The following is a 57,671-nucleotide window of genomic DNA, read 5'->3' as shown; positions in this document are numbered from 1 at the left end:
GATCCTTGCAAGATCCTGCCGCTGGGCGACTCCATCACGGATGGGGTCGGGGTGTCGGGCGGCGGCGGCTATCGGATCGAGCTGTTCAGGAAGGCGCTGACCGCCGGCCAGAGCATCACGTTCACGGGCTCTCAGACGAACGGGCCGACGATGGTCGACGGTGTTCCGTTTCCGCGGAAGCACGAGGGGCACAGCGGCTGGAAGATCAACCAGATCGCGGGCCTCGTGCCGACGCCTTCGATGCAGGAGACCCCGCACATCGTGCTGCTCATGGCGGGGACCAACGACGTGGCGCAGAGCGACAACCTCGCCATGGCGCCGCAGCGGCTGGGCTCGCTCCTGGACAAGATCTTCGCCGCGGCCCCCGACGCGTTCGTGGTCGTCGCGAAGCTCATTCCGCTCAGCTTCAACGACGCCGCGGTCGTCGCGTACAACAATGCGCTGCCGCCGATCGTGGAAGCCCGGGCGTCGGCAGGGAAGCACGTGGTGCTGGTGGACATGCATACCGGGTTTCCGACGTCGGAGCTCGCGGACGGGGTGCACCCGAACGCGGCCGGCTATGCCCGCATGGCGAACCGATGGTACGACGCGATCGGCGACCTGCTGCCGTGAAGCGCCGGCGAGCCGGGTCGCCGACGGCCATCGAGCGCTGGCTCGGCGTCACGGCCACCGCGACCCTGCCGTGAGCCCCGAGCTCGCCCCGCCACGGGGCGCTGCGCTCGCCGCGCGTGCGGCCCGGCGAGCGCGCTCCGGTTCGCCTACTCGCCGAAGAAGTCGACGGCCTGGTTGCCGAGCAGCTGCTGTCCCGCGGCGTTCGCGTGGCAGCTGTCGGCGGTCGTCCCCCGCCCGAGCCGACCGAACGAGCCCGGATAGATCACGTTCAGCGTCGCATCGGCGGCCGCCTGCCGGGCGAGACGGTCGGTGCGCCAGGGGGATGACAAATTTGTCCAAGGGGGCCGACGACGATCTCGCCGTCTATTCGCGCGGGTCGCAGCGGCAATAGAACAAGGACGGTCGGACGCGAGCCGAGAGCCCTCGCGGGTCCTGACCAACGCCCCCTAACAGAAGGTGACGACGATGAACTCTCTTGTTCTTTCCTACCGATGGATGGCCTCCTGCGCTCTTCTGATAGCCGCGCTCTGCCTCGGCGCTTGTGGTTCGGAGAGCGACCCGGTCGACGGTGCGGGGTCGGGAGACGCCGAAACGGGAGGGACGACGGGCTCCGCCGGTCCCACGACCGGAGGTTCGACCAGTGGTGGGACAGGTGGAGGCGCCAGCGCGGCCGGCACTACCGTCGGCACCACCGGCACCGGTGGAGACGGCACCGGCGGCGCAGGCGCGGGCGGATCCGCGTCGGGGAGCACCGCGAGCACGGGCGGCGCTGGCGGCACCGCCGGAACGGGCGGTGGAGACGACGGCCTGCCTCCGACGGGAGACAACTCGGTGGCGTACACTGGCTGCTCGATGGCCAACAACATCGGCACTGGCTACAAGCGCGTCGGCGGCAGGATCATGTGGAACTCGGACGACTATCAGACGGGTGCCATGGTGGTGCAGAACTGGACGAACCCCAACAGCTCTTCCTGGCAGCTCTTCGACCGGAAGATGGCGTCGATTGGAGGGAAGGACGTCGTCAAGGCCATCATGGTCCAGATCTGCATCTTGTCCCAGCGGGCGACCGATCAAGAGCTCCGTGACATGGTCAATGCGGCGCGCCAGCACGTCGACCCGGGCACGCACATCTACATCGTGGGTCAGCCGGTCTACAATGAAGGACACGATTGCTTCATCGCCGGAGCCGGCGGTGCCGATTGGACTAACATGAAGGCACAAGAGCTGGCCAACGACCCGACCATCAACGAAAACATGAGCTACCTCGGGAAGTTCATCCTCAACAATGACGCGGGCGAAGTCAGCGACGGCTGCCACGCCAGCAGCCCGAAGGGCGAGAACGTGCTGGGAGAGCAGGCAAAGGCGTTCTTCGGGGGCTGATCGGAGCACAGGCCCAACGAAACCGAGCCGCGATGCGGACGAGCGCGCGCCGTGCGTAGAGGCGCGCGCTCCGGTGGCGTGCCCTGCTCATGGAATGGGAGCAGGCGTTGACCAGTGGATGATCTATGATTTCGCTTGCCCGTCCCTGCCGCGCCGTCGGTATCGCCTTCTTCGGGCTGCTGCTCTCGGCAGGTTGCACCGCGGGCGAGACAAACGCGAAGGACCGAAGCCTCGGCCACGCGGACGCTTGGGGTGGAAGGGCGCCAAGCTGCACCGGGCTACCGGCGACCTGCGGGCCATCGGGGAACGAGGACTGCTGCGAGAGCTCGCTGGTCCCCGGCGGAACCTTCGCTCGAAGCTACGACGGCGTGGACTATCTGGACCGAAGCTACCCGGCGACGGTGAGCGACTTCTACCTCGACAAGTACGAGATCACGGTGGGTCGGTTCCGGGCGTTCGTGAACGCGGGCATGGGCACGCAGGCCAGCCCGCCTGGGGATGGCACGGGCGCACATCCGAAGATCCCAGGCTCTGGCTGGAGCTCGGCGTGGAACACCAAGCTGCCCCCGAACACGGCTGCCCTGAAGAACGCCCTGAGCTGCATGGTCCATCAGAGCTGGACGGACACGGCGGGGAGCAACGAAAATAAACCGATCAACTGCCTGGACTGGTACACGGCGTTCGCGTTCTGTGCGTGGGACGGGGGACGGCTGGCGACAGAGGCGGAGTGGAACTACGCGGCCTCCGGGGGCAGCGAGCACAGGTACTATCCGTGGTCGAAGCCAGCCACCTCCACGACAATCGACGACAGTTACGCGGTCTACTGCGGCGGCACCTGCAGCCTACAGGACGTCGGGTCGAAGTCGCCGAAAGGCGACGGGAAGTGGGGCCAGTCCGACCTGGGCGGGAACGCGTGGGAGTGGACGCTCGACTGGGATCCGGTCCAGTACCCGATGCCATGCCATGACTGCGCCGCTGTGGCAGCGGGCTCCTACCGGGCTTTCCGGAGCGGCAGCAACGACGAGCTCGCCCCGACCCTGCGGTCAGCCACCCGGCACGTCTACTACCCGGAGCACCGAGGCAACATCGGGGCGCGCTGCGCCAGAACCCCTTGGTTCTACTAGACTAGAGGCTCAGAACGTGCACGTCGGCGCAGGGCCGGCCGTAAAAGGCTCCCAGCGGACGTCCTCGATCGCTACGTCCATCGGCGATTCCGAGTAGATGAGGAAGGGCGTGTTGACGTTGGTGATGTCGAGCCCTTTGTCCGTCAGGCACTTCAGCGGGACGGAGACCTCGTGCCACTCCCCGTCAGCGATGGAGGTCAGCGTGCTCGCGATGTTGATGTCGCCGAAGCAGGGATACACGCAGTGGGCCGACAGCGTGACCAGCGCGCCCTCGGGCGGAGCGTCGACGCGCGCCCGGAAGACGATCGAGGTCTCCGAGTTGTAATAGGGCGACAGATCGACCCCGGGCGCGCCCGCCGAGACCTGCGCGTAGATCTGGCCCGTCGCGCTCCAGGTCACCTGCTTGGCGCTGCCCTGGATCTCGCCGTCGACCGTGCTCGCGCTGACCTCGCCGCCGGGCAGGGTGGCCCCCATGCCCACGTCGATGCCGCCCCAGTTCGAGGGGCCGCCGATGCGCAGCACGTAATCACCCTTCTCGTCGCCGTCCACGAAGATCTCGAGCGGCTCGTTGGTGGTGCCGGCCTCCCCCGGGTCCGGGGCCGCGCAGCCGTGGCCCGTGGAGACCTCGGGCAGATCGTCGCCGAGCACGTCGGCGTCGGTGGTCACGAGGCCATAGCCATACGGGAAGAGCGGCGTCTCGCCATCTCCCTTGTTGATGGGCGCCTGGCAGTCGGCCGAGGGCCACGAGAACGACAGCTTGCCCTGGAACTCGTGATCGCCGAAGAGCACGTCGGCGACGCCGCCGCCCTCGCTGCCCGGCAGCCAGGCCGCGACGAACGCGTCCGACCGGTTGAGCTCCTTGTTGGTGTGGAGCGGGCGGCCCGACACGAACACCGTGACGATGGGCACGCTCGGCGCCTGGGCGCGGATGGTGTCGATGACGGCGAGGTCCTCGGGGTTCAGGTTGGCGTGCTCGAGCGTCTCGAACTTGCCGATGTCGCCCTGGCCCTCGGCGTAGGGCGTCTCGCCGATGACCACGATCGCGGCGTCGAAGGTGTCGGCCGCGGCGGTGCCGTCGGGGCTCAGGGTCGCGCTGCCGCTCATCCCGGCGCCCGCGATCGCCTCGTCGATGCCGGCGTAGATGGACTGCGCGTTCGGGAAATCGGCGTTGGTGTTGCCGGTGCCCTGCCAGGTCAGCGTCCAGCCGCCGGACTGGTTCTGGATGTTGTCCGCGGTCTTGCCGGCCACGAGGACGTTCATCGATTTGCTGAGCGGCAGGACGTCGCCCTTGTTCTTGAGCAGGACGAGCGACTTGCGCACGGCCTCGCGCGCCACGGCCCGGTGCTCCGGCGCGGCGAGGCGCGTGGCGTCGCCGGCGACCGACCGGGCCGAGGGGGCGCCCTTGTTCGCCTTGGGGCCGAAGAGGCCGGCCCGCATCTTCACGCGCAGGATCCGGGTCACCGCGTCGTCGACGCGGGCCATCGGGATCTCGCCGCTCTGCACCTCAGCGATGGTGTTCTCGATGAACGCCATCCAGTCGTTGGGCACCATGATCATGTCCACCCCGGCGTTGATCGCCGCGGCGCACTGCGAGTTGTTGCAACCCGGGAGCTGGCCGTGCCCGTTCCAGTCGCCGATGACGAAGCCGGTGAAGCCGAGCTGGCCCTTGAGGATGTCGGTGAGCAGGTACCGATTGCCGTGCATCTTGTCGCCGTTCCAGCTGCTGAACGACGCCATCACGGTCTGCGCGCCCGCCTCGAGCGCGGAGAGGTAGCCCTGGGCGTGGATGTCGCGCAGATCCTCCTCGGAGCAGACGGTGTTGCCCTGGTCCTTGCCCTGCTCGGTCCCGCCGTCGCCCATGAAGTGCTTGGCGGTCGCGATCACGTGTCTGCCGCTGAACAGATCCGCGCTGTCCGCCGGCCGGCCCTGCAGGCCCCGGATCATCCGGCCCGCGTAGCTCTTCACGATCTCCGGATCCTCGGAGTAGCCCTCGTAGGAGCGGCCCCACCGGTCGTCCCGCACCACGGCGAGCGTGGGGGCGAAGGCCCAGTCGAGCCCGGTGACGGCGACCTCGGTGGCGGTGATGGAGCCGATCTCCTCGATGAGATCGGGGTCGTTCATGGCGCCCAGCCCGATGTTCTGCGGGAACAGCGTCGCGCCGATCACGTTGTTGTGGCCGTGCACCGCGTCCACGCCCCAGATGACGGGGATGCCGAGGTGCTCGCCGGGCGCGCCGCTCGTGTCGGTGGAGGCGGCGTAATAGGCGTCCGCGAGGGCGACCCAGTCGGCCACGGTCGCGTGCTTGGAGCGGCCCGGCCAGGAGCCGCCGCCGTTCAGCACCGAACCGATGTGGTACTCCCGGACCTGGTCCGGCGTGATCGCCAGGATCTCGGGCTGGACCATCTGGCCGACCTTCTGCGCCGGGCTCATCTGCGCGAGCAGCTCGGCGATGGCGTCCTCGATCTCGGGGTCGAGCGGGATCTCGCTCGTCACCGTCGGCCACTCGACCGACGCGGTCTCGCCGCCCGCGCCGCCGCCGCCGGTGGTCGTGCCCGCGCCGGAGCCGCCCGCGCCGCCGTCGCCGCCGCCGGTGGCCGTGCCCGCGCCGGAGCCGCCCGCGCCGCCGTCGCCGCCGCCGGTGGTCGTGCCCGCGCCGGAGCCGCCCGCGCCGCCGTCGCCGCCGCCGGCGGCCGTGCCCGCGCCGGAGCCGCCCGCGCCGCCGTCGCCGCCGCCGGTGGCCGTGCCCGCGCCGGAGCCGCCCGCGCCGCCGTCGCCGCCGCCGGTGGCCGTGCCCGCGCCGGAGCCGCCCGCGCCGCCGTCGCCGCCGCCGGTGGCCGTGCCCGCGCCGGAGCCGCCCGCGCCGCCGTCGCCGCCGCCGGTGGCCGTGCCCGCGCCGGAGCCGCCGGTCCCGGACGTGGCGCCGCCGCCCGACCCGCCCGACCCTGTCGGGTCAGCCGGGGGATCCGTGGAGTCGTCCCCGCAGGCGGGGACAGGGATGGTCAGGGCTGCGAGGAGCAGCCATTTGCCGTATCGGTTTCGGTGCTTCATGCCGGCTCGAATCATGCCTGATCCGGGGCCGGATGTGGGACACCAAGACAGGAATGAGCTGGGCGCCGCGCATCGGCCCGAGGCCAGGGCACGTCTCGCAGCGGGGCGAAGCGCCTGGAGGTGCGCGAGCGCGGTGCCACCCCCTCCCGTCGTTCAGCGAGAGACCTCCTCATCGCTGGCGAGCTGCTCGCTGAACTCCCCCGGGAGCGCGAGCGACCACGCGGCCTCGCCGAGGCACCGGCGCTCCGCCGCGGCATGGCTCCCCGCGAGCCTGACCGCGGGGACGTCGACCACCTCGTCCACCGTGGTCTCGAGCGTGACACGCGCGCTCTTCGGACCCGGAGGGCAGCTGCCGAGCGCCTCGATGGTTCCCGCGCGGAGGGCGAACAGGGCGTTCCTCGGGAGGCTCTCCACCGCCGGGACTGCTGCGCCGCCACGGGAACGGAAACGTCAGCACCCGCTGCCTCAGCGCGACCCCGGGCAGCTCGTCCTCGGTCAGGTTCGCCGCCGTGGCACACATGCACCGGCCCAGGCACGACGGCCAGAAACCGCGCCCCTTACAGCTGAAGGCGACCAGACGGCCTTCGTCGCAACTCTCGCACCGGAGCCGCGCGAAGCCGCCGCAGAGCAGCCCGCAATCGAGATAGGCTTCGAGCTCCTTCTTCGCAGCTCGGGCATTTTCAGGTCCACGGGGCTGACGCCTCGCAGGAACGCAGCGTAGCAGTTCATGGTTTCTCCATCGCCCGCCACGCTCGCCGAAATTACGCAATCGGACGAGGTACGCTTCCGGGCGTGCCTCGAGCGACGTGCCTCGAGCGGCGCTCAGAAGTTCCAGCTAATCGAAGCATCGTCCACGTAGACCTGCTCCCACGCTCCCGGGCTCGTCCCCATCGTGACGCGCACCGTGATGTTCTTGGTGCACGCGGAAGTATTGTTGACCGTGTACTTGACCCAACCCGCAGTGCCCACGCCCGAGTACGACGTCGAACCGATATAGGTCCAACTCGTAGTGTCGAGCATGTCGACCGTACCATGGTTGGCAAAGCCGTTGCCATGCAGCCAGACGCTGGCCGAGCACGACGTCGGGGTCACTGTCGTCGTAAACCCCTTGTAAAATTGCAGCCAATCGGACGCGCCGGCCGATGGCGAATAGTACAAATAGGCTATCGTCGAAGGCGAACGGGCCGAGCTCCAGGAGGTTAAAAATCCCCCACCTTGGGCAGAATTGCTGGCCCAAAATCCCCAGCCGCCCGATTCCAGATTGTCATTGATGGTGACGGTGGCCGCCTTCGCGTCGTGCGCACTGCCGAGCAGGCTGCCGATGAGCGCCAATGCTCCAAACCCCATCCGAACGCCGTTCTTCGTGTTCATAACGATCGACATATTCGTGATTCCTTCCAGTTCGATTTGTTCACCCGCGGCGCGGTTAGGAAACCATAGAAATTTCGCCCGTGTCAAGCGCCGCGGGAATGGCGCCGGGAGAGCCGTCTTTCGCGCATCAGATACCCGCTCGCCCCGTCGCAGGGCCCGCGCGCCGTGCATTGGGTGCAGCTCTGGCTCGGCGCGCCGCCTGGCTCGTCGGGGGCGACGGTGGCCGCAGCAGTGTGCGCCGGTGACAGCGGACGACGTCATCGCGGGCGACTGCCAACTCCTCGGGCGGCTGATGCGATCGAGGGCGAAGCTCGGCCGGGTGCAGGAGCGGCAGAGGCGTTCGCGCCCCTCGTCGTCGTTCGCCTTGATGCGAACCGCGGCCTGCACGTTGAACCCATCGAGGTCCGTCGTGAAAGGCCCGCGTCGCTTCGGCTCGAAACGCGCCTCTCAAGCGTTATCCGCTTCCAGGGCCGCTCATTGGAACGATCTTCGGCTGGACGTTCGTCGAGGTATCGGTGGGCGCGCGGCCAGCGCAGGGCATGCGTGCGCGCCCGGCGGACGATCCGTCCTAGACTAGGGCGCGCAGCACACCGGCGCGCTCACGCGCCTCACCACCAGCCGATGTCCTGGATGATGGTGCCGATGTCGCCGTGCCGCACGATCGCGCGGTTCTGGCGGATTTCGTACGATTTCGGCGAGTTGTCGACGATGTCCTGATCGAAGGTGTGGCACTCGAGCTTGTACGTGCCCTCGCCCTGCATCAGCGCGCCCTTCAGCTTGATGTACGTGTCGTTGTAACGGCTCCTGAGCCGCTGGATCGCCTCGTAGCTGGCGTCGATGAGCAGCTCGAGGTGGACCGTTTTCTCCTGCTTGCCGTGCGACGCGTCGAACGCGAGGTTGACGATGATGCCGGCATTGAGCAGCGCATCGATATCGGACTTGGAGAACGTCTCGTACACCATGAGCTTCGCCATTGCGCGCTCCTTTCAAGATGTGCTCGTAGATGTACCACGGCGCGGGGCGCCGGACCGTGGATCGTCGTCGCAGCGCGGCGCCGGAGCCCCGGGGTCGCCCTCGGCACCGGGCTCTTCGGTGCCGCTGCCGTGATCTCTCGCGCCTCGAAGCGCGCGGGTCGTCAACCGCGCCTGTCAACCGGCGCAAGCCGCGGTTGACAGCACGCCCCGGCTTTCGCTGCCATGGGCGGAAAATTATCGCAACGCGACAGCCGTCGCGTGTTTCCTCCCATCGATCCGGCGCGTGGCACAGCGCTGGAACGTCCTGTGCATCGGGCCGCGCGGCGACCGACGTCGTGAGCGGGGGCCCGGGACGGCTCCTGCCACGCCATCCAGCCTCCGGCTCCTCGCGCGCTCCCGGCGCTCGCGCCCTCGGCTCCCGTGGCGCGGCGCGCCTCAAGGATGGATCATGTTCAACAAGACTTACCAAGCCACGCACCCGGACATGATGACGGGCGCGGACAACCAGACGCTCCGCGACCGATATCTCGTGCAAGGCCTGTTCGCTCCCGGCCATACCCGGCTGAGCTACTCCCACAACGAGCGCTTCGTGATCGGCGGCGCCACGCCCACGAAGGAGACCCTGGCGCTACCGGTTCAGACCGAGCCCAAGAGCGCCAAGGGCCGTCCTTTCCTCGAGCGCCGCGAGGTCGGGATCGTCAACGTGGGCGGCGCCGGCCGCGTCACCGTCGACGGCAAGGCCTACGACCTGAAGCCCCGCGACGGGCTCTACGTGCCCATGGGCTCGACCGACGTGACCTTCGACAGCGCGGACGCCGCCGCGCCGGCCAAGTTCTACCTGGCCAGCCTGCCGGCCCACACCGCCTTTCCGGTGACCAAGATCTCGATCGAGCAGGCCAAGCCCCTGGAGCGCGGGTCGCCCGAGCAGTCCAACGAGCGCACCATCTATCAATACATCATCCCGGGCGTGTGCCAGTCGGCGCAGCTGCTCCTCGGCGTGACCTTCCTCAAGCCGGGCAGCGTCTGGAACACCATGCCGCCGCACCTGCACGACCGCCGCTCGGAGATCTATCTCTATTTCGGCCTGACCGGCGACAATCGGGTATTCCACTTCATGGGCCAGCCCGACGCCATGCGCCACCTCGTGGTCGGCGACGGCGAGGCGGTGATCTCGCCGCCGTGGTCCATCCACATGGGCGTGGGCACCTCGAACTACGGCTTCATCTGGACCATGGGCGGCGAGAACCTCGATTACACCGACATGGACGTGCTCGACGTCTGTCAGCTGAAGTAGGGCACCCGAGCCCGCGCCCTTGACCGCCGCCCGCCGGTGGTGGGGGTGCTTCGGCTGAAGGTGCGGTCTCTCGAACCGCCAAGGCACCAAGGACGCCAAGAAAATTACAAAAATCTTGGCGCCTCATGGCGCCTTGGCGGTTCCATCATTCCGAGCAGCCCTGCCGAGCGCCGGGCCGTTCGCCGCGCTCGATCACGTCGGGCGGTGGCTCCGAATAAGGTTCAATCAAATCCATGGCTTGGCGCCGGCGCGCTCCGCAGCCGAGCGGCAGGCACAGGGCCGCTCGGGGATCCTCGACCGCTCTCCGGTCGTGATCCGCTCCGCCGACCGCGTCGCGGACCATGAGGCCGGCGTCTGGCGACCGCCGCCGGGCGCGTCGCCGGAGCGAGACAAAGCCCTCCACCCGCGGCAGAAACGCCGCCCCAGGCCGGTCGACCCGGTGATGAAAGTAAAAATCAATTGCATCTGCGTCGGCTCGTGTGCTAAGAGACATCAAGCGCTCGACAGGGAGGGAGCTGGGGTGCGGTGTGCCTTGTGGGCTGCCTATCGGATCGCGTTCGGTCCGGATGAGATGGTCTCCATGGCGTCATGGTGCCTGCGGACGGGCAGCGTCTGCGCTCTTGATGTAGGGACGCCATGAGAACAGATTTCTTCCAGCTGCATTGTACACGTGCGCGTGGGGGCGCCGCGGTTTTGGCCGCATGGAGTCGATGACATCGAATCGACGGAGATCTGTGCCATGAGCGATAGAGACACGCAGAAGCAGTTCATCCTCGAAGGAAATCTGACCAGAGTGATGTGGGAGCTCTCGTGGCCGGCGGTGCTCGCCATGGTCCTCTACGGGCTCAACGCCTTTCTGGACGCCGTGTTCGTGGGCCAGCTGATGAACAAGAGCGCCCTGGCCGGCGTCGGTATCGCCTATCCCTTGTCCCAGATCACGCTCGGTCTCGGCAGCCTGGTGGGGACCGGCGCGGGCACGGCCTTGAGCATTTACCTGGGCGCCGGCGACAGGAGCAAGCTCAACCACCTGCTGGGGAGCGTGAACGGGCTGTCGCTGCTCCTCAGCTTGCCTTACACCTTGCTCGCCTACGTCCTCGCAGAGCCGATGGTGCGCATGATGGGCGGCACCGGGGAGATCCTCGCGTACGGCACCGAGTACTTCAAGGTGACGGCGCTCGGCTCGGTGTTCTGGGTGCACGGCCTGGCCGTGAACATGACGGTGCGCGGCGAAGGCAAGATGAAGACGGCGGCCTGGATGATCTCCCTCGGCTTGCTGGTGGATGTCGCCCTGAAGCCCCTGTTCATCGACACGTTCGGCTGGGGCGTGCAAGGCGCGGCGTGGGCCACCAACGCGGCGATGTTCGTGTACTCGATCGTCGGGCTCCTGTATTTCGCGAGGGGGCGCGCCTCGTTCGACACAGCATGGCGCACGATCCGCATCGATCCGCTGATCCGGAAGCAGATCGTCTCTCTGGGCATGCCAGGCATGATCTTGACCATCATGGGGATCGCCCAGAACGTCGTGGTCTACAACGCGGTATCGAGCCATGGAACGGAGAACGACGTCGCCTTCTACGCCGCCTGCAACCGCATCTTCCTGTTCATGCTGACCCCTCTGTTCGGGTTGATGCGCGCCTTGCAGCCGGTGGAAGGGATCAACTACGGGGCACAGCGCTACACCAGGGTGAAGCGGGCCTTCAGCCTGTTCGGGCTCGTCGGCGTCGCGTTCGTCCTGCCGTTCTGGCTCGCGATGATGGTCGCCCCGAGCGCCGTCCTCAGCTTCCTGCTGCCTGGGTACGAGTTCACCGCGCAGCAGCTGCTTGATTTTCGGATCTATATCCTCGTCCTGCCCTTCCTGCCGTACGTCTTCAACGCGCTGGTGCTGTTCCCCTGCCTGGAGCGGGCGAAGCTCGCGAGCGTGGTCGCCCTGCTGAGGCAGGTGGTGCTCTACCTCCCCGTGATGTGGCTCCTCCCGAGGCTCACCGGGGTGAGCGGGGTCTACTGGGGGGCCACCGCGATCGACCTGGCGATGTTCGTCCTCGTGCTCGTCCTGGTGAACCGGGAGCTTCGCAGGCTCGGCGGGCGCGACGTGGAGACGAGCGCCGCGCTCAGCGAAGCGCCCGCCAGCTGAGCCCCGCCTCCCCAGCCCCGCCGGACGACGCGCTGGCTCCGCGCCACGCCGGCAGGCGGCGATCGTCGGCCATCGTCCGGCGGCAGCACGCACCGACCGACGCGCGCGGCGTCATTCCCGCGCGCGATCTCCATTTCCCCTTGCCCGGCCAGAATGCCCGCGCGGATCGCCGCGCCCGTCGCCATGGACGGCATCCTGTGTTCAAATGCAAAAGACTTGCAATAGATCCTGGGTTGTTATAGATGCCGCGATGTGACCGCCACGGCTCCCGCGCATCGAGGCTCAGCGCTCCCGTCCAGGGTGCGGATGAGCGTCGGCGCCTTCGCCGCGCTCGTCGCGGCCGGCGCTCTGCTCGCGGGCGGGGTCGCGTTCGCGCAGGACGCCGGCACGGGTTCGCCGGCGGAGGCGCCCAGGGATGCCGCGCCGAACGGCGAAGCGCCTCCGGCCGCCCCCCCCGAATCCGCTCAGGCTCCAGAGAATCACCCGCCGGTCCTCCTCTCGTTCGTCGAGGCCGACTACCCGGCAGCGGCGCTCGCGCAGGGCCTGGAGGGCACCGTCGTGCTGAGGCTCACCATCGAGGCGGACGGGCGGGTCTCGGCGGCCGACGTGGAGCAGGCCGCGGGGCACGGCCTCGACGAGGCGGCCCAGGCCGCAGCGCTGCGCTTCGCGTTTTCGCCCGCTCGACGAGGGGACACGCCGGTCGCCTCTCGGATCCTCTACGCGTACGAGTTTCGCCGCCCGAAGCCCCCTGCGAGCGGCGCGCTCCGCGGGCGCGTGCTCTTGCCCGGCGCGAGCTCGATCGGCGTCGCCGGCGCGGAGGTGCTGGTGCGGCACCACGACGGCTCGACCCAGCGAACGCGCACCGACGGCGAGGGCCGCTTCCAGATCGAGGGCCTCGCGCCCGGGCCCTGCGTCGTCACCGTCGAGGCGAGCGGCATCGGCCGGGCGGAGGTCGAGACCGAGATCGCCGAAGCGCGCGTCGCCGAGATCGCCTTGCGGCTCGTGCAAACTGGCGAGGCGGCTCCGATCGAGGTGACCGTGCGTGGGCCGTCGGAAGCCGAGCGGCGCCGGCAATCGGCCGAGGCCGTGACGGTCGTCGAGACGGACCGCGTCAAGCGCGAGACCTCGGACATGGGCGAGGTGCTCGCGCGCACGCAGGGGATCGGCGTGCGCCGCGAGGGAGGCCTCGGCTCGGCCACGCGCTTCTCGCTGAACGGCCTCACGGACGACCAGGTGCGGTTCTTCCTCGACGGCGTGCCGCTCGAGCTCGCCGGCTACCCGTTCGGCATCTCGAACGTGCCGGTAGGCCTCGTCGAGCGCGTCGAGATCTACAGCGGCGTGGTCCCGGTGCGCTTCGGGGCCGACGCCCTCGGCGGGGCGGTCAACCTGATCACCGATCAGGACCTCTGTGAATCGCGCGCCGGGGCGTCGTACGAGGTGGGCTCGTTCGACACGCACCGGGCGGCGCTCGCTGGCAGCTACCTGCACAGGCCGAGCGGCGTGTTCGCCCGCGCGAGCGGGTTCTTCGACTACGCGAAGAACGACTACCCCGTCGATATCGAGGTCGAGGACGCGCGCGGGCGTTTCTCGCCGGCGCGCGTCTACCGCTTTCACGACGCGTATCGCAGCGCGGGAGGCCACGTGGAGATCGGGGTCGTCGAGCGGCCGTGGGCGCGACGCTTGCGCCTGCGCGCCTTCGTGACCGACTATGACAAGGAGTACCAGCACAGGCTCGTCATGAGGGTCCCGTACGGCGGCGTGACGTACGGGGAGACCTCGGCGGGCGCGAGCCTTCGTTACGAACAGCCGCTGGGGCGCGGCGTGTCGCTCGACGCGGTGGGCGGCTATGCGTACGTCCGAGGGCGCTTCCTCGACGTCGCGAGCTGCGACTACGACTGGATGGGACGCTGCGACCCCGAGGGCAGCGGGCCTGGCGAGACGGACGTTGTCCCCCACGACCAGGTCTTCTGGGACCACTCCGCCTTCGCGCGCCTCAACGTGGAATGGCGCATCCAGCCGTCGCACGCCGTCCGCCTGTCCGTCGCGCCGACCTACGTGACACGGACGGGCGATGAGCGCCGGCAAAGCGACCCACATAGCCCCGATCCGCTCGCCGACCGCCGGGACCTGCTCACGCTGGTGAACGGCCTGGAGCACGACCTCGACCTCTTCGAAGACCGGCTCGAGAACCTCTTGTTCGTCAAGCAGTACGTGCAGGTCATCGGGAGCGAGAGCCCGGACACCCATCGCGGCCGCGACCGGAGCACCCATCGCCTCGGCGTGGGCGACGGGCTCCGGTACAGGTTCACGCCCTGGCTCTACGGGAAGGCCTCGTACGAGTGGGCGACGCGGCTGCCCAGCGCTGACGAGGTCTTCGGCGACAACACGTTCATCGCCGCCAACCTCGCGCTCGAGCCCGAGACCAGCCACAACGTGAACCTCGGGCTCACCCTCGATGCCCGCGAGACGCCGGCGGGGGCCCTCCGCGCGACGGGCAACGGCTTCCTGCGCGCGGCGGACCAGCTGATCGTGCTCCTCGGCAACGATCGCGTGCAGAGCTACCAGAACGTCTTCGGCGCACGGTCGGTCGGCGTCGAAGGCTCGGTCGGATGGACCTCGCCCGGGGAGCACCTCGCTCTCGACGGCAACGTCACCTATGTCGACTTCCGCAACACCTCGAGCGAGGGGACGTTCGACGACGTCGAGGGAGATCGCATCCCGAACCGCCCGTACCTCTTCGCCAACGGCACCGCGCGCCTGCAGTTTCGTCGCGTCTTCGCCCCCGAGGACGAGGTCGCGCTCACCTGGAACGGCCGCTACGTACACGAGTACTTCCGCACCTGGGAAAGCCTCGGCCGGCGCGACTCCAAGCAGGTCATCCCCTCGCAGCTCGTGCACTCGGCGGGGCTCGGATACGTCGTCGGGAACGGACAGGCGCGCATGAGCACGATGCTCGAGGTGCAGAACCTCACGGACGAGCCTGTGTTCGACTACTTCGGTACTCAGCGCCCGGGAAGGAGCTTCTACATCAAGGTCACAGCGGAGCTTTGAGCTTGAGAGGCAGGTCAGGGGGCGAACGGACACACGACGAATGAACAAATCACCGCCACGCCACTGAGGAGATGAGATGCACACCGTTGTAGCCGTCAAGAACCTGCTCGTTCAGTCCGGCGCATCCTGGGTCCTGTGGCTCCTGTTTGCGCTCTCGGCCGGCAGCATCGCCATCGCGGTCGAGCGCTGGCTCTACTTCCGCTCCAAGGACGACGACGTGCGAGCGCTCGCCGCCGAGCTCGACGCCCACCTGTCGAACGGCTCGATCGGCGCGGCGCTCGACGCGCTCCGGCCGATGAGGTCGGTCGGGGCGATCGTCGCCCGCGCGGGGCTGAGGCTCGCGCAGCGCGGCTCGGCCGCGGCGGACAAGGGGATGCAGAGCGCGATTTCCGCCGAGCGGAAGGCGCTCGAGGCTCGGCTCGCGTACCTCGGTACCCTGGGTAACAACGCGCCCTTCGTCGGCCTCTTCGGCACCGTCATCGGCGTGATCCTGGCGTTCGAGCAGCTGGGTCAGGCCACGGGGACCGCGGGCGCCGGGGCCGCGAGCCAGGTCGCCTCCGCCGCGGTCATGGCGGCGATCGCGGAAGCGCTCGTGGCGACGGCCGTGGGCATCGGCGTCGCGCTGCCGGCCGTCGCCGCTTACAACTACCTGCAGCGCCGGATCGCCGCGATGCTCGACGACGCCGAGACGCTCTCGAACCTGGTGCTCGCCTACCTGGCGACCGGAGAGGCTGCCCAGCCTCTCCCCGTCGAGCCCGTGCACGCGGTGCATCGTGGAGCGGCGATCCACAAGCCGACGAACGGCGAGGCGCCCCGCCCGGAGGCGGCCTAGCCATGGCGAGCGCCGGGCCGAGCGCGAGGTCCCGCCGCGGCGGGATCATCGAAGGCATCAACGTGACGCCGCTCGTCGACATCACGCTGGTCCTGTTGATCATCTTCATCGTCACCGCCAAGATCGTCGTCGCGCCTGCCGTCCCGCTGGATCTGCCGCAAGCGTCGCAGAGCGAAGAGCTCCAGACGGTGCTGTCCGTGGTGGTGCCCGCGGAGGGGCCCGTGCAGATCGACGGCGCCGCGATCGACGACGCGGCGCTCCGCGAGCGCGCGGCGGCGGCCTTCTCGCGCGATCCGCAGCTCCGGGCCGTGATCCAGGCGGATCGCGTCGTCCCGCACGGGCGCGTGATGACGGTGCTCGACACGCTGAAAGCGGCAGGGATCGTGCGCGTCGCGTTCGGCGCCGTCCGCCCCGAGGCCGAGCCTCGTACCGCGGAGAGGAGCGGTCACCATGACTGAACCGAGATTCCACCCCGAGAGCATCGCCGGCATCGTCCTCGACGCGGCGCGCGCCCACGCTCCGCCCCGGCGCGCGAGCGCCCGAGCCGGTGTGTTCGCGGCGGACAGCACGGCCGGGATCATCCTCGGGGCCGTCCAGGAACAATCGGTCCGCGCGCTCGTGCTCGCGCTGATGCCTGCAGCCGTCATGCAGGGCACGGTCGGGATGATCGCGCTCGGCTGGGGACCGGACGGCGAGGCGGCGGCTCCCATCGAGGCGCGCCCGCCGCTCCAGGTGGAGCACGTCGTCGATCTGGCCCCGCCTCCGTCGCCGCCGAGCCCCTCGCCGGTCGAGGAAGCTCCGGCGCCCAGGGCCCCCGAGCAGCGGCTGCGCGCGCCCGCGCGCGCAGCCGCTGCTCGGGGGCCCGAGGCACCCGCCGCACCGAAGGCGCCCGCGCAGGCGGCGCCCCCCGCGCAGGCAGGGCAGGTCGTCCTGGCGGAGAGCGCCGGTGCGCCGCTCGATTTCACGGGGTTCGACATGCCCGTCGGCGGCGGCGAGCGCTACGCGGGGGGCGTGACCGCCTCGGCGGGGACGAGCGCGCAAGCGGTGCATGCGTCGCGTGTGGACCGAAGCGCTCCTCCTGGGCGTCCGCAGGGGCGCCCCTCGCGCGCGAGGCCCGTCGGGCAGCCCGTGCGGGAGTGGAGGTGCCCCTGGCCGCGCGAAGCCGACGCGCTCTCGGTCGACGAACAGACGGTCGTGATTCGCACGGTCGTTCGCGCCGACGGCACCGTCGCCTCGGCGGAGCTCCTCTCGGATCCGGGGTATGGCTTCGGCCAGATGTCGCTCGCGTGCGCCCGCAAGCAGCGCTTCGTGCCCGCGGCGGACGACGAGGGGCAACCCATCACCGCGACGTCGCCGCCCATCCACGTCCTGTTCACGCGACATCCGCGAGCCACACGCGAGCCCTAGGGAAGCACGACGCGAGACAAGGAAGGAACACATGAGCTCTTCAGGTACCAGGCTCCCTCAGGTCGAGGCCGCCGCACGCCCCAGCACCCCGCGCGATGAGAGGGGGCGACGCTCGATGGATCGCGTCCGGAAGCGGGGCGCCCGATGGCCGCTCGCGGCGTCGTGGCTCTTGTGCCTGCCGCTCGCGGCAGGCTGCGGCAGCGACCCCGGGGAGAGCGGCGCCGGTGACGTGGACGACGGTGGTCCCCGCTATGCCGTCGTCAGCCGCGTCGAGAACAGTGATTTCTCGAACACCACCATGTTCGTCTGGGTGGTGGACGACGTGAACCAAGGGTCCGTCGACCTGGACGAGGCCCTCGAGATCCCTGGAAGCGGCTCTATCTGGGGGGTCCCGCGAACCGAGGTCTTCTATGTCGTCAGCTCCGAAGAGCTCACCGTATCGAGATATCGATTGGTCGGCGGCAAACCGGAGCTCGAAGAGCGGCTCGGGCTGAGGGGAGCCGGGATCTCCTTCCTCGTCGGGGAGAGGATGGTCTTCGACGGCCCCGACCGGGGCTTTCTCTTCGATCTCACCTCGGCGCAGGTGATCGAGATCGATCTCGCTGCCATGGAGATCACCCGGAGCATCGACGTGTCCGACGCGCTGATCGACGCGGCGGACTACACGTTCCTGGGAGAGCCCGACTTTCGCGAGCACGGCGGCCGGCTCGTCGCTCCGCTCTACGGCACGAGCGCGGCGTACGACCGCGTGGCCAGCGAGTCGAAGATCCTCTTCTTCGATCCGAAAGACGGCACGTTCGAGGTGAAAGGCGCCCCTTGCGGAGGCCTTTACTACACGGTGAAGGCGCCCAACGGGGACATCCATTTCGCGTCCGATCCGTACGTCGCGTCGATCTACATGACCGATCCGGAGAGGTCTCCAGCGCCGTGCATGGCGCGCATGGCCGCGGGCGAGGAAGAGCTCGATACGGCCGTGGTGGCGCTCAACGACGTGACGGGCGCCCCGACCGGCGGACTGGTGCCGGGCTCCGACGGCGCGGCGTACCTGCGCGTGCTGGACGCCGACATCTACTCGCCCGGCGCCGGCGCCACCCATCTGGAGGCGTACGCGGCGCCGGCGTGGCAGACGTGGCGCATCGAGCTCGACGACCCGACGACGGCCGAGCTCACCGATCGCCAGCCGTTCGCGGGTGGCATCAAGGTGTTCGAGGTGGAAGAGCACGCCTACGAGAACGAGTCATCCGCAGGTTTCGGCACGACCACGCTGGTGAGGACGACCGGGGACGGCGCGCCCGCGCGCGCCCTGACCATGCCCGGCGCCACGTGGGGCGTCCTGCGCATACGCTGAACCGAGACCGGGAGAGATCCGATGTCAGACCCGAGCGGACTGGTTGTGAAGGGCTTGACGAAGACCTACGCCAACGGCGTTCGAGCGCTGAACGGCGTCGACTTGAGCGTCGGACCAGGGCTCTACGGGCTCCTCGGCCCGAACGGCGCGGGCAAGAGCACGCTGATGCGCACCCTCGCCACGCTCCAGACGCCGGACGCGGGGACGATCACGTTCAACGGGATCGACGTCATTGCGTCTCCCGACCGCCTCCGCCGCCGCCTCGGGTACCTCCCGCAGCAGATCGGCGCGTACCCGGGGGTGACGGGGCGGTCTCTGCTCGAGCGCTTCGCCTGGCTGAAGGGGCGCACGGACCGCCGCGAGCGCGACGCGGAGATCTCGACGCTGCTCGCGCGCGTCAACCTGAGCGACGTCGGCCACCGCGAGGTCGCGACCTACTCCGGGGGCATGCTGCGGCGGTTCGGCATCGCGCTCGCGCTCGTCGGGTCTCCGCAGCTCCTCATCGTGGACGAGCCGACCGCCGGCCTCGATCCGGCCGAGCGCAACCACTTTCATCGCGTGCTCGCGGAGGTCGCCGCGGAGGCCGTGGTGCTGCTCTCGACGCACATCGTGGACGACGTGGAGAACCTCTGCGGGAGGCTGTCGATCGTCAACCGGGGGCGGGTGGTCGCCGAAGGGACGCCCGCCGAGTTGACCGCGCCGCTCGCAGGTCGCCTGTGGACCCGGACGTACGCGCGGGGCGAGCCGATCCCCGAGGGCGCGCTGAACGTCATGCCCACGCCGAGCGGCACCCGCGCCGTCGTGGTGCGCGATGCGTCGCCCGGCGACGGGTTCGTGGCTCATGCGCCCAAGCTCGACGACGCCTACCATTACCTGCTGGCCGAATCGCGGCAGGCGGAGGCCGCATGAGCTCGGCGCGCGTCTACGCTGTCGAGGCGTGGCACGAGCTCTGGGCGGGGCTGCGTACCTCGCTCGTCCCGCTCATGTTTGCCGGCCTCGTGGGCTACCTGTTCATCATGCTCTCGAGCGCGGAGTACCTGCGCGGCATGGGCGGGGCAGACGTCGCGCGCAACAGCCCGCACGTGGTCTTCCTGATGACCTCCGGGCAGTCGTTCTGGCTCATCTTCGCGTGGGCGTGGGTGTTCGCGCAGGTCGTCACGCGGGATCGAGCGGCAGGGCTCCACGAGCTGGTGCTCTCCGCGCCCGTGTCGCTCCGCGGGCTCTTGATCGCGCGCTACGTCGGCGCCGTCGGGCTCGCTTGCATCCTGGGGTCGTCGAGCTCGATCGGCTTTCTGCTCGTCCCCGCGCTCGCCGCGATCGGGGTGTTCCCACCGGAAGCCGTCGGCCCCACGCCGGTCCTTGCGATCGCGTCGTCGTGGGCGCTGTTCGTTGTGCCGTCCGCCATCGGCCTCGGGGCGCTCTACCTCACCGCGGCGCTGCGGACCCGGAGCACGGCCGGCCCGTTCGCCGTGGCCGCGGTGGTCATCTTGATCTGGATGGCGGCCATGATCGTCCTGCGGGGCGGCGATCTCCACACGGACATCGCGACGGTGGTCGATGCGAGCGGCTTCGGGGAGGCGGAGGCGCAGACGAAGCGCTGGACGCCGCACGAAAAGGCGACGGCGCAGCTGGCCATGACCGCGCCGCTCCTCATCAATCGGCTCCTCTGGACCCTGGTCCCCCTCGCGATCCTGGCGTTCGCGCTCGTGCGGCAGCGGCGCGAAGCGCTCGTCCTCGAGCGGGCCGGCAAGCCGTCGCCCAGCCGCGAGGAGCCCTCCCGTGGCCCCGCGCCCGTCGCCGCAGCTCTGCCGCCGATCACGACGCCTTCATGGCTGCGCGCGACGCTGTCGGAGGCTCGCTGGCACCTGGCGCTGACGACCCGAGGGTGGGCGTTTCGTGTCGGGGTCGCGCTCTGGACCCTCATGAACGTGGCAGGCGCCTTCTACCACGTGATCGGGCACGCCGAGGGGCCGCTGGTCCCACGGCCTGCGCTGCTCGCGCCGTTCCTCATCCGCCTCTGCTACGTGTTCTCCGTGTTCGCCGTGGCGGGGTTCGTGGGGGCGCTCGCTCGTCGAGACCAGCAGTCCGGGTTCAACGAGATGATCGACGCCACGCCGGCACCCCTCGGCACGCGCGTGCTCGGCCGCGCCGTCGCGGCCCTCGCGCTGACGCTGATCATGGCCCTGACGCCGACGCTCTCGGCGTGGATCGTGACAGGCCTCACCGTGCCTGCCAGCTTCGAGCCGTGGGATGCGCTGCTCGTGAACGTGCTGGTCGCTGCGCCGGCCTTGCTGGAACTCGGCGCGATCACGTTCCTCGTCCACGCCCTCGTCCGTTCGTCCGGTACCGCATACGCCGCGTCGATGCTGGTCGCGTTCATCGCGCTCGTGAATCACGAGATCGACATCGTCTCCTATCCACCCGCGCAGGTTGGGATCCCGGTGCATGTTGCCCTCTCCGAGCTCGCCGGCTGGTCGCCGTGGCTCGCGCCGGTGCTCGAGATGGGCATCCTGAAGCTGAGCTGCGTCGGCCTCGCCGTCGCGTTGGCGTGGCTCGCCTATCCGCGCGGCACGGCGCTGACGATGGTCGAGCGATGGCGCGGGGCAGCGCAGCAGCTCGCCCAGGGCGCGGGCGCGCTGGCGGCTCTCAGCCTCATCGCGATCGCCTCCTCGGCGACGGTCTTGCGCGAGCAGATCGTGGTGCAGAGCGGCTTCGCGTCGAAGAGCGAAGAGAACGCCTCCGACGCGGCCTGGGAGGCCCGTTTCTGGAAGGAAGCGTCCGCGTTCTCCGTGGAGGGCGGGGAGGTCGAGGTGAAGATCGAGCCGTCCGCGCGCGCGGCCCGCGTCCTCTGGAAGCTGCGGGGCGTGCGGGCCGGCGCGCAGAAGCTGCACGGGAGCCTGCGCACCGGAATGGACGTGGAGAGCGTCCAGGTGGACGGTTCCCCGCGCGAGGTCGTCACGGCCGACGAGCACTTCATGGTCGACCTCGGCAGCTGCGCGCAGAGCGGGTGCAACGTCGAGCTCGAGATCGCGATAGCGTCTCCCAGCTGGTTCGAAGAGGGTCAGGCGCCGTGGCTCGACGGCTCTGGCGTGTGGGCACGCGCGGTCGATCTCCTTCCGCGGCTCGGCCACGACGGCGAGCGAGCGCTGCGATCGCCGTCGACACGCCGCGAGCTGGGCTTGGCGGAGCGCCCCGACCCGCTCGACGAGAAGGCGCTCGTACCAACCCTCGCCGTGGCGCCGGCGGGTCGGTGGCGCTGGTCGGTGTCGCTCTCCGAGGAGGGGATGAGCACGCCTGCCGAGGGGAGTACGACGCAAAGCCTCGACTTCGCGGTGGCGTGGCTGCCCAGGGGCGCGGAGCTGAGGCAGCTGCGGCAAGAGGGCGTCACGGCGTGGCATGGCCCGACCCGCTCCGATACGGCGCGCGAGGTCCTGGAGGACCTCGAGAAGATGGGCGAGTGCGTCCGCGCGCGGCTGGGGGCCATCCCGGAGGTGACGACGGTCGTGCAGGCGCCTCGCGATCTCGGCGCCATCCGGGTGCACGGCGCGGTCCTGTGGCTGCCGGAAGGGGACGGCTGGGACGTGGGCTCCTCCGGCGTCGGACGCCTGAAGCGACGCGCCGCCGTGGCCGAGGCGCTCGCCGCGCGATGGCTCGCGGACCGCGCCGATCTGCGCGCGGAGCCGGGTTCGCGGTGGCTCGTCGATGGCGTCGCGGGATGGGTCGGGCTCGAGTGCGTGCGGTGGTCCGATGGCAGCGACGCCTGGCTCTCGCTCCTGGAGCGCCGCAGCGATGACGTCGTCGATGCGCTCGGCGCCGTCGACGCGCCCGTGTCGGGTGTGGCCGATGACGGCGCCGCCAGCTGGGTCGCGGCCTATGCCCCGCTGGAGACCCTCGCGTGGGCGCAGGCCGTCGGACAGGCCGAGGCGCTGCGCGCGGCCACGCAAGTCGCCGACATGGTCCGCTCCGGAGACACGGTCCGAGACGCGCTCGCAAAGGCAGCAGGCGCGGTCATGGCCGACCGCCTCCTGGGCCCCCCTGCGCTTTCGGATGTGACCGTCGCGATGGTCGACGGCGGCGCGCTGGAAGCCCGCGGCGAGCGCTTGCAGTGGGAGGGGGGCGGATGGCGGCCTGTCTCCCGCACGTTCGAGGTCGTTCAGCGCTTCTACGACGAAGAGACTCCGCCGCGCGTGGCCCGCGTGCCGGCAAAATTGGAGAGCGCCGCCCGGTTTGTCGTCTTCGACGCGTGGCCCTCGTTCGAGCGCTCGCCGCAGGACAACGTGTGGGTGGCAGGCCCGCATCGAAGGTAGAGAGGGACGCGCCCCGCCGAGGCTCCGCCGAGCGTCACGAGGATGAGGGATTGATGGCGATCAGGTGTCGCTGCGGCAGGGCGCCCTCGTCGACTAGGCCGAGGGTGCGACGCAGGGACGACGGGGGGAGCGCGCCATCCGCTAGGCTTTTTGATATCGACTCGAATTTGGCCTGAGCGACGGAATTCCAATCAACTGACGGAAGCTCGGCCCAGGAGTCCTTCGGGCAGCGCGCTCGCCGCGCGGAATCGTCGGTCGTCCGCCTTGACGTTGATGCAATTCATATGTATATGCAATGCGTATGCATATTCAAGATGTAGTCCACACATTTCGAGCGTAGGTGCGCTTCGAGGCCATGCTCCACGAGCGTGGCTTCGCGAGCAGAGAGGGGAACATTTGCGATAGCTGTCGATGACATGGCGGCGTAAGCACCGGCGCGCGGCCCGCGGGGGGGCTGACGACGTCGTGTCGTCGTGTTTTGACGAGAAGCTCGTCTGGAGGAGAACGACCGCGTTGGCCTGCGACTCTCGGGCGCTCGCAGGGCCCGCAGGTCGATGCTGCAAGGCGCACGAAGAAGAACGCTTCGACCATCTGCCGCTCGGTCGACGCGTTTACCGTGGCACCTCGTCCCGATTTGTAGGCTCGTCATTCGAGCGCGAATCGGGGCGCGACCGACGCCGTGCCTCGCGTTCGGAACACTGTGCGGAGCGAGCGGTGACGCGATCTTCAAGGCTCGCGTGCACCTCTCGCGATCGACGTCTTTTGCGCGGCCTCTCGTACCAGAGGTGACATATGCTTCAAATGCAACAATACTGCAATAACGACAGGAGCAATGCAGAGCGACGGAGCGCATCCGCCGGCGGCTGTTCCGCTCCGAGGAATACCAACGGAGAGAGCCTCGTTCCCGACCCGATCCAGCGCGGCCTCGTACATGGTGAGGCCGCCGGCGCGTTCGCTCATGGGTCCGATGCCAGCGCAGGCATGGTCGAAGGGCGCGAGCCGTCAGAGCATGTCGCCGGTCGATGGTCGGCAGGATCGCATCCTTCACGTGCGGGGCGAGCATGAACGCGTCTCATCAACGGCACTACGTGGAGCGCCACGTCTCGATCGGCGCGGACCCCATCGATCTGGCGGCGGCGCTCGCCAAATCGGGCCTGCACACGACGTACTTCGTGTACGAGCGCGACGGCGAATGGAGCGTCGCCCTCGGCGCAGCCTTCGAGCTCACCGCCGACGTGCACGGCGTGCACCGCCTCGATCCGGCGGGAAAGCAGAGCTGGACCGGCGGGGACTGCCTCGCCGCGGTCGAGGCGGGGCTCGCGTCGATCCCGCTCCGTGGCTGGCGCGCGTACGGCACCGCCTCGTTCGAGTTCGCGTACCTGCTGCACGGCATCGAGGCGAACCACGGCGCAGAGCCGTTGCTTCACTTGACCATCCCGCAGGTCGAGATCCGCCTGCGGCGCGGTGCGGCGCTGGTTCGAGCGCTGACGTCGGACGAGCTCGAGAGGATGGTGGACGTCCTCGCGTCCTCGGACCGCCGCCATGCGCGCGAGACGCGCGAGACGACGGACGTCGCCGGTCTGCCCCCGGTCCCCTCGCCCCAGGTCCTTCCCGTCACGGTGCTCGAGACGACCGGCGCAGCGAAGTACAAGGAGCTGGTGGCCGCGGCTACGAACGAGATCGCGGCGCGCAAGCTCCACAAGGTGATCGCGTCGCGGGTCGTCCCGATCCCCGCGCCCGTCGATCTGATCGCGACCTACGTCGCCGGGCGGCGCCAGAACACCCCTGCCCGGTCGTTCGTGGTCAACTGCCGCGATCTGAAGTTCGCCGGGTTCAGTCCGGAGACCGTGCTCGAGGTCACCGCCGAGGGGCAGGTGATGACACAGCCGCTCGCCGGGACCCGGGCGCTCGTCTCGGATGACGATGAAAACGCGCGCTTGCGAGCGGAGCTGCTCAGCGACTCGAAGGAGCTGGCCGAGCACGCGATGTCCGTGAAGCTGGCGTTCGAGGAGCTCAGCCGCGTCTGCAAGGAGGGGAGCGTGACCGTGAACGAGTTCATGGCGGTATCGCGCCGCGGGACCGTTCAGCACCTCGCCTCACGGCTCTCAGGCATGCTCGAGGCGGGCAACACGGCCTGGACGGCGTTCCAGGTGCTGTTCCCTGCCATCACCGCGTCGGGGATCCCCAAGAGGGAGGCGGTCGACTGGATCCGAAGGCACGAGGCGGAGAGCCGCGGCCTCTACTCGGGCGCGGTCCTGACGGTAGACCACGACGGAGCGATGGATGCAGCGCTGGTGCTGCGGACGATCTTCCAGCGGGGGAGCAGCGTGTGGCTCCGCGCGGGCGCCGGGATCGTGGCGCAGTCGACGCCCGAGCGAGAGCTGGAGGAGACCTGCGAGAAGCTCCAGAGCGTGGCGCGCCACCTCGTGCCGTCGGAGTTCGCCAGCTAGCGGGTGTGATGCAGGAGATGCGGTGCTCCGATCTTGAGCTTGCCGTCGCGTGAGTCAGCCAATGCACGAACAAACACAGCGAATGCACGAGGAAATCGCCTCATCCGATCTGAGGGACACGGTCGCGAGCATGCTCGGCGTGATGGCCGAGACGGTTCAGGAAGACAGCAACCTGATCGAGCTCGGGATGGATTCGATCACGATGATGCGTCTCGCCGGCAGGTGGCGGCGGCAAGGCATCGAGGTCGATTTCGCCGAGCTTCTAGCGAACCCGCGGGTGTCCGCGTGGAAGGCGCTGATCGGAGCGCGAAGCTGTAGCAAGGGCGAACGCGACGAGCGTTCGCCCGCCGCGACCACGATCGACGAGGCGGCGCCCTTCGAGCTCGCGCTGATGCAGCACGCGTACTGGATCGGACGCCAGCAAGGCCAGCAGCTGGGCGATGTCGCTGCGCATTTCTACAACGAATTCGATGGCGAAGGGGTCGAGCCTGCACGGCTGGAATCTGCCATACGAAAGCTGATCGAGCGGCACGGCATGCTGCGCGTGCAGATCCTCGGCGACGGCCGGCAGCAGATCCCGTCCGACGGCCGCTGGCGTGGGCTGGAGGTCCACGACCTCCGTGCCTTGTCGGCCGATGCGGCGCGGCGAGCGCTGGAAGAGCTGCGCCGCACCCTGTCGCACCGGAGGATGGATCTGGCTGCCGGCGAGGTGTTCGACATCCAGATCTCGTTGTTGCCGGACGCGATCCGCGCGGGCGGCACGCGCCTGCACGTGAACCTGGACATGGTGGCCGCCGACGCGCTCAGCCTGCGCGTGCTGCTGGCGGACTTGGCGCACCTCTACGCCGGATCGCAGCCGCTGCCTCCGATCAACTACAGCTACCCGCGCTACCTGGCCGAACGCGACGCCAGCCGCGCGAGCGTCAAGGGCGTGCGGTCGCGGACCGCCGACCGAGAGTACTGGCAAGCTCGCTTGAGCGAGCTTCCGGCGGCCCCGCAGCTGCCCGCCGCGCCGTACCACGCGAACGTCGGCGCCACGACGGTGGTCCGGCGTCATCGCTGGCTCGCTCCGGAGCAGGTGCGCGCCTTCGCGTCTCTGGCGGCGCGTCATGGCCTGACGCCGGCCATGGCGATGGCGGCGGTGTTCGCGGAGATGCTCACCGCCTGGAGCGCGGAGCCGCGGTTTTTGATGAACCTGCCGATGTTCGACCGGGCGCCCTTGCACCCGGACGTCGGGATGCTGGTCGGCGACTTCACCTCCTCGGTGCTCCTGGCATGGGACGGCGCAGCGCCCGGCACGTTCGCTGAACGCGCCCTGCGCCTGCAGGCCCAGTTTCATGCGGACGCCGAGCACGTGGGCTACTCCGGCGTCGAGGTGCTGCGCGATCTTTCGCGGCTTCGAGGCGAGCAGGTGCTGGCGCCTGTCGTGTACACGAGCGCGCTCGGCCTGGGCGAGCTGTTTCCGGAGGCCGTGAAGCAGCACTTCGGGAGGGCGTCCTGGATCATCTCCCAGGGGCCGCAGGTGTGGCTGGACGCGCAGGTCACGGAGCTCGACGGCGGCTTGCTGGTCAACCTGGATGCGCGTGAGGACGCCTTCGCGCCGGGCGTGCTGGACGCGATGTTCGACGCGCATGGTCGGCTGCTGGAGCATCTGCTCTCGGATGAGGAAGCGTGGCGGCAGCCCGTGCCCGCGCTGCTCCCGGCAGATCAGCTGAAGGTGCGCGCCGCCGCCAACGCCACCCGCACGCCGGTCTCGGGCAAGCGCCTGCACGACGGTTTCTTCGAGCTCGCGAAGCGACAGCCAGAGGCGCCTGCTCTCTTGTGGGGCAACGACGGCCAGATCTCGTACGGGGAGCTCCGGCAGCGCGCGCTGGGCGTCGCAGGCTACCTGCGCGAGCGCGGCGTGAGCGCGGGCGACGTGGTGGCGATCCAGCTCCCCAAGGGGCCGAGCCAGATCGTCGCCGTTCTGGGCGTGCTGGCCGCGGGCGCCACCTATCTCCCGATCGGCGTCGATCAACCCGCGCTGCGCCGTCAGCGCATCCTCGACGCCGCCGGCGCCGCCATCGTGCTCGACAGCATCCCGGAGGGCCAGGCATCGCTGGCGGAGCCGCTGGCCGGCGAGGACTCCGAGCTCGCCTATATCCTGTTCACCTCAGGGTCGACGGGCGAGCCGAAAGGCGTGGAAATTACCCACGCCGCGGCGATGAACACCATCGAAGATCTGAACCAGAGGTTGGCATTGGGCGCGGCCGATCGGACGCTCGCGCTGTCGGCGCTCGAGTTCGACCTGTCGGTGTACGACATCTTCGCGCCGCTGTCGGTCGGCGGCGCCGTGGTCTGCGTTGAGGAGTCGACGCGTCGCGACGCTGGGGTCTGGGTCGATCTGCTGCGCCGCCATCGCGTGACCATCCTCAACTGTGTGCCGGCCCTGCTCGACGTGACGCTCGCCGCCTCCGGCGACGCTTCCGGTCCGGTGGCGCTCCGCGCGGTGCTCCTGGGCGGCGACTGGGTCACCCTGGATCTGCCGGGCCGCCTGGCGCAATACGCCCCGCGCTGCCGCTTCATCGCTCTGGGGGGTACAACCGAGACCGCGATCCACTCCACGATCTGCGAGGTCACCGAGGTGCCTCCGCACTGGAAGTCGGTGCCGTACGGCAAGCCCCTCGGCAACGTGCAGCTGCGCGTCGTCGATCCTCTGGGGCGCGACTGTCCGGACTTCGTCCCGGGCGAGCTCTGGATCGGCGGCGCCGGCGTGGCTCGCGGCTATCGCGGCGACGGCGAGCGGACGACGCAGAAGTTCCTCCAGGTGGAGGGGACGCGCTGGTACCGCACGGGCGACCGCGCGCGTTACTGGGCCGACGGCAGCGTGGAGTTCCTCGGGCGCGCCGACTTCCAGGTGAAGCTGCGCGGGCACCGCGTCGAGCTCGGCGAGATCGAGGCGGCGGTCGGCGGCTATGCCGGCGTCGGACAGGCCATCGCGGTGCTGGGTGAGCGAGGGCTCTTCGCCGTCATCACGCCGGACGATCCGACGATCGAGCTGCCTGAAGCAGGCGAGCTCATCGACCTGCGGCAGCCGCCGCCGGAGTTCGCGACGTTGCGTCAGTTCCTGGCCGATCGCCTGCCGGCCGTGATGGTGCCGGACCACCTGTGGCGCTGTAGGAGCTTGCCGCTCACGCCCAATGGCAAGATCGATCGCAAAGCCTTGCAGCGAGCCGTGAACGCGGTCGCCGTGCAGGCCAAGGCGACCGTGACTGCGCCGGTCGGCGAGGTGGAGCGCCGGGTCGCCGGCGTCTGGGCCGAGCTGCTCAAGCTGCCGGAGGTTGGCCGCGAGGACAACTTCTTCGCCGCGGGCGGCGACTCCCTCCTGGCGACGCGCCTGGTGCGCCGGCTGCGCGAGGTCGGCCTCGCCGACGTCAAGCTGGCCGAGCTGTTCGCCCATCCGACGCTGGCCGACTTCGCGGCCACGGTGAGGCTCGGCGAGAGCGCTCCGACGCTGCCGACCCTGGTCGCCGATCCGGAGAACCGCCACCAGCCTTTCCCGCCGACGGAGGTGCAGCGGGCCTACTGGCTGGGCCGTGACGAGAGCTTCACGCTCGGGGGCGTCGGCTGCCAGTTCTACCGCGAGTACGACGTCGTCGACCTCGACGTGTCGCGGCTCGAGGCGGCCGTCAACGCCCTGGTTCAGCGCCACGAGATGCTGCGCGCCGTCTTCGATGAGCAGGGCCAGCAACGCATCCTCGCGGAGGTGCCGCGGTTCACGATCGAGGTCGTCGATGCCGGCGAAGACCCTGCGCAGGCCCACGATGAGCTGCGGCGCGACTGGTCGCACAAGGTCTTCGAGCCGACCCGCTGGCCGTTGTTCGGCATGCGCGCGGTGCGGTCGGGCGACCGGACGCGCCTGGGCATCAGCCTCGACAACCTCGTCCTCGACGCGCTCAGCATCCTCACGTTCTACGTCGAGCTCACCGCGCTCTACGAGGCGCCTGACGCTGCTTTGCCGCCGATCGGGATGTCCTTCCGTGACTACGTGCTGACGTGCACTCCGGGGTCGGAGGCGCTCGCCGCCGCGCGGGCCTACTGGGCGAAGAAGCTGCCTGAGCTGCCGCCGGCGCCGCAGCTGCCGCTAGCGAAAGATCCGGCAGAGGTCGGGCGGCCGCGCTTCACCCGCCACGAGGGCAGCGTCGACGCGCGGGCGTGGCGCCGCATCGTCGAGCGCGCGGGCGAGCACGGCGTCACCCCGTCCACGGTGCTGCTCATGGCGTTCGCTGAAGTGCTCAGCCGTTGGTGCAGCCGCCCCGACCTCACGCTCAACCTGACGCTCTTCGATCGTCGCGAGGTGCACCCCGACATCCACAGGGTCATGGGTGATTTCACCTCGCTCACGCTGATCGGATACCGGCCCGCTCCCGGCGAAAGCTGGGCGACGCGCGCCCGGCGTGTGCAGCAGGAGCTGGGCGATGCGCTGGACCATCGCGACGTCTCGAGCATCTCGCTCGTCCGCGAGCTGGCCAGATCGAGCGGCGCGCCGAGCCTGACCATGCCCGTGGTGTTCACGAGCGCGCTCGGCGTCCCCGGCGGCACCGCGGCGCCGGCCAGCGGCCCGTTCAGGAAACAGGTGTGGGGCCTGACGCAGACCCCGCAGGTGTGGCTGGACCATCAGGTGATCGAGGCCGAAGGCGGCATCGCCCTGAACTGGGACGTGGTCGAAGACCTGTTCCCGGAAGGCTTGATCGCCACGATGTTCGATGCGTACCTGCGCGAGCTGGACTGGCTGAGCAGCTCCGAATGGACCCAGCCCGTGCCCGATCTCATGCCCGAGCGGCAGCGGCGAGTGCGCGCGCGCGTCAATGGGACCGAAGGAGAGTGTCCGCGGCAGAGCTTGCACGAAGCGTTCTTCGGCCTGGCGCGCGCGCAACCGCGGCGCGTCGCGTTGCGCTGGGGCGAGGCCGACGTGATGAGCTACGGCCAGCTCGCGGACCGCGCGCTGCGCCTCGCGGCTGCGCTGGCCCAGCAGGGCGTGGCGAAAGGCGACGTCGTCGCCGTGAACCTGCCCAAGGGGCCGGATCAGATCGCCGCCGTGCTGGGCGTTCTGGCGGCCGGAGCCGCCTACCTGCCGGTGGGGGTGGACCAGCCCGACGCGCGCCGCGACCGGATGCTGGGTCAGGCAGGCGTCCGCGTCGTCGTCACAGGCCCAGAGCCGAGGCGCTGGCCGGAGGGCGTTCGCCCGTGCGTCTTCGGACAGGCGATGGCGTCCGCGCCCGCGCCGGGCCCGACGGCGGTCGACGCGGAACAGCTGGCGTACATCATCTTCACCTCCGGATCGACCGGCGATCCGAAGGGCGTCGAGATCACCCATCGCGCCGCGCTGAACACGGTGCTGGACATCAATCAACGCTTCGGCGTCGGCGCAGAAGACCGCGTCCTGGCCGTGTCTGCGCTGGATTTCGATCTGTCTGTCTACGATATCTTCGGTTTGCTGTCGGCCGGCGGCTCGCTCGTCCTGGTCGAAGAGGAGTCCCGGCGCGACGCGAGGCGCTGGCACGAGCTCGTGCGTCGGCATGAGGTGACGGTCTGGAACAGCGTGCCGACCCTGCTCGACATGCTGCTCATCGTCGGCAGCGCGGCGGAGCCGCCGGGCGCCATCCGGCTGGCGCTCGTCTCGGGCGACTGGATCAGGACGGACCTGCCCGGGCGGCTCGCCGCGCAGCGGCCCGGGTGCCGGTTCATCGCGCTCGGCGGGGCCACCGAGGCCTCCATCTGGTCCAACTCCTTCGAGGTGGACGTGGTCCAGCCGTCGTGGCGCTCGATTCCCTACGGCTATCCCTTGCGCAACCAGCTCTTCCGCGTCGTGGATGCGCATGGCCGCGACTGTCCGGACTGGGTGCCCGGTGAGCTGTGGATCGGCGGCCTCGGGGTGGCGCGAGGCTACTGCGCTGCGCCGGACCTGACGGCGCGCAAGTTCGTCGCCGACGGCGAGCGGTGGTATCGCACGGGCGATGTCGGGCGTTACTGGCCCGACGGCACGCTGGAGTTCCTCGGCCGCACCGACAACCAGGTCAAGATCCGCGGACATCGCATCGAGCTCGGGGAGGTGGAAGCCGCTCTCCGGTCGCATCTCGGCGTGCGGCACGCGGTCGCCGTGGCGGCCTCCGGACGCCTCGCCGCCGCGGTGGTCGCCGCCGCCGCGGAGGAGGCGCGAGCCGCGATGGCCGATGGGCTGAACGGTCCGGTTCCAGGGGCGCCGGCGGCGCTCGGCGCGGAGCAGCTGCGCGATCATGTCGCCATGCGCCTCCCGCTCCACATGGTGCCGGAGAGGATCCTGGTGCTGGCCCAGCTGCCGCTCAGCGCGAACGGCAAGGTCAATCACGCCGAGATCATCCGGTTGATCTCGGCCGAAGCCGATACAGACGCCCGGGAGCTCGAGCCCCCGCAAGGCGAATGGGAGCAGACCGTCGCTGCGCTGTGGAAGGAGCTGCTGGCGGCGGCCAACGTCGGCCGGCATCAGAGCTTCTTCCAGCTGGGCGGTGACAGCCTCCTCGCGACGCGCTTCATCGAAGCCGTGAATCAGCGCCACGCGATCATGTTGCCCCTGAGGCGCCTGTTCAACGGACCGACGCTCCGCGAAGTCGCAGCGGCGCTCGCCGCCGAGCACGAGGCCCGCCACGAGATCGAGGAGGGCGTGTTGTAGCGGCATCCGCGGCGGCGCCGCCCGCGCCGCGAGGTCGGGCGAGGGCGCGCCGCCGCAGCCCCGCGACGCGCGAGAGCGCGTCGCCGGCGGCTCATCATCTTACGTGACGCTTGTCCTCAACAAGCTACAGGAGCTTCATCCATGCCCGTTGCAGGGATTATCGAAGAGCTGAAGACGCTGGGTGTCGATCTGTGGACGGAATCAGGGCAGCTCCGGTTCCGTGCACCCAAAGGTTTGCTCACCGAAGAGAAGATGACGGTGCTGCGCGCGCACAAGGCGCAGATCATCGATTTTCTGGCCACGAACCAGGGGGTGGTCGTGGCCGTCGATGAGCAGGGGCGTCACGAGCCGTTTCCGCTCACCGACGTGCAGACGGCATACCTGCTGGGGCGTCAGAGCTCGTTCGGCTACGGTGGCGTCGCCTGCCACGGGTACCTGGAGGTGACGTATCCAGAGCTCGACCCCGCGCGCCTCGCCGACGCATGGAACCTGCTGATCGAGCGGCATGACATGCTGCGCGCCGTCATCGAGCAGGACGGCTACCAGCGCGTTCTCCCCACGGTGCCTCGGTATCACATCAAGACGACGGATCTCCGCGGCGCGTCGGCCGCCGAGGTGGAGCGCGCCATCTGCGCCATCCGCGCCGAGATGGATCACCGGATGTACGATACCACCGCATGGCCGCTGTTCGAGCTGCGGCATACCCGCACCAGCGGAGGCGACGTCGTGCACTTCTCGCTGGATTCGCTGATCGCGGACTGGGCGAGCGCGGGGATCTTCTTCGAGGAGCTCGATCTCATCCTTGCCGGCCGCGGCGACGAGCTGCGTCCGCTGGACCTTCGCTTTCGCGATTACATCTTCGCGGAGCGGCGGCTGCGCGAGACCGGGCGCTACCAGCGTGACCGCCAGTACTGGCTCGGGCGCGTCGACGACCTGCCCACCGCACCCGAGCTCCCGACGCTGCCGTCGAGCGCGGATGCTGGACCCGTACGGTTCCGTCGCCACCACAGCCGTCTGTCCGCCGAGCGCTGGGAGCGTCTGAGGCAACGCGCCGGCGAGCGAGGGCTCACGGCCTCGATCGCCGTGCTGGCCGCGTACGCGGCGGTGCTGCAGCGCTGGACCCGCCGTCAGCGATTCAGCCTCAACCTCACGCTGCTCAACCGTCTGCCGCTGCACGCGCAGGTCGACCGGATCGTCGGAGACTTCACGTCGGTCAGCCTCCTGGACGTGCAGGCGCAGTCTGGGCGCAGCTTCAAGGAGTGGGCGGCGCGGCTCGGCGACCAGATGTTCGCCGATCTCGACCACCGCCTGTTCACGGGGGTCGAGGCGCTGCGCGAGATCACCCGACGGCGTGGCCGCGAGGCCGCGCTGATGCCGGTCGTCTTCACCAGCGCCATCGGCCTCGGCCCACGGCGGCGAGCCAGCAGCGGACGGCGCTTCGGCTACGGCGTCACGCAGACGCCGCAGGTCTACCTCGACTGCCAGGTCATGGATGACGCGGACGGGCTCGAGGTCAACTGGGACGTGCGTCAGGGCGTCTTTCCGGAAGGCCTCATCGAAGACATGTTCGCCGCGCTGCAGCGGCTGCTCGCGGATCTCGCAGAGCGCCCCGAGGCGTGGGATGCCGTCGATCCGGTCGCGCTGCCCGAATGGCAGGCGCAGGAGCGCGCGCGCGTCAATCAGACCAGCTGTCCGCTGCCCGACTCCCTCTTGCACCGAGGGGTCCTGGAGCAGGCTGCCCGTAACCCCGATTCGGTGGCGGTGATCGGCCACGCCGGGAGCTTGACGTACGGCGACCTGGCGATGAGGGCGGCGTCGGTCGCTCAGGCGCTGCGAGACGGCGGCTGTGCCGCCGGCGACCGGGTCGCCATCGTCATGAGCAAGGGGATCGAGCAGGTCGTTGCGGTGCTCGGGGTGCTGCTCGCCGGCGGGACCTACCTGCCTCTGGACGCCACCCAGCCGCGGCTGCGCATCGAGAAGGTGCTGTCGAACGCGGCGGTGCGTCACGTCCTGACCCAGTCGTGGATCTCGGCGGGGACCAAGCTGCCGGACGGCCTGCGCGTGATCGACGTGGACACGCTGGCTCCCGCGCAAAGCTTCCCCGCAGCTCCGACGGGCGACCCCGACGCGCTGGCGTACGTGATCTACACCTCCGGCTCCACGGGTGATCCGAAGGGCGTCATGATCACCCACAGGGCGGCGCTGAACACGATCGAGGACATCAACCGCCGCTTCGGGGTGACCGGGGCGGACCGGGTTCTGGGCCTCGCCCAGCTCGGCTTCGACCTCTCGGTGTACGACATCTTCGGCACGCTCGCGCTCGGCGGGACCCTCGTGCTGCCGGATCCCGACCGTGGCGCCGACCCCTCCCACTGGGCCGATCTCATCATGAAGCATGAGGTGACCCTCTGGAACTCCGTGCCTGCGCAGCTGCAGATGCTGACGAGCTACCTCCAGACAGAGCCGGTCGCGATCCGCTCGTTGCGGATGGCGCTCCTGTCCGGCGACTGGATCCCCGTCACGCTGCCCGACCAGATCCGCCGGTTCGTGCCTTACCTCACGCTGATCGGGCTCGGAGGCGCGACCGAGGCGGCCATCTGGTCGAATTATCACCGCATCGAGCGGGTGGATCCGGCGTGGACGAGCATCCCCTACGGGGTGCCGCTCGCCAACCAGGGCTTCCGCGTCCTCGACGAGTCGCTGCGCGACGCGCCGGTGTGGGTCCCTGGAGAGCTGTACATCACCGGGCACGGCCTCGCAGCGGGGTATCTGGGGGATCCGGAGCTCACGGCCGCGCGCTTCTTCAACCATCCTGTCGATGGACAGCGCCTCTACAGGACCGGAGATCTCGGGCGTTACCTCCCCGGCGGATCCATCGAGTTCCTCGGCCGCGAGGACAGTCAGGTCAAGATTCGCGGGCACCGGATCGAGCTCGGCGAGATCGAGGCCGCCCTGCTCGCGCATCCGGCGATCGGCGCCGCGGCGGCCGTGGTGGCCGGCAAGGATCACGCGGATCGCTCCCTGCTCGGCTTCGTCGAGCTCGCGCGGCGCAGCGCTCCCACGGACGCTGATCCGGCCACGTCGCTCGGCCGTCTGGTGTTCGCCGCGCGGCAGTTCGCCGACAAGGAGGTCGGCGGCGTCACCACGGCTCAGGTGGCCGAGGTCACCGGAGCGCTGCACGAGGCCTCGTTCGCGTCGATGCTGGGCGCCCTGGTCGAGCGCGGCTTCTTCGAGAGCCCGCGGGACACGCACTCCGCCGAGGAGATCCTGCGCGAGGGGCGCGTTCACGACCGCCATCACTGGCTCGTTCGCCGGTGGCTGGGGCTGCTGGTGGAGGCTGGCTGGCTCGCTTACGACGAGGACAGCCGCCGCTACGTGCGGCGCAGGGCGGTCGATGCGACGGCGGTCCACGACGCCTGGCGGCGGGTCGAGGAGCTGGCGTCGCGGTCCGGGCTGTGTACGCCCGAGTTCGTTCAGTACCACAAAGCTCACGTGGAGCGGCTGCACGCCTTGCTCGAGGACGTGCAGAACCCGTTCGAGCTGCTGTTCCCGCAAGGGAAGCACGACGTGGCGCTCGCGGTGTACCGCGACGACGCCATCGCGCGTTACAACAACCACGCCGTCGCGGCGCTCCTGTACAGGATCGCCGCCGCGCGCACCGACGGCGCCGCCCTGCGGGTGATCGAGATCGGCGCCGGCACGGGCGCCACCAGCGGCGTGGTCATCCCGATGCTCGACGGTCACGACGTCGATTACCTGTTCACAGATCTGACGGCCTTCTTCCTGGCCGAGGCGCGCGAGCGGTTCCGGGAGCGTCCCTGGGTGCGGTTCGGACAGTTCGACCTGAACGAGGATTACCGGGCGCAGGGCCTCTTGCCAAACTCCGCGGACGTCGTGCTGTGCGCTGGGATGCTCAACAGCACCCGGAACATCGAAGCTGCGGTCGCCGCCGCGGTGGAGCTGCTCGGGCCAGGGGGATGGCTGGTGTTCACCGAGCCCACCGCCGACCTCCCGCACGTCCTGCTCACGCAGGGTTTCATGATGGACCCCGCGGGCGCAGACCGGGAACGCGGCTCCACCAAGTTCCTGTCCACCGGGCAGTGGCAATCCCTGATCGAGAAGTGCGGCGGTGAGCTGGTGCTTCGCCTGCCGGACGACGATCACCCGATGGCGGCGTACGGCATGCACATGTTCGCTGCGCGCTTCAAGACCGACCGGGCGCGGGTCAGCACCGACGAGCTCACGAGCTTCCTCGGGCAGCGGCTGCCGGGCCACATGGTGCCTGCTCATCTGCAGATCGTCGACCGATTGCCGCTCACGGCGAACGGCAAGGTGAACCGCAAGGCGCTCGCCGCGTGGCGGCCCGCGGCGTTCATCGACAGCGCCGGGAAGGAGGCCGACGCGACGCTCGACGAGCTGGAGAGCCGGCTGTGTGCGCTCTGGGCGAGCGCGCTCGGCGTCGCGCGGATCGGCAAGGACGAGAACTTCTACGATCGCGGCGCCGACTCGCTGATCCTCGCCAGGGTGGCAGGCCGGCTGCGCGAGGAAGTGCCGGAAGCCGCGCCGTTCGCCTACGATACGCTCCTGCGGCAGATGCTCAACGAGCCGACCGTCGACGCGCTCGCGCGCGCGCTGCGCCGGCAGGACGGGGCCGCGCCCGCGCCGGGCGGCGCGGCGTCGTGTGCTCAGGCGACCTCCACCGGCGGCAAGGCGGCGCAGATCACGCCGCGCCGGGAGGGCAGCAACTCGTTGATCATCTCGTTCGGCGGCGGGGACGGGCCGGCGCGCGTGATGTTCCACGCGGCGCTGGGCACCATGGACTACTTCCAGCACCTCGGGAGGGCGCTCGCGGCCCAGAACCTGGGGCCGGTCCTGGGCTTCGCTGTCGCCGATCCCGAGCAGTACCTCGCGATCCCCCCGAAGGAGCTCGTCGCGCGCGTCTCCGACGACTACGCGCAGCGGCTCATCGACGAGGGCTTCACGCGGTTTCAGCTCATCGGCTACTGCCTCGGCGGGCTGCTCGCCACCGAGGTGGCCCGGCGGCTGCTCGAGCGCGGCATGTCGGTGGACCTGGCGCTGGTCGACAGCATCCCGATGTTCATCGAGACGGAGGAGGAGCTCGCGTTCGAGGCGATCTTCGCCCCGAACCTGAACCTGGATCCGGTGAAGGCCGTCTTCGGCGACGGCGTCGACAGCGCGGACGTCTATCGGGCCATCGAGAAGCTGATGGTCGAGTACGACCGCAAGATACCCGCCGGCGCCATGGCCAAGCTCGGCGGAGACCCCGGATTGGACGCGGTGGCCGCTGCGGTGCGCAGGCAGTCGGCGCGCAGTCAGGAGGAGCGTCTGGCCGGCTACGCCAAGGCGGCCGCCGCTCAGGCTGGGGTGCCCGTCGGACCCGAGCTCATCCCGGCGCTGTTCCGGACCTGCAGGCACAGCATGCGCGCCGCGCGCTTCGATCCCGAGCCCTACGTCGGCGATATGACGTTCTTGCGGTGCGGCGAGGAGCAGTCCTTCGGCATCACCGCAGGCGTGGGGCACCTGACGGCGCCGTTCTGGGAAGGCGTCTGCCTCGGCGAGTTCAAGCTGATCGACGTGCCCGGCAACCATTTCAGCGTCATCGAGCCGCCGCATGTGAGCGTCGTGGCCGAACACATCGCTGCATCGCTGAGCGTCAAATGAGAGAGAATCAACCGAAGGAGGCGGCGCTCCGCGAGCTCCGCCGCCCGATCGCGGGGCTCAGGCGGCTCGGGATCTTGCTCGGCGGTATCGGGGCGCTGACGACGCTCGTTCCGTTCATCGGGATCGCCGAGCTCGCGCGGCTCCTGATCGCGTCGGGCCCGATCGACCGCGGGAAGGTCGCCGGGGTCGCTTTGACGATCGTGGTCGGGCTCGGCCTCGGATGGACGTGCATGGGAACGGCGCTGTGGGTGACTCACCTGGCCGACCATCGGCTGCAGGCCATCCTGCGGCGCGCGCTGGTGCGCAAGCTGGGCGAAGTCCCGCTGGGGTGGTACTCCGACAAGACGTCAGGGGTGGTCCGCAAAGCGGTCCAGGACGACCTCGATGACTTGCACCACCTCGTCGCGCACCACGATGTCGAGCTCGTCTCGGCGATCGTCCTTCCGCTCGGCGGCCTTTTGTACCTGCTCTGGCTGGACTGGCGGCTGGCGCTGCTCGCGGTGGCCACCTTGCCGATCTACGCGGCTGCCTACGCGTGGATGATGCGGGGCTTCGCCGAGAAGATGATGCAGCTCGATGCGAGCTTCGCCAGGGTGAGCGCCGCGATCGTCGAGTTCGTGCACGGCATCGCGGTCGTCAAGGCGTTCGGTCAGACGGGTCGCGCTCACCAGAGCTACCAGCGCGCCGTCACCGATTTCAGCGATCGCTACGCCGGCTGGGTCAGGCCGCTGCTCCGGCTCGAGGCGCTGACCTCGATGGCCCTCTCGGTGCCCGTGATCATCCTGGTGAGCTTGACCGTCGGCGCCTGGTTTATCCGGGAGGGCTGGGTGGGCCCCATCGACCTGCTCGCCGAGATCCTGGTCGCAGTGGTCATCCCGCAGACGGTGCTGACGCTGAACCAGGGGCTCACGGCGCAGCGCAAGGCCGTGGCGGCGGCCGGCCGCGTCGCCTCGCTGCTCGACGAGCCGTCGCTGCCGATCAGCAAGACGCCGCAGGTGCCCGGCGGAGCGGAGGTGCGGTTCGATCACGTCTCGTTCAGCTACGATGGGTCGAGGGACGTGCTCTCCGACGTGAGCTTGCGCTGCAAGCCTGGCACGGTGACCGCGCTGGTCGGGACCTCGGGTGCGGGGAAGTCCACCCTGGCCAAGCTGGTGCCCCGATTCTATGACGTGACCGGCGGCGCCGTCCTCCTCGGCGGCGTGGATATACGAAACATCGCGCCGGACGTGCTGTACCGGCAGGTCGGCTTCGTCCTGCAGGACGTTCAGCTGGTGCACGGGACGGTGGCGGATAATGTCCGTCTCGGCCGGCCCCAGGCCAGCGACGCAGAGGTCGTGTCAGCCGCTCGCGTCGCGCAGATCCACGACCGGATCGTCGCGCTCCCCAGGGGATATCGGTCCGTGATCGGCGAGGACGCCATCCTCTCCGGCGGCGAAGCGCAGCGGCTGTCCATCGCGCGTACGCTGCTCGCAAACACCGCGGTGCTGATCCTGGACGAGGCGACGGCGCACGCGGATCCGGAGTCAGAAGCGCAGATCCAGGACGCGCTGTCCGCGGTCGCGCGCGGGCGCACGGTGATCGTCATCGCCCACCGGCTGGCGACGATCACGGGCGTCGACCAGATCGTGGTGCTCGACGAGGGCCGCGTGCGCGAGTGCGGTACGCATCCCGAGCTGCTCGCCGCGGACGGGCTCTACGCCAGGATGTGGCGATCTTATGTCGAGAACGACATGTCGGCTGCCGACGCAGCCGCGGAGTGAGGCCTGATGATCCGGGAGCTGACCAAGATCTTGGGGCCGCAGCACGCGAGAGCGCTGCACGTCTATTTCGGCTGGCTCATCGTCTACTCCGTCGTCCAGGGCGTGGCGATGGCGTTCCTCGTGCCCGTGCTCAAGGCGTTGCTCAGCGGGGCACTGGACGAGGCGCTGCGCTGGCTGCTCCTTCTGGCCGCGGTCGTCGCGGTGACTTGCGTCGCCCGATACCAGCAGACGATGAAGGGCTTCGCGCTCGCGCTGGTCGTCCTGACCACGCTGCACAACCGGCTCGGCGACCATGTCGCCCGCCTGCCGCTCGGCTGGTTTTCCTCGGAGAAGGTGGGGCGCCTGTCACGGAGCGCGACGGGCGGCACCGTGATGGTCACCAACGTGTTCGCTCACCTCTTGACGCCGGTGGTGAGCGGCACACTGACGCCCGCGACGATCGCCGTCGCCATGCTGTTCTTCGACTGGCAGCTGGGGCTGACGGCCATCGTCTGCACGCCGCTGATCTACCTGACGCACCGCTGGTCGTCGGCCTGGATCGGCCGCACCGAGGAGGAGGTCGACGCCGCGGGGGCGCTCGCCAGCAACCGCGTCGTCGAGTTCGCGCGCAACCAGCAGGTGCTGCGAGCGTTCGGTCGGGCGACGGGGGGATACGCGCCGCTGGAGGAGGCGATCGAGGCGCAGCGCGTCGCGGGGGGGTCGATGCTGCGCCAGACGTTCCCCAGGTTGCTCGCCGGCGGGCTGTCGGTGCAGCTCGCGTTCGCTGCGCTGATCGCCGTCGGCGTGGTGCGCGCGCTCGACCGGTCCATCGACCCGATCGAGCTGATCGCGCTGCTGGCGCTGGCCGCCAGGTTCGTGGGGCCGCTGGCCGAGGCCGCGGCAAGGAGCGGGCTCTTGCGGATGGCGAGCAACGATCTGGAGCGGCTGTCCGCTATCTTCGACGAGGCGCCGCTCCCCGAGCCGGAGCGCTCCAAGCCCGTCACGGCCCCGTGGGAAATCGAGCTCTCCGGCGCCGTGTTCGGCTACCAGCCGGGCGCTCCAGTGCTCCGTGATGTGTCGTTCCGGATAGCGCCGAAGACGATGACGGCGATCATCGGGGCATCCGGCTCCGGGAAGACCACGATCACGCGGCTGATCGCGCGCTTCTTCGACGTCAACGCGGGCTCGGTCCGGGTGGGCGGCGTGGATGTCCGTGAGCTCTCCACCGAAGATTTGATGGCGCAGCTGTCGCTGGTCATGCAGGACGTCTATCTGTTCGATGACACGCTCGAGGCGAACATCCGGGTGGGCCGGCTGGACGCCACGGACGAGGAGGTGCGCGAGGCCGTCCGCTTGGCGGGCGTGGACGAGATCATCGAGCGCCTCCCGCAGGGCCTGAAGACCCGTGTCGGCGAGGGCGGTGCGTCGCTGTCTGGCGGGGAGCGCCAGCGGGTGTCGGTCGCCCGAGCCGTGCTGAAGAACGCGCCCATCGTGCTGCTCGACGAGGCGACTGCAGCGCTCGACCCGGAGAACGAGCGCTACATCCAGAGCGCGATGCGAACGCTGATGGATCGATCGACCCTGCTGGTCATCGCGCACCGGCTGCCGACCATCGTGTCCGCAGATCAGATCCTCGTGCTCGACGGCGGCCGTATCGCCGAAGCGGGCACGCACCATGAGCTCTTGGCGCGCAACGGGCGGTACACGGCGTTCTGGAACGAGCGCCGCCGCGCCCACGGATGGCGGCTGGTGGAGGCTGAAGGATGACGATCTGCATCTTGGGCGGTTACGGCGACGTCGGCGCGCATGCGGCCCGGCGGCTCCTGTCGCTCGGCCTCAGGCCGCTGCGCATCGGTGGACGCAACTTCGAAGCGGCTCGCCGCTTCGCGAACGAGCTGTCCGCGGAGGCGGTCGAGCATCAGGCCGTCGATTTCCGGGACGACGCGTCGTTGCGTCGCTTCGTCGATGGGTGCCGGATCGTGCTCAACTGCGCCGGTCCATCGCACTCCATCGCCGACCGCGCGGCGCGGGCAGCCATGGAAGCAGGAGCCGACTACGTGGACGCCGCCGGCGACGACGCGCTGTACGCGCTCCTGGACGGCGACGAGCACCGCCGCCGGCGGCGCGTGGCAGTGCTCTCAGCAGGGCTGCAGCCTGGCCTCACCGCGCTCTTGCCGCGCTGGGCGGCGCAACGAGCGTTCAGCCAGGTCCAGGGCCTGCTCAGCTATTTCGGCGTGCTCGATCACTTCACCGAGGTCGCCGCGCACGACTACCTCCAGGCTGCCACGGACGGGGTGAGCGAGCCGCTCGCAGCATGGCGGGAGGGACGTCGCTCCGGGGTGCTGACCCGGATGCGCAACGTAGAGGTCCCGTTCTTCCCTGGCCCGGCGACCTTGCTGCCTCATCTCAACACGGAAGGTGAGCGGCTCGCGTCGTCGCTCCGGCTCGAGCGAGGGGACTGGTACACCGTCATCACCGGCCAGCACATCCTCACGGCCTTCGACCGCGCGCGCAGCCTGGAGCGTCGCGAGGCGGTCGCGGCGTTGCGCCGGGCCAGCTTGCTCGACCTCGCTGGACGCGCGCCACACGTCATTCTCGTCGCGCAGCTCGACGGCCTCCGAAATGGCACCCCGGTCACGCGCACCCTGGTCATGCGCGGGCGGCGCAACGCCGAGCTCACCGGGACCATGGCCGCGCTCACCACGCTGGCGGTGGACCAGGGTGAGGTGCCCGCTGGGCGCCACTTCGCCGCGGCCGTGCTCGAACCCGTGTCGGCGGTGGGCCGCCTTCTCGAGAGCGGCGCGGTGAGCACGCTCGATCTGCTGGACACGTCGCTCGACGCGCTCGGCGCTACCGAGGAGGGCTCGCTGTGACCGCCGGAATCCCGCTTGTGCTGTGCGGCGCCGGCTTCGGTCCTCTGCACCTCGCCGCGCTTCAGCGCTTGAACGGGCGCTTTCACCTCGTCGGTCAGCTCGCCGACGACAGCGAGGGGGCCCGGAGGTTCGCCGAACAGGCCAGGATAGCGCTCTGGACCCGGCCGGATCAGCTCCCCGCCGGCGCGGGCGTGAGCTGCTGGGTATCGGCGACCGGACACGGCGTGCCCGTCGCCGAGCGCGCGATCGAGCTCCTGGGGCGTGGGAGCGCTGTGCTGGCCGAAGCGCCGCTCGAGCACGATGAGCTCGCGGCGTGCATGCGGCAGGCGCGCCTTGCCCGAGCCGCCTTCCGGCTGGCAGCGGTCGCCTCCGCCACGCCGTCGTCCCGGCGATTTCTCGGCGCAGCGCAGGCGCTCCGCGCGCGCACGCCGGTCAGGTACATCGCGGCGAGCTGCACGAGAGCGTCGATCCAGGCGCTGCTCCGCCTGGTGGGAGACGCGCTCGGCGCCCTGCGCCCCTGGCAGATCCGTGAGCCAGTGCAGCTGGCGAGCGGGCTCGTCTTGCTCGGAGGTAGCCTCGCGGGCACGCCCCTCGTCTTGCGGGTGCGCAACGAGGCGTCGCCAGAGACGCAGATAGCGGTCGAGATCGTCATGGGCAGCGACGCCGGCGAGCTGACGCTGACGGGGGTTCACGGGCAGGTCGTCTGGACCCCGCATTCCACGGGGGCTGGCGTGCTGCTCGGCGGACCGGACGCACCGGCCGAGCGTGAGACCGTGAGCTGGATCCGCGCGATCGGCGGCGAGCTGACGAGCTTCGCCAACGAGAGGGAGAGCCCTGGCGCGGCCGTCAGCGAGGCTCAGGTTCAGCTCACGTTGTGCCGCCTCCGGCACGATGTCCTCGCGGCGCTCGGCCCCGCGGCGGCGCGCGCCGACGCGACCGTCGTCCCGAGCGCCGATCTGGCTGCGGCGGCCGTGGAGGCCGCCGCCGACGACGCCGGCTGTGCGGCTCCCGACGCGCCGACGGGCGAGGAGGTTCACGAGGCGGGGCTCAGGCTCATCGGGCTGCTGGAACGAGCATCGGGAAGCGATGCGCTGGCGCACCTCCCGGGGGCGATGCAGCGGCTCGAGGCGATCAGCTCGCGGGCCATCTGGGAGCTGCTCCTCGCGAGCGGCGCCGTGCATCCGGGAGGCGAAGAGCGCACCGCGGAGGAGATCGTCGGCGCGCTGGATGCGGCGCCGCGACACGCATGGCTCGTCCGGCGGTGGCTCGCCGCGCTGACGGATCGAGGTGTCCTCGGCAAGACAGCGGATCGGTACGTGTGGCGACGGGCCCTGCGGGACGCCGGCGCGGCCGCAGACCTGCCCGACGCCTACGCCGCGCTCGGCTTTCCGCCCGCGATGGCGGAAGTCCACCAGGCGGCGCTGCGCCGCCTGCACGAGCTCGTCCGCGACGAGGTCTCGATCCAGCAGCTCTTGTTTCGCGACCGGCAGGACTTCTCCGCCGTCGCGGCCTACCAGGACAACGTCTTCACCGCGTACCTGAGCGCCGCCGGCGCTCACCTCGTGCGCTGCTGCGCCGAGCTGCGGAACAGGCCGCTGCGCGTGCTCGAGCTCGGCGGCGGCGCAGGGCTCGCCACGGCAGCCGCGCTGCGTGCCCTCGACGGCGCGCCGGTCGATTATCTGTTCACCGACATCTCGCGTGCGTTCACGGTCGCAGCGCAGGAGCGGTTCGGTCGCCACCGCGGGATGCGCTATGCCACGCTCGACATCAACGCCGATTTCGCGGCGCAGGGGGTGGAGCCGCATGCGGCCGACGTCGTGCTCGCGGGCAACGTCCTTCACAACGCGGCGCATGTGGGTCGGACGCTGCGCCGAATCCGCCGCGCGCTTGCCCCCGGCGGATGGCTCATCTTCACGGACTCCACACGAGAGAACCTCGCGATCCTCACGGCGATGCAGTTCCTTTTGTCTCCCCCGGCTGGCGCGCCGCCGCTTGGCAGCGAGGACCGGCGCGCCGGGACCGATCAGGTGTTCGTCGATGCACCCGGCTGGAACGCGGAGCTCTCGGCGTCCGCCTTCGCGCCGCGGTTCGTCCTTCCTTCGCTTGATTCACCGCTGGCCGTGGCAGGCCAGCACCTGTTCTTCGCGACCGCCTGTTAACGACCTCCGGACGAGGTGCCATGACGGTAAGACAGATCATCGATGGGCTGGAGCGCCTCGGGAGCCGGGCGGCGCTGGTCTCCGGCGGGCGAGAGTGGACCGGAGCACAGATGCTCGACTGGACCTACCGCGCCGTCACGGCGCTGCGCCAGCGCGGAGCCGCCGGCCGCTCGCTGAGCTGGAGCGCCGGAGACGTGCCGCAGGCCCTGCCCATCCGGCTGGCCGCGATGCTGCTCGGCGCGCGGTTCTCCGCCGAGCAGCCGGCGAGCGACGGCGGCGATGTCCTGACGATCACGGGCGCCGACCTGTCCGCGCTCGATGCGGCGAGCGCCTGCGAGCCGCGCATCACGGACGACGCGCCGTTCTCCGTCGTTCGCGGACCGTTCGTGTGGTCTGCAGGGGTGTTCTGGGAGTCGCTGGCCGTGATGCGCGACGCGCTCGGCCCTTCTCCTGCGCGGACGGCGGTGCTCTCGTCGCTGGCCGGGTTCGGCGGTGATGCTGCGTTCGCGAGCTTTGGCGCCGGCGCCCCCGTCCACCACCACCCGGCGGCCGCGAACCCGGCCAAGGCCCTGGCGTTCCTCGAGCGAGCGGCTCCGGACTGCGCGATCCTCTCCGCGACGCTGCTGCGCAGCCTCGTGGCTCACCCCGCTGCCGCGCTCGCCGACATCGGCTCGCTACGACGCGTCGTGGTCGACGCCGGCGTCGGTGGAGCGCTCTCCGCCGAGTCGTCCGCGGCCGTGCGGCGCGTCTTTGGCGCAGAGCTCGCCGACCGGATCGCCGGCCGAGCCGGGCTCGTGTCGGTGGAGCGCGAGCTGCGCAGGGCCGAGCAGGAAGCGGCGCGCATCGCCGAGCTCGTGACGAGCTGCCCCAGCGTGGCGGCGGCGGCAGTGATCCCGTCCGAGAGCGACAGCTGGGCGATCTTCGCGGTCCCCGCGAAGCGTGCCCGCGACGACGCCGACGGGGACGCGAGCGAACAGCGCCTGATCTTCGCAGCGACCGCCGCTCTGGACGCCGAGTTCGCCGGGACCGACCTGAACAGGGCGATCGCAGCCGTGGAGCGGCTGGGGCAAACCTCGCTGCTCTCGATGCTCAACGCGCTGAGCCAGAGCGGCCTGTTCACCGACGCGGCCGCCGTGCATACCGTGGACGAGGTGTTCGCGCGGGCGCGGGTCGCTGCCGAGCATCGGCCGCTCATCCGTCGCTGGATCAGGGTGCTCACGGAGCAGAAGCTGCTGCGCCGGGACGGCGACCTGCTCAGCGCCGCACGCCCGGTCGGCGAGTACTCGGACGTCGCGCTCGCGCGCGGGTGGGAGGAGCTGAAGGGTGAATGGCTGGCTACCGTCGGCGCGACCGGCACGATCGACTATGCGCTTCGCAATGCCGAGCGATTGCCGGAGCTGATCTCCGGCGCGGTGCGGGCCGTCCACTTGTTGTTCCCGGAGGGGCGCACCGATCTCGCCAGGGCCCTGTATCGCGAGAGCATCGCCGCGCGGTATCAGCACCGCGCAGTGAGCCATCTCGTGAGCAGGATCGCCGAGGAGTGGCCCGGGCAGCGACCGATCCGGCTGCTCGAGGTCGGCGCTGGCACGGGGGCGACCTCGGAGTCGCTCCTGCCGGAGCTCTCGGGCGCCGACGTCGACTATCTCTACACCGACATATCCAGGTATTTCCTCGAGCAGGCCGCACCGCGGCTCGCCGGATATCCCTCCGTGCGCTTCGGCCTCTACGACATCAACGCCGCGCCGCGAGAACAGGGCTTCGCGCCGAACTCGTTCGACGTGATCATCGGCGGGGGCGTGCTCAACGCTGCGCGGAACACGGACGCCTCGGTCCGCTGGCTGAGCGAGCTCCTCGGCGCCGGCGGCTGGCTCGTCCTGACCGAGCCCACGGTCGAAGAGTTCTGGGTGATGGCGTCCCAGGCGTTCATGCTGGACGACGCCAGCGACGGCAGGGCCGAGACGGAGGCGACGTTCCTCTCGCTGCCTCAATGGAACGCGGTGCTGGACGGCGCCGGCCTGCAGCGCGTCCTCGGGCTACCCGGGGACGGGCACCCGCTGGAGCGGCTCGGCCATCGCGTGTTCGCGGCCCGGGCCAAGACGGATCGGGTGCCGCTGACCTCGGAGCGCCTCTCTGCACACCTCGGCGAGCGCGTGGGCGCCGCAGCCCGGATAGACATCGTGGATGAACTTCCGCTCACCTCAGGTGGCACCGTGGACCGCGAGCGGCTGCGGGACTGGGCCGCTCGCCGTCAGCGCCTCGATCCCCGCTCGAACCCCAGGGCGGCATCACAGGCATGATCGCAATGACGACCACACCGAATCCCCCCATCCCGTATCCGTTCAACCTGTTCGACGGCATCGCGCTCGCGACCGAGTACTCCGAGGCTCAGCGGACGCCGGGGCTGCTCAAGGTCAAGCTGCCTTACGGCGAGCCGGCGTGGCTCGCGACCCGCTACGAGGACGTCCGCTTCGTGCTCTCCGACCGGCGGTTCAGCCGCGAGGAGGCCGCGAAGCGCCCGGAGGCCCCGAGGGCGCTCCCGCGCATCGCCGGCGGGATCGTCATGATGGATCCGCCCGAGCTGACCCGCATCCGCAACCTGGTCACCCAGGCGTTCACGAACCGGCGCGTGGAGCAGCTGCGCCCCCACGTCCGCGACCTCGCCAACGAGCTGATCGACGAGATGGTGGCCAAAGGTCCCCCTGCGGATCTCGTGCGGGATTACGCGCTGCCGATCCCCATGTCGGTGATCTGCGAGCTCCTGGGCGTGCCGGTGGCGGACCAGTCCAAGTTCAAGGAGTGGAACGACTCCCTGCTCTCGACCAACACGCAGACCGCAGAACAGACGCAGCGGAACCTCGGCGAGCTGTCCCAGTACATGATGGGCCTGATCCGCCTGCGCCGCGCCGAGCCCGGCGACGACCTGATGAGCGCGCTCATCGCGGCTCACGACGTGGACGATCGCCTGAACGAGCGCGAGATGGTCCAGCTCTGCATCGCCATCCTCATCGCAGGGTACGAGGCCACGTCCTCGCAGATCCCGAACTTCATTTACACGCTCCTGACCCATCAGGAGCAGCTCGCGCGCCTCAAGGCCGATCCTGGCCTCGTGGCGCAGGCCGTCGAAGAGATGCTCCGCTTCGTGCCGGTCGCGTCCGCCGCGATGTTCCCGCACTACGCCACCGAGGACGTCCAGGTCGGCGAGACGCTCGTGCGCGCGGGAGAGCCCGTGTTTGCGTCGGTCGGCGCGGCCAACCATGACCCCCGCAAGTTCTCTGCTCCCGACCGGCTCGACTTCGACCGAGACGCGCGAGCGCACTGCGCGTTCGGCGTTGGGATGCATTACTGCATCGGCGCGTCGCTGGCCAGGATCGAGCTTCAGGAAGCGTTGCGCGCGCTCGTGACCCGCATGCCGGATCTTCGTCTCGCCGCGGACGTCCAGTGGAAGACCGCGACGTTCTTCCGCGGGCCCCTCACGATGCAGGTGACCTGGTGAGCGCCGGCTCCGGCAAGAAGCGCGTCGTCGTCGCCGGCACGGCCTTCGGTCGCATTTACCTGGATGCCGTCGCGTCGGCGCAGGGCTCGTTCACACTCGCCGGCCTGCTCGCGCGTGGCAGCGATTTCTCCCGGGAGTGCGCGGAGCGCTACGGCGCGCCGCTCTACACCAGGGTGGAGGACATCCCCGACGACATCGACATCGCCTGCGTGGTGGTGCGTTCGGGGGCGACCGGCGGCCCCGGCTCCGAGTTCGCCAAGGCGCTGCTCGAGCGTGGGATCCACGTCTTGCAGGAGCATCCCGTGCACGCCACGGAGATCACCGCGTGCATGAAGGCCGCGAAGCGAGGGGGCGCTGCCTACGCGGTCAACACGCTGTACCCGAACGTGCGCCCGATCCGGCAGTTCCTCGCGGCGGCTGAGTACCTCAGGAAGCGGCAGCGTATCCAGTTCATCGACGCCGCTTGCAACAGCCAGGTCGCGTATCCGCTCCTCGACGTGCTCGGCCGCGCCGCGGGCGAGCTGCGACCGTGGTCGTTCTCGGAATGCGCGCCGCGAGGTGACCGGTCCTCGCCTGCCGCGGGCCAGCCATTCCAGAGCCTCACCGCGACCATCGGCGGAGTGCCCGTGACGCTCCGCGTGCAGAACCAGGTCCACCCGGAGGATCCAGACAATCACTCTCTGTTGATGCACAGGATCTCGCTCGGGTGTGATGCCGGCGTGCTGACCCTGGCCGACACGCACGGACCAGTTCTTTGGAATCCGCGCTTGCACTCGCCGCGCGACGCGACCGGGCGCCTGATCATGAGCGGCCCCGGCACCGACCGCCTCGCCGTGAAGAGCACCTCGATCCTGGGCGACCAGGATACGCGCAGCTATCACGACGTGTTTGCGCGGACGTGGCCTGAGGCCGTGGTCGTCGCCTTGCACGACCTGTGCGGCGACATCGCCGACCCGGCCCGCCGCGTCCGCAGCGGCCAGTGGGCCCTGGGCGTGTCGCTCGCGTGGCGGGACCTGACGGAGCGGATCGGGATGCCCGAGCTCATCCGTCCAGAGACCCCGGAGCCGCTCGCAGTCGACGAGCTGCGCGCGGCGGCGCGCGCCGCGGTCGGCGAGGCGGCCGGGAGCGGCGCGCGTTGAACGAGAGCCTGGCGCTCGGGAGGAGTGAACATGGCGACTTCTTGCAGCCACGTATTGCTATGGGTACGCGACATTCATCAAGCTGTGCGCGACTACAGAGAGCTCGGGTTCAAGGTCGACTACGCGACGGCCGAGCGAAAGGCTCAGCACGCGCACATCTGGTTCACCGAAGGCCCCATCATCGAGCTGCTCACCACCCCGCGCAGCGCAAGGTGGTTCAAGTGGCCGATCGAGCTGATGGCCGGGCGCGGCTCCGGCCGGCGGATGATCCGCTGGTCCGAGGGCGGCGAAGGCTTCTGCGATGTCGCGGTCGTGACGGATACGCACGCTCTCGACCGTGAGCTCACCGCGCTGCGGAATGCAGGGGTCCCCGTCGGCAGAGCCGTCGGGTGGCGACGAACGAAGCCGGACGGCCAGCAGATCCGCTTCAAGTTTGCGTACCCGGCGAACGATCGCCTCCCGTTCCTCGTGAGCCCCTACGATCCGCCTCAACATCCGAGAGAGAACCGCCATCCGAACGGCGCCAGGCGGCTCAGCCGGGTGAAGATGGGCGTCCGTGCCGAGGATCGAGATGCGGTGCGCCGGATCGTCGCCGACGACCCCACGTTCGTGCTCGAGCCCGCCGAGGTGACGGGTGTCCGCGCCATCGAGATCACCGGCCTTTCGGCTGAGCTCGACCCGACCCTCCTGCACGGCGCGGTCGTGCTGCCGGCCCGTCCGATGTCTGACCCGAGCCAAGCGCGACGAAGCGCAGGACCGTGAGCGCCGACGAGGGTCGGTGGAAGCGAGGGATCTCTCATGTTGAGTGGATGTGTGGATTGGCCGGATGAGTTCGTGGCTCGTTACAGGGAAGCGGGCTACTGGCGGGGCGAGTGCCTGGGAGAGATGTTGCGCGCGCGGGCCCAGGCGGCGCCGGCGCGCCTGGCCGTCGTCGACGGGGCGCGCCGCTGGACCTACCAGGAGCTCGACGAGCGCGCGGATCGCATGGCCGCGGGGCTGCGCCGGCTCGGCATCGCGAAGGAGCAGCGCGTCCTCGTGCAGCTGCCCAACATCGCCGAATTTCTGTCGCTGTGCTTCGCGCTGTTCCGGATCGGCGCCATCCCGGTGCTGGCATTGCCGGCGCATCGAGAGACGGAGATCGTGCATCTGGCGGAGCTCTCACAGTCGGTCGCCTACGTCATCGCAGACATGCACGTAGGCTTCGATTACCGGGCGCTCGCCCGCGCGGTCTGCAAGAAGGTGGCGAGCCTCCGGCACGTCCTCGTGGTGGGCGATGCGCAGGAGTTCGTGTCGTTGTCGGAGGTGGACGCGCCGGCGGAGGCCATGGCCGGGCCGGCACCCCGCGATGTGGCCCTGCTCTTGCTGTCGGGCGGAACGACCGGGGCTCCCAAGCTGATCCCGCGCACGCACGACGACTATGTCTGCAACGTCCGCCTCAGCGCCGAGGTGACAGGCCTGGATGAGAGCACCCGCTACCTGGTGAGCCTCCCCATCGCCCACAATTTTGCGCTGGGGTGTCCTGGAGCCCTGGGCACCTTGCACGCCGGCGGCACCGTCGTGTTCTGCAAGGACCCCAGCCCCGAGACCGCGTTTCGCCTGATCGAGAAGGAGAAGATCACCGTGACCGCCCTCATCCCGCCGCTCGTCGTGCTGTGGCTGGAGGCGGCGGAGTGGGTGCAGGCAGATCTGAGCAGCTTGCAGTGGCTCCAGGCAGGAGGTGCTCGCCTCAAGGCGGAGTCGGCGGCGCGCGTGCGACCCGTCCTCGGCTGCGGGTTGCAGCAGGTCTACGGCATGGCAGAAGGTCTGCTCAACTTCACGCGGCTCGACGACCCCGAATCCATCGTCATCAACACGCAAGGCCGGCCGGTCGCCGCGGACGACGAGGTGAGGATCGTCGACGCCTCGGATGTCGAGGTGGCGGACGGCGAGGTCGGTGAGCTGCAGGTCCGCGGTCCCTACACCATACGCGGGTACTATCGTGCGGAAGAGTACAATCGTCGGGCGTTCACCGCCGACGGCTTCTACCGGAGCGGAGACCTGGTGCGGCGACTGGCCAGCGGTCATCTGGTGGTGGAAGGCCGTAGCAAGGACGTGATCAACCGGGGAGGGGAGAAGGTCCCGGTCGAGGAGATCGAGAACTACCTCATGGCACACCCGGAGATCCGTGACGTCGCCATCGTCGGCGTCCCGGACTCCACCATGGGGGAGCGCACCTGTGCATGCGTCATCGCGCGTGGCAAGGCGCCCACGCTGGCCGAAGTGAACGCCTATCTCAGCCGCCTGGGCGTGGCTGCGTTCAAGCTGCCGGATCGTTTGATCGTCCTGGAGAGCTTCCCGCAGACGAGCGTGGGCAAGGTCAACAAGGGGGCCTTGGCGAAGCAGGTTTGCGTCGCTTCGCCAGCCACGACCACGGACATCTCATGAACACTTCGCCTCGAATGTTGCGCCGCATCTTGAGCGCGCCGACCCCCTCCAGCCCGCACCTGATCGTCTGCCCCTTCGGCGGTGGGAGCTACACCGCCTTCCGCAGCTGGAAGACGCTGTCTCAGCTGGACGTCTCCGCCTCCCTCGTGACCTATCCGGGGCGAGACCATCGTCTGGACGAGGCGGGCATGCGGAGCGTCCAGCACACCGCGTCCGAGCTGGCTCACGAGCTGTGCGCGGAGCCGCCCGGCGGCCAGTGGCTCCTGGTAGGCCACAGCGTCGGGGCGCAGATCGCGTTCGAGGCATGCCGCCTGCTCGAGCAGTGGGGGCGGGCGCCAGCCGGCCTCGTCCTTTCCGCGTGCCACGCGCCGCACCTGATCCCACGTCGCATGCTCAGCCCTCTCGATGATGATGGATTCATCGAGGAGCTGATCCGCCTGGGAGGGTGCCCCGCGGAGCTCCGCACCAGCGCCGAGCTCAGAGAGGTGTTCCTGCCGATGCTGCGCGGCGACTTCCTCGCCTCGGAGAGCTACCGCCTCGCGCTGGATCGCTGTACCACGCGTCTCCGGACGCCGACCCTCTTGCTCTACGGATCCTCCGACGACGAAGCCCGCCAGGACGAGGTGGAGGCGTGGAAGAGCTGGCTGGACGGCCGCGCCGAGCTGCGCGCGCTGGCCGGCGATCACTTCTACATCACGCACGACCCGCGGGCGTTTGTCTCGGAGGTGTTGCGCACCTTCCGTCTGCCTTCCAGGTCGACCGTTTCCCTGGGGCTCGTGCAGATGCCGTCGAGCTATTTCCCCTGAGGTTCGTGCTCGCGGCGGAAGCGGCCGGGCGCGCGCTCGGGTCGGAGGCTCGGGTCGGAGGCTCGGGTCGGAGGCGGGGCCATTTGACCGGGGAGGCCCGCGCGTGCGAGAACGCCCGGTCCCGAGCCGAGATGACGTTCGTCCCGCTGCAGCCGCCCGATCTGCCCCCCATCCGCGCGCGGGGGACGCCGCGCTGCCGCGGCTGCGGTCTGCCGCGATCGATGTGCCTCTGCGGCGCGCTGCCCCGGCTCGCGGTGCGCACGCGCGTCGTGCTGCTCACCCACCGGATCGAGCGCACGAGGAGCACCAACACGGGCCGGCTCGTCGCGCGGCTGCTCGAGGGCGCGGAGGTTCGCGTGCGCGGGGAGATCGAGCGGCGGGCGCGCCCGCCGCTGCCGGAGGGGCGCCGTCTCGTGCTGTATCCGTCGCCCGGGGCGCGCGCCCTCTCGCCCGACGATGCGCGCGGCGGGCCGGTGGTGCTGCTCGTGCCGGACGGCAACTGGAACCAGGCGCGCCGGGTCGTTCACCGCGACGCGGACGCGCAGGGCGCCGAGCCGGTCGCGCTGCCGCAGGGCGCGCCGAGCCGCTACGGGCTGCGGCGCGCCCCGCACGAGGGCGCCCTGTCGACGCTGGAGGCGGTCGCGCGCGCGCTCGGCCTGCTCGAGGGCGCGGAGGTCGAGCGGCGAATGATGGAGGCGTTCGACGTCTGGGTGCACCGCGCGAGGTGCGTGCGGCTCACCGGAAAGCTCACGGAGGGGGCGGTGGCCCCGGGAGCCGAGGACGGCGCCGAGGCCCTCCTCGGGCGGGATGTCGACGACGCGGAGCGCGGGTGAGCGGCCGCGCGCCGATCACCGGAAGTTCTGCACGGCCCAGACGCTGCCATCCGGGAACGTGTGGAATCCGCAAGCCACCTTGGTGTACGCGGTGTTGCTCATGTTGATGTAGTGGCCGTGTTTGTTGAAATCCTCGCCGGGCCCCTCGTCCCACATGACCTGCAAACACGGGACGATCATCGATTCGGGCGGGCCGTTCCAGCCAGGGCATTCATTTTGAGCCCGCTCGTCGCAGGCGCCGAAGGCGCCGTGCGCCTGGCCGGTGTTGCCGTCGGACTCGGACTCTTCATCGGAGCACGACTCCGCCTCGGTCCAGCGCGCGAGGGGCGGCAGGCCGAGCGTGGCGCGGTGCTGGTTGATCGTATCGACGCACAGCTGCGCCGCGCCGGTCGGGTCGCCCTTGCCGCCCGAGCCGCCGGCGCCGCTGCCGGAGCTGCCGGCGCCGCTGGTGCTTCCCGCGGGTGCGCCGCCGCTGCCGCCGGCGCCCGCGGTGGTGGAGCCGTCGCTGCCGCCGGCGCCTGCCGCGGGCGCGCCGCCGCTGCCGCCGGCGCCCGCGGTGGCGGCGCCGCTGCCGCCGGCGCCCGCGGTGGTGGAGCCGACGTTGCCGCCGGGGGGCGAGCCGCCCGTGCCGCCGCCGTCTCCGGCGCCCGCGGCGGTCGAGCCGCCGCTGCCCGCGGTCGAGCCGCCGCCCGGCGGTCCGTCGCCGTCCCCGACGCCGGCGCCGCTCGTCGGCCCGCTGTCTTCGCTCTCGGTCAGCACGCTTCCCAGCTCGCCGATGCAGCCCGACAGCGCAGAGGCCATGAGCGTCGCGGCGAGCGCGATGGCGTAGGAGTGAGTCGAAGGGTTAAGCATGTACTGAGTCTATGGTGCTTTGGACTCATGCTCAACTCCGACCGATCGTGCTGGACTTTTGCACGATGAGCGCGGTTCTGGCGCAGCTGGTGAGCGTGCGGCGCTTTTGTGCGTAGAGAAGTGCGGGTGTCGTACAGGAAGTGCGTCTGTTGGTTTGGTTTCAGTCGCGCGGGATAAGTGCATGTGTCCGGGCAGAGAAAAAACACGACGCCAAGGCGGTCAGGAGAGGAGCGAGCGAGGAAGTCTCTCTCTCTCTCTCTCTTCCGTTGAACGTCCCTGGCGTCACGGCGGCTCAGCGCCCTTCGCGCGCCCTCGTGAACGCCAACAAAACGGCCACGGGGGCAGGGAGGTCGCAGGGCCCTCGCCGTCCCTGCGCCCTCCCTGCCCCCGTGGCTCGAACCCGGTCTATCGCGCGCGCCCTCTGCGCGCGCAGGCCTCGTCAGGCCGGGTTCGCGCCGTTCGCGTGCCTCGCGTGGCTCGCCTTGTCCGCCGACGTCTTCTTGTAGCCCGCCGGCAGGAGCGCCTCGTACCCCTCGGCCAGCCGCTGCTCGAACTCCGCCTTCAGCTCCTTGCCGAGCTCCATGAGGCGCTTCTCGTCGATGGCCTCCTCGACCTTGGGGAAGAGCTCTTCCTCCTCCTCCTCGACGTGGTGCTGGATGAGCTCCTTCAGCGTCGTCACGCGCGCCTTGAACGAGATGTCCTCCGGGTCCGTCGAGAGCAGCCGCTTCAGGGCGAGCTCGGCGATCGCGTGCTCCTCGTAGCTCTCGAGGATCAGGTCCTCCTTGATCTGCCGCACGGCGGGATAGAAGCTCTCCTGCTCGATCGCCATGTGCGCGGCGAGCTCGTTGGCGAGCTCGGCGAGCAGGGGCGCCGGGTCCGACTTGCCGCTCTCGAGCTGCTTGAAGATCGACTCCACCTTGCGGTGCTGCTTCTCGAGCAATGACGTCGCTTTCATCTTCCTGCCTCCACTCCTGCGAGCCGCGCATCGGCGCGGCCAGGGTCGCTCTAGTCCGTCTTCTCCTCGATCTTGTCGCCCGCCTTCTCGGCGGCGTCGCCGGTCGACTCCGCCGCGTCCTTCGCCTCGTCCTTGACGTCGCGCGCGGCGTCGTCCACGGCCTCGCCCGCCTTCTCGGCCGGGCCCTCCGGCTGAGGCTTGCTGCCACCGCAACCCAAGACCACGCCGCTCACGAGCAGCGACAGATACAGAGTTCTCACGGTACCTTCTCCTCCGATCCCGAACGCGACCAGCGGCACCTCGCCCCGGGCGCGCTCGGCGGTTCTTCAACGACTCCCACGCTTGCTTCAGCCTCTTCCGCTCAGCAATGCCCGGGCCAGGCGGGGGCGAGCGCCCGCGCGTCCTCCCTCGCGCCGCGCGCGCCCGCCCCGGCGCGAGGTCCCTGAGACATATCGCCTCGACCGTGGCGTCCTGCGACGCGCTACGGCCGCCCGCCCGCCGGGGCGCGCTCTGGCGCGCAGGCGCCGGCGAGGCCGCGCGCATTCGCTTGGCCTCGGTGCCGATCGGCGCAAGAATCCGTCCCGGGACGCCACATGATCCACGACATCGCCCGCGCGCTCAGCGCCATCTTCACAGGCGAACGAGCCCGCCTGCTGCACGTGATCGTCCCGGCGCACGTCCACGGGCACTCGCTGGCGCTGCTGCGGGCGCTCGGCGAAGCAGGCCCGGCGCCCCGCCCCGTGTGGGTGCTGGCCGACCCGGTCTACGGACCCAGCCGTGGCTGGGCCGCCCGCGAGCGCTCGCTGACGCGCGAGCTCGGCGCCCCGGCGGCGGCCGAGCCGCCCGCCTCGACCCCGGAGCCAGGCCCCCTCCGCGAGCCGCTCGACGCCTTCGCGGGCGCGCTCGCGGCCCACCTCGCCGCCCGCGCGCCGGATCCGGCCGCCGTCGTCGTGCTCTCGCCCCAGCACATCGACGACCCGCGCGCCTACGCCCGCGACGTCCTCTGGCTCGCGCAGCGGCCCGAGCTCGAGCTCGTGCGCTGGGTCCTCGTCGATCCGGTCCACTCGAGCGTCGGCGACCTGCTCGCGCGCTTCGGCGAGGGCGCGTCCCGCGTGGTGTGGCCGGAGGCCGACAGCGCGGCCATGATGGATCTCGAGCGCCTGCTCACCGACCTCTCGGCGCGCGGGCAGCGCCTCCCCGTCGACCTCGAGGTTCGCATCGCGCCCGACTCCCCCCTTCGCGCGCCGGATCTCCTCCCCGCGCGGCGCCTCCTGCACGAGGCCGACAAGTGCTTTCACGCGGGGCGGCACGCCGAGGCTGCGCAGATCCAGCGGCAAGCCGAGGAGATGCTCGCGGGCCGCGGGCTGGGCGAGGAGGCCATCCACGTCGCCATGCAGCGCGCGCGCTCGCTGATCGCCGCGGGCGTGGTCGACGAGGGACATCGGGTGTTCGTCGCCGCGCTGAAGGAGGCAGAGCGGCGCGGGCTGTCCGCGATCGTCCCCGAGGCCTACGCCTCGCTCGGCAGCCTGCACAGCAAGCAACGCCGCTTCCTCGACGCGTCGGAGGCGTACGCCCGCGCCGGAGAGCTCGCGGACCGCCGCGGCAGCCACGAGTTCGCGGCGGACATGCACCGCTGCTCCGGGCACGCGGCGCTCAACGCCGACATGCCGGACGCCGCCGCGAAGGCGTGGCGGCGGGCGTTCGAGCTGCTCGGCTCCGTGGCGCCGACCGTGGGCGCGCTGGAGAAACCGCAGCAGATCGTGATCCTCGGCCTCGCCCTCGCCGACGTCTTCGAGACGCACGGCAACCTGCCCGCCGCGCGCGGGCTGCGGGGGCACGCCGAGGCGATCGAGACCCGCAACCCGCGGCGATCGGAGACGTGGAGCTGACGAAGGCCCGCGCCGACGGTCAGCCCGCGCCGGGGCGCTCGGCGACGAGGAGCCGCAGGTTGGCGGCGGGGTTGTCCGAGGCGAAGGGGGCGCCGAGCTGGCGCGCCCAGTCCGCCGCGCCGGTGTCGCTCGAGGCGCGAAACCCGGCCCGCTCGACCTCCGCGCGCATGACCTCGCGCCGGCGCAAGCCGACGAGCGGCTCGCTCCAGAGGCGCGTGACCAGGTTTCGCAGGAAGGCGAGGCGGCGCCGGCCGCCGGGCTCCATGTAATTCACGAGGAGGACGCTGCCCGGCGCCGACGCGTCGGCGAGCGCCCGCAGCGTCGTCCGGAGCGCCTCGTCCGACAGGTACATCACGACCCCTTCCCATACCCACGCGGTGGGCTCGTCCGGGCGATGGCCGGACGAGCGGAGGCGCGTGGAGAGCGCGTCGCGCTCGAAGTCGACCGCGACGTACGTCAGCTGCTCCACGACCGGCGACAGCTCCGCCGCCTTGCGCCGCTTGAACGTTTGCGTCGCCGGGTGATCGATCTCGAAGAAATGAGTCGCCGAGAGCGCCTTCATCCGGAATGCGCGCGTGTCGAGGCCCGCCCCCAGGCTCGCGACCTGACGACACCCGCGCTCCACGGCGCGCTCGAGCTCGACGTCGATGGCCCTCACGCGCAGCGGGACCGCGGAGAGCCCGGCCACGACGCGCGCGCGCGCCGCGGCGTCCATGCGCCGGATCCGCCGCGCGAGCAGAGAAAGCGCGGCGCTCCACCCGGGCGACAGGAGCCGGTGCACGACCGGGTCCTCGAAGCCCGGCACGTCGG

At 70.1% G+C, this 57,671-nt stretch carries 34 protein-coding genes and 1 pseudogene (2 of these 35 only partly in view); 26 read left to right on the top strand and 9 right to left on the bottom strand.

The genetic code is table 11. The annotated features are described in order from the left end of the window. From WMF20_RS42080 to WMF20_RS42070, 3 genes are all read left to right on the top strand, one after another. Positions 1-612, top strand: partial view of a GDSL-type esterase/lipase family protein gene (locus WMF20_RS42080; RefSeq protein WP_437607299.1) — the 3' portion only. It extends 600 nt beyond the left edge of the window; 612 of the gene's 1,212 nt are visible here — the last part of the coding sequence; its start codon lies off the left edge, out of view; its stop codon occupies positions 610-612. 465 nt (positions 613-1,077) lie between these two features. After that, the gene (locus WMF20_RS42075) at positions 1,078-1,992 is read left to right on the top strand and encodes a hypothetical protein (protein WP_437607298.1); all 915 of its coding nucleotides are present in this window, start codon (positions 1,078-1,080) and stop codon (positions 1,990-1,992) included. 125 nt (positions 1,993-2,117) lie between these two features. Continuing rightward, positions 2,118-3,116 carry a formylglycine-generating enzyme family protein gene (locus WMF20_RS42070; RefSeq protein WP_437607297.1) on the top strand — a complete coding sequence of 333 codons (999 nt, stop codon included), beginning with the start codon at positions 2,118-2,120 and terminating at the stop codon, positions 3,114-3,116. A gap of 9 nt (positions 3,117-3,125) precedes the next feature. Here WMF20_RS42070 and WMF20_RS42065 read toward each other — a convergent pair whose 3' ends face one another. From WMF20_RS42065 to WMF20_RS42045, 5 genes and pseudogenes are all read right to left on the bottom strand, one after another. After that, positions 3,126-6,164 carry a glycoside hydrolase family 3 protein gene (locus WMF20_RS42065; protein WP_437607296.1) on the bottom strand — a complete coding sequence of 1,013 codons (3,039 nt, stop codon included), beginning with the start codon at positions 6,162-6,164 and terminating at the stop codon, positions 3,126-3,128. 153 nt (positions 6,165-6,317) lie between these two features. Next, entirely contained in the window at positions 6,318-6,578 is a 261-nt protein-coding gene (locus tag WMF20_RS42060; RefSeq protein ID WP_437617267.1) for a hypothetical protein, read from the bottom strand. A gap of 46 nt (positions 6,579-6,624) precedes the next feature. Beyond that, positions 6,625-6,933, bottom strand: a pseudogene (locus WMF20_RS42055) (transposase zinc-binding domain-containing protein); the annotation flags it as partial. A 53-nt stretch (positions 6,934-6,986) separates the two neighbouring features. Next, complete coding sequence (locus tag WMF20_RS42050) at positions 6,987-7,535, bottom strand: hypothetical protein (RefSeq protein WP_437607295.1); 549 nt, start codon at positions 7,533-7,535, stop codon at positions 6,987-6,989. Positions 7,536-8,143: 608 nt separating this feature from the next. Then, entirely contained in the window at positions 8,144-8,509 is a 366-nt protein-coding gene (locus WMF20_RS42045; RefSeq protein ID WP_437607294.1) for a hypothetical protein, read from the bottom strand. A 448-nt stretch (positions 8,510-8,957) separates the two neighbouring features. Between WMF20_RS42045 and kduI the strand changes: the two genes are divergently transcribed. The 22 genes from kduI to WMF20_RS41935 all read left to right on the top strand — a co-directional run bounded on the left by kduI (position 8,958) and on the right by WMF20_RS41935 (position 53,165). Continuing rightward, positions 8,958-9,803: a 5-dehydro-4-deoxy-D-glucuronate isomerase gene (gene kduI / locus WMF20_RS42040; RefSeq protein WP_437607293.1), complete on the top strand. Its 846-nt coding sequence runs from the start codon at positions 8,958-8,960 to the stop codon at positions 9,801-9,803. 739 nt (positions 9,804-10,542) lie between these two features. After that, positions 10,543-11,934, top strand: a complete 1,392-nt coding sequence (locus WMF20_RS42035) for an MATE family efflux transporter (RefSeq protein WP_437607292.1) — start codon at positions 10,543-10,545, stop codon at positions 11,932-11,934. Between the two features lie 306 nt (positions 11,935-12,240). After that, a complete protein-coding gene (gene mxcH, locus WMF20_RS42030; RefSeq protein ID WP_437607291.1) occupies positions 12,241-14,985 on the top strand; it encodes a TonB-dependent siderophore myxochelin receptor MxcH in 2,745 nt (914 codons plus the stop codon). Positions 14,986-15,061: 76 nt separating this feature from the next. After that, the gene (locus WMF20_RS42025) at positions 15,062-15,817 is read left to right on the top strand and encodes a MotA/TolQ/ExbB proton channel family protein (protein ID WP_437607290.1); all 756 of its coding nucleotides are present in this window, start codon (positions 15,062-15,064) and stop codon (positions 15,815-15,817) included. 2 nt (positions 15,818-15,819) lie between these two features. Continuing rightward, complete coding sequence (locus tag WMF20_RS42020; protein ID WP_437607289.1) at positions 15,820-16,275, top strand: ExbD/TolR family protein; 456 nt, start codon at positions 15,820-15,822, stop codon at positions 16,273-16,275. Further along, the gene (locus WMF20_RS42015; RefSeq protein WP_437607288.1) at positions 16,268-17,224 is read left to right on the top strand and encodes an energy transducer TonB; all 957 of its coding nucleotides are present in this window, start codon (positions 16,268-16,270) and stop codon (positions 17,222-17,224) included. Before WMF20_RS42020 ends, WMF20_RS42015 begins: the two co-directional genes overlap by 8 nt. Before the next feature lie 115 nt (positions 17,225-17,339). Further along, entirely contained in the window at positions 17,340-18,572 is a 1,233-nt protein-coding gene (locus tag WMF20_RS42010) for a hypothetical protein (RefSeq protein ID WP_437607287.1), read from the top strand. Between the two features lie 21 nt (positions 18,573-18,593). Further along, the gene (locus WMF20_RS42005; RefSeq protein WP_437607286.1) at positions 18,594-19,481 is read left to right on the top strand and encodes an ABC transporter ATP-binding protein; all 888 of its coding nucleotides are present in this window, start codon (positions 18,594-18,596) and stop codon (positions 19,479-19,481) included. A 4,459-nt stretch (positions 19,482-23,940) separates the two neighbouring features. Continuing rightward, positions 23,941-25,329, top strand: a complete 1,389-nt coding sequence (locus tag WMF20_RS42000; protein WP_437607285.1) for a salicylate synthase — start codon at positions 23,941-23,943, stop codon at positions 25,327-25,329. 82 nt (positions 25,330-25,411) lie between these two features. After that, complete coding sequence (locus tag WMF20_RS41995; protein WP_437607284.1) at positions 25,412-32,017, top strand: amino acid adenylation domain-containing protein; 6,606 nt, start codon at positions 25,412-25,414, stop codon at positions 32,015-32,017. Between the two features lie 141 nt (positions 32,018-32,158). Then, positions 32,159-37,699 carry an amino acid adenylation domain-containing protein gene (locus tag WMF20_RS41990; protein WP_437607283.1) on the top strand — a complete coding sequence of 1,847 codons (5,541 nt, stop codon included), beginning with the start codon at positions 32,159-32,161 and terminating at the stop codon, positions 37,697-37,699. Continuing rightward, complete coding sequence (locus WMF20_RS41985) at positions 37,696-39,459, top strand: ABC transporter ATP-binding protein (RefSeq protein ID WP_437607282.1); 1,764 nt, start codon at positions 37,696-37,698, stop codon at positions 39,457-39,459. Before WMF20_RS41990 ends, WMF20_RS41985 begins: the two co-directional genes overlap by 4 nt. A 6-nt stretch (positions 39,460-39,465) precedes the next feature. Further along, the gene (locus tag WMF20_RS41980) at positions 39,466-41,205 is read left to right on the top strand and encodes an ABC transporter ATP-binding protein (protein WP_437607281.1); all 1,740 of its coding nucleotides are present in this window, start codon (positions 39,466-39,468) and stop codon (positions 41,203-41,205) included. Beyond that, positions 41,202-42,311 (top strand): saccharopine dehydrogenase NADP-binding domain-containing protein, encoded by a 1,110-nt coding sequence (locus WMF20_RS41975; RefSeq protein WP_437607280.1) that lies wholly within the window; start codon positions 41,202-41,204, stop codon positions 42,309-42,311. Before WMF20_RS41980 ends, WMF20_RS41975 begins: the two co-directional genes overlap by 4 nt. Continuing rightward, complete coding sequence (locus tag WMF20_RS41970; RefSeq protein ID WP_437607279.1) at positions 42,308-44,470, top strand: methyltransferase; 2,163 nt, start codon at positions 42,308-42,310, stop codon at positions 44,468-44,470. The genes WMF20_RS41975 and WMF20_RS41970 overlap by 4 nt, the downstream gene beginning before the upstream one ends. 20 nt (positions 44,471-44,490) lie before the next feature. Beyond that, positions 44,491-46,767 carry a methyltransferase gene (locus tag WMF20_RS41965; RefSeq protein ID WP_437607278.1) on the top strand — a complete coding sequence of 759 codons (2,277 nt, stop codon included), beginning with the start codon at positions 44,491-44,493 and terminating at the stop codon, positions 46,765-46,767. A 5-nt stretch (positions 46,768-46,772) separates the two neighbouring features. After that, a complete protein-coding gene (locus WMF20_RS41960; RefSeq protein WP_437607277.1) occupies positions 46,773-47,963 on the top strand; it encodes a cytochrome P450 in 1,191 nt (396 codons plus the stop codon). Next, positions 47,960-49,102: a Gfo/Idh/MocA family oxidoreductase gene (locus WMF20_RS41955; RefSeq protein WP_437607276.1), complete on the top strand. Its 1,143-nt coding sequence runs from the start codon at positions 47,960-47,962 to the stop codon at positions 49,100-49,102. The genes WMF20_RS41960 and WMF20_RS41955 overlap by 4 nt, the downstream gene beginning before the upstream one ends. A gap of 30 nt (positions 49,103-49,132) precedes the next feature. Continuing rightward, positions 49,133-49,864, top strand: a complete 732-nt coding sequence (locus WMF20_RS41950) for a VOC family protein (protein ID WP_437617216.1) — start codon at positions 49,133-49,135, stop codon at positions 49,862-49,864. 36 nt (positions 49,865-49,900) lie between these two features. Then, complete coding sequence (locus tag WMF20_RS41945) at positions 49,901-51,526, top strand: (2,3-dihydroxybenzoyl)adenylate synthase (RefSeq protein ID WP_437607275.1); 1,626 nt, start codon at positions 49,901-49,903, stop codon at positions 51,524-51,526. A gap of 14 nt (positions 51,527-51,540) precedes the next feature. Beyond that, positions 51,541-52,332, top strand: a complete 792-nt coding sequence (locus WMF20_RS41940; protein ID WP_437607274.1) for a thioesterase II family protein — start codon at positions 51,541-51,543, stop codon at positions 52,330-52,332. 131 nt (positions 52,333-52,463) lie between these two features. After that, on the top strand, positions 52,464-53,165 hold the full coding sequence (locus WMF20_RS41935) for a tRNA-uridine aminocarboxypropyltransferase (RefSeq protein WP_437607273.1): 702 nt from the start codon (positions 52,464-52,466) through the stop codon (positions 53,163-53,165). A 15-nt stretch (positions 53,166-53,180) separates the two neighbouring features. Here WMF20_RS41935 and WMF20_RS41930 read toward each other — a convergent pair whose 3' ends face one another. The 3 genes from WMF20_RS41930 to WMF20_RS41920 form a co-directional block, all read right to left on the bottom strand. Continuing rightward, the gene (locus WMF20_RS41930; protein ID WP_437607272.1) at positions 53,181-54,017 is read right to left on the bottom strand and encodes a CAP domain-containing protein; all 837 of its coding nucleotides are present in this window, start codon (positions 54,015-54,017) and stop codon (positions 53,181-53,183) included. A gap of 439 nt (positions 54,018-54,456) precedes the next feature. Further along, a complete protein-coding gene (locus WMF20_RS41925) occupies positions 54,457-54,972 on the bottom strand; it encodes a hemerythrin domain-containing protein (RefSeq protein WP_437607271.1) in 516 nt (171 codons plus the stop codon). 50 nt (positions 54,973-55,022) lie between these two features. Then, the gene (locus WMF20_RS41920) at positions 55,023-55,232 is read right to left on the bottom strand and encodes a hypothetical protein (protein WP_437607270.1); all 210 of its coding nucleotides are present in this window, start codon (positions 55,230-55,232) and stop codon (positions 55,023-55,025) included. A gap of 333 nt (positions 55,233-55,565) precedes the next feature. Here WMF20_RS41920 and WMF20_RS41915 point away from each other — a divergent pair, with 333 nt between their 5' ends. Beyond that, on the top strand, positions 55,566-56,861 hold the full coding sequence (locus tag WMF20_RS41915) for a hypothetical protein (RefSeq protein ID WP_437607269.1): 1,296 nt from the start codon (positions 55,566-55,568) through the stop codon (positions 56,859-56,861). Positions 56,862-56,880: 19 nt separating this feature from the next. Here the strand turns inward: WMF20_RS41915 and WMF20_RS41910 are convergent, their stop codons facing one another. After that, positions 56,881-57,671 carry the 3' portion of a class I SAM-dependent methyltransferase gene (locus tag WMF20_RS41910; RefSeq protein ID WP_437607268.1) on the bottom strand. It continues 73 nt past the right edge of the window, so the window shows 791 of its 864 coding nt (coding positions 74-864); its start codon lies off the right edge, out of view; the stop codon is at positions 56,881-56,883.

Origin of the sequence: Sorangium sp. So ce834, from assembly GCF_051521425.1 — a bacterium.
GTDB classification, from domain to species: Bacteria; Myxococcota_A; Polyangia; order Polyangiales; family Polyangiaceae; genus Sorangium; species Sorangium cellulosum_D.
Note: the sequence above shows the minus strand (reverse complement) of the source record. Positions and strands in the feature narration are given on the sequence as shown.

Excerpts from the sequence above, each read along its gene's own strand:
- WMF20_RS42075 (WP_437607298.1), top strand. The coding sequence starts at position 1,078 with ATGAACTCTCTTGTTCTTTCCTACCGATGGATGGCCTCCTGCGCTCTT.
- WMF20_RS42070 (WP_437607297.1), top strand. The coding sequence starts at position 2,118 with ATGATTTCGCTTGCCCGTCCCTGCCGCGCCGTCGGTATCGCCTTCTTC.
- WMF20_RS42065 (WP_437607296.1), bottom strand. The coding sequence starts at position 6,164 with ATGAAGCACCGAAACCGATACGGCAAATGGCTGCTCCTCGCAGCCCTG.
- WMF20_RS42050 (WP_437607295.1), bottom strand. The coding sequence starts at position 7,535 with ATGAACACGAAGAACGGCGTTCGGATGGGGTTTGGAGCATTGGCGCTC.
- WMF20_RS42045 (WP_437607294.1), bottom strand. The coding sequence starts at position 8,509 with ATGGCGAAGCTCATGGTGTACGAGACGTTCTCCAAGTCCGATATCGAT.
- kduI (WP_437607293.1), top strand. The coding sequence starts at position 8,958 with ATGTTCAACAAGACTTACCAAGCCACGCACCCGGACATGATGACGGGC.
- WMF20_RS42035 (WP_437607292.1), top strand. The coding sequence starts at position 10,543 with ATGAGCGATAGAGACACGCAGAAGCAGTTCATCCTCGAAGGAAATCTG.
- mxcH (WP_437607291.1), top strand. The coding sequence starts at position 12,241 with ATGAGCGTCGGCGCCTTCGCCGCGCTCGTCGCGGCCGGCGCTCTGCTC.
- WMF20_RS42025 (WP_437607290.1), top strand. The coding sequence starts at position 15,062 with ATGCACACCGTTGTAGCCGTCAAGAACCTGCTCGTTCAGTCCGGCGCA.
- WMF20_RS42020 (WP_437607289.1), top strand. The coding sequence starts at position 15,820 with ATGGCGAGCGCCGGGCCGAGCGCGAGGTCCCGCCGCGGCGGGATCATC.
- WMF20_RS42015 (WP_437607288.1), top strand. The coding sequence starts at position 16,268 with ATGACTGAACCGAGATTCCACCCCGAGAGCATCGCCGGCATCGTCCTC.
- WMF20_RS42010 (WP_437607287.1), top strand. The coding sequence starts at position 17,340 with ATGGATCGCGTCCGGAAGCGGGGCGCCCGATGGCCGCTCGCGGCGTCG.
- WMF20_RS42005 (WP_437607286.1), top strand. The coding sequence starts at position 18,594 with ATGTCAGACCCGAGCGGACTGGTTGTGAAGGGCTTGACGAAGACCTAC.
- WMF20_RS42000 (WP_437607285.1), top strand. The coding sequence starts at position 23,941 with ATGAACGCGTCTCATCAACGGCACTACGTGGAGCGCCACGTCTCGATC.
- WMF20_RS41995 (WP_437607284.1), top strand. The coding sequence starts at position 25,412 with ATGCACGAGGAAATCGCCTCATCCGATCTGAGGGACACGGTCGCGAGC.
- WMF20_RS41990 (WP_437607283.1), top strand. The coding sequence starts at position 32,159 with ATGCCCGTTGCAGGGATTATCGAAGAGCTGAAGACGCTGGGTGTCGAT.
- WMF20_RS41985 (WP_437607282.1), top strand. The coding sequence starts at position 37,696 with ATGAGAGAGAATCAACCGAAGGAGGCGGCGCTCCGCGAGCTCCGCCGC.
- WMF20_RS41980 (WP_437607281.1), top strand. The coding sequence starts at position 39,466 with ATGATCCGGGAGCTGACCAAGATCTTGGGGCCGCAGCACGCGAGAGCG.
- WMF20_RS41975 (WP_437607280.1), top strand. The coding sequence starts at position 41,202 with ATGACGATCTGCATCTTGGGCGGTTACGGCGACGTCGGCGCGCATGCG.
- WMF20_RS41965 (WP_437607278.1), top strand. The coding sequence starts at position 44,491 with ATGACGGTAAGACAGATCATCGATGGGCTGGAGCGCCTCGGGAGCCGG.
- WMF20_RS41960 (WP_437607277.1), top strand. The coding sequence starts at position 46,773 with ATGACGACCACACCGAATCCCCCCATCCCGTATCCGTTCAACCTGTTC.
- WMF20_RS41950 (WP_437617216.1), top strand. The coding sequence starts at position 49,133 with ATGGCGACTTCTTGCAGCCACGTATTGCTATGGGTACGCGACATTCAT.
- WMF20_RS41945 (WP_437607275.1), top strand. The coding sequence starts at position 49,901 with ATGTTGAGTGGATGTGTGGATTGGCCGGATGAGTTCGTGGCTCGTTAC.
- WMF20_RS41940 (WP_437607274.1), top strand. The coding sequence starts at position 51,541 with ATGTTGCGCCGCATCTTGAGCGCGCCGACCCCCTCCAGCCCGCACCTG.
- WMF20_RS41935 (WP_437607273.1), top strand. The coding sequence starts at position 52,464 with ATGACGTTCGTCCCGCTGCAGCCGCCCGATCTGCCCCCCATCCGCGCG.
- WMF20_RS41930 (WP_437607272.1), bottom strand. The coding sequence starts at position 54,017 with ATGCTTAACCCTTCGACTCACTCCTACGCCATCGCGCTCGCCGCGACG.
- WMF20_RS41925 (WP_437607271.1), bottom strand. The coding sequence starts at position 54,972 with ATGAAAGCGACGTCATTGCTCGAGAAGCAGCACCGCAAGGTGGAGTCG.
- WMF20_RS41915 (WP_437607269.1), top strand. The coding sequence starts at position 55,566 with ATGATCCACGACATCGCCCGCGCGCTCAGCGCCATCTTCACAGGCGAA.